The 57,671-nt window shown below is 51.2% G+C and carries 50 protein-coding genes (2 of these 50 cut by a window edge); 23 read left to right on the top strand and 27 right to left on the bottom strand.

The genetic code is table 11. The annotated features are described in order from the left end of the window. The 3 genes in view from NSP04_RS07880 to NSP04_RS07870 are tightly spaced (at most 3 nt apart) and all read left to right on the top strand, a layout consistent with a single transcriptional unit that may run on beyond the window. Positions 1-1,822, top strand: partial view of an LVIVD repeat-containing protein gene (locus NSP04_RS07880; protein WP_257511797.1) — the 3' portion only. The gene continues 2,078 nt to the left of window position 1, outside the view; only the last 1,822 of its 3,900 coding nucleotides appear in the window; its start codon lies beyond the left edge, outside the window; its stop codon occupies positions 1,820-1,822. 3 nt (positions 1,823-1,825) lie between these two features. Next, complete coding sequence (locus NSP04_RS07875; RefSeq protein WP_257511796.1) at positions 1,826-3,163, top strand: multiheme c-type cytochrome; 1,338 nt, start codon at positions 1,826-1,828, stop codon at positions 3,161-3,163. Positions 3,164-3,166: 3 nt separating this feature from the next. After that, on the top strand, positions 3,167-5,626 hold the full coding sequence (locus NSP04_RS07870) for a cyclic nucleotide-binding domain-containing protein (RefSeq protein ID WP_257511795.1): 2,460 nt from the start codon (positions 3,167-3,169) through the stop codon (positions 5,624-5,626). Between the two features lie 30 nt (positions 5,627-5,656). Here the strand turns inward: NSP04_RS07870 and NSP04_RS07865 are convergent, their stop codons facing one another. From NSP04_RS07865 to NSP04_RS07815, 11 genes are all read right to left on the bottom strand, one after another. After that, positions 5,657-7,921: a CHASE2 domain-containing protein gene (locus tag NSP04_RS07865; protein WP_257511794.1), complete on the bottom strand. Its 2,265-nt coding sequence runs from the start codon at positions 7,919-7,921 to the stop codon at positions 5,657-5,659. Between the two features lie 16 nt (positions 7,922-7,937). Further along, on the bottom strand, positions 7,938-9,413 hold the full coding sequence (locus tag NSP04_RS07860) for a FecR family protein (RefSeq protein ID WP_257511793.1): 1,476 nt from the start codon (positions 9,411-9,413) through the stop codon (positions 7,938-7,940). Positions 9,414-9,424: 11 nt separating this feature from the next. Next, complete coding sequence (locus NSP04_RS07855) at positions 9,425-9,646, bottom strand: hypothetical protein (RefSeq protein WP_257511792.1); 222 nt, start codon at positions 9,644-9,646, stop codon at positions 9,425-9,427. 29 nt (positions 9,647-9,675) lie between these two features. Next, positions 9,676-14,781: a two-partner secretion domain-containing protein gene (locus NSP04_RS07850; protein ID WP_442916111.1), complete on the bottom strand. Its 5,106-nt coding sequence runs from the start codon at positions 14,779-14,781 to the stop codon at positions 9,676-9,678. Positions 14,782-14,907: 126 nt separating this feature from the next. Continuing rightward, entirely contained in the window at positions 14,908-16,554 is a 1,647-nt protein-coding gene (locus tag NSP04_RS07845) for a ShlB/FhaC/HecB family hemolysin secretion/activation protein (RefSeq protein ID WP_257511790.1), read from the bottom strand. A 17-nt stretch (positions 16,555-16,571) separates the two neighbouring features. Further along, positions 16,572-17,351, bottom strand: a complete 780-nt coding sequence (locus tag NSP04_RS07840) for a 3',5'-cyclic-nucleotide phosphodiesterase (RefSeq protein WP_257511789.1) — start codon at positions 17,349-17,351, stop codon at positions 16,572-16,574. A gap of 30 nt (positions 17,352-17,381) precedes the next feature. Further along, positions 17,382-19,067, bottom strand: a complete 1,686-nt coding sequence (locus tag NSP04_RS07835) for a patatin-like phospholipase family protein (RefSeq protein WP_257511788.1) — start codon at positions 19,065-19,067, stop codon at positions 17,382-17,384. 111 nt (positions 19,068-19,178) lie between these two features. Beyond that, on the bottom strand, positions 19,179-21,476 hold the full coding sequence (locus tag NSP04_RS07830) for an AsmA family protein (RefSeq protein WP_257511787.1): 2,298 nt from the start codon (positions 21,474-21,476) through the stop codon (positions 19,179-19,181). 11 nt (positions 21,477-21,487) lie between these two features. After that, the gene (gene dnaQ / locus NSP04_RS07825; RefSeq protein WP_257511786.1) at positions 21,488-22,210 is read right to left on the bottom strand and encodes a DNA polymerase III subunit epsilon; all 723 of its coding nucleotides are present in this window, start codon (positions 22,208-22,210) and stop codon (positions 21,488-21,490) included. Next, entirely contained in the window at positions 22,207-22,647 is a 441-nt protein-coding gene (rnhA, locus tag NSP04_RS07820; RefSeq protein ID WP_257512266.1) for a ribonuclease HI, read from the bottom strand. The genes dnaQ and rnhA overlap by 4 nt, the downstream gene beginning before the upstream one ends. A gap of 33 nt (positions 22,648-22,680) precedes the next feature. After that, the gene (locus NSP04_RS07815; RefSeq protein WP_257511785.1) at positions 22,681-23,499 is read right to left on the bottom strand and encodes a class I SAM-dependent methyltransferase; all 819 of its coding nucleotides are present in this window, start codon (positions 23,497-23,499) and stop codon (positions 22,681-22,683) included. Here NSP04_RS07815 and gloB point away from each other — a divergent pair. Continuing rightward, positions 23,490-24,263, top strand: a complete 774-nt coding sequence (gene gloB, locus NSP04_RS07810) for a hydroxyacylglutathione hydrolase (RefSeq protein ID WP_257511784.1) — start codon at positions 23,490-23,492, stop codon at positions 24,261-24,263. The genes NSP04_RS07815 and gloB overlap by 10 nt on opposite strands. A gap of 203 nt (positions 24,264-24,466) precedes the next feature. Then, entirely contained in the window at positions 24,467-25,678 is a 1,212-nt protein-coding gene (locus NSP04_RS07805; protein ID WP_257511783.1) for a transglycosylase SLT domain-containing protein, read from the top strand. 4 nt (positions 25,679-25,682) lie between these two features. Here the strand turns inward: NSP04_RS07805 and NSP04_RS07800 are convergent, their stop codons facing one another. From NSP04_RS07800 to NSP04_RS07780, 5 genes are read right to left on the bottom strand one after another with little or no spacing between them, the layout of a single operon-like run. Continuing rightward, entirely contained in the window at positions 25,683-27,512 is a 1,830-nt protein-coding gene (locus NSP04_RS07800; RefSeq protein ID WP_257511782.1) for an ABC transporter ATP-binding protein, read from the bottom strand. A gap of 4 nt (positions 27,513-27,516) precedes the next feature. Beyond that, the gene (locus tag NSP04_RS07795; RefSeq protein WP_257511781.1) at positions 27,517-28,914 is read right to left on the bottom strand and encodes an ABC transporter permease; all 1,398 of its coding nucleotides are present in this window, start codon (positions 28,912-28,914) and stop codon (positions 27,517-27,519) included. A 14-nt stretch (positions 28,915-28,928) separates the two neighbouring features. Beyond that, complete coding sequence (locus tag NSP04_RS07790) at positions 28,929-29,906, bottom strand: ABC transporter permease (protein ID WP_257511780.1); 978 nt, start codon at positions 29,904-29,906, stop codon at positions 28,929-28,931. Further along, on the bottom strand, positions 29,906-32,188 hold the full coding sequence (locus NSP04_RS07785) for an ABC transporter substrate-binding protein (protein ID WP_257511779.1): 2,283 nt from the start codon (positions 32,186-32,188) through the stop codon (positions 29,906-29,908). The genes NSP04_RS07790 and NSP04_RS07785 overlap by 1 nt, the downstream gene beginning before the upstream one ends. A gap of 39 nt (positions 32,189-32,227) precedes the next feature. Continuing rightward, positions 32,228-32,869 (bottom strand): YcbK family protein, encoded by a 642-nt coding sequence (locus tag NSP04_RS07780; protein ID WP_257511778.1) that lies wholly within the window; start codon positions 32,867-32,869, stop codon positions 32,228-32,230. Positions 32,870-32,940: 71 nt separating this feature from the next. Here NSP04_RS07780 and gltX point away from each other — a divergent pair, with 71 nt between their 5' ends. Further along, positions 32,941-34,362, top strand: a complete 1,422-nt coding sequence (gene gltX, locus NSP04_RS07775; RefSeq protein ID WP_257511777.1) for a glutamate--tRNA ligase — start codon at positions 32,941-32,943, stop codon at positions 34,360-34,362. After that, positions 34,359-35,570: an O-succinylhomoserine sulfhydrylase gene (locus NSP04_RS07770; protein ID WP_257511776.1), complete on the top strand. Its 1,212-nt coding sequence runs from the start codon at positions 34,359-34,361 to the stop codon at positions 35,568-35,570. Before gltX ends, NSP04_RS07770 begins: the two co-directional genes overlap by 4 nt. A gap of 338 nt (positions 35,571-35,908) precedes the next feature. Here NSP04_RS07770 and NSP04_RS07765 read toward each other — a convergent pair whose 3' ends face one another. The 3 genes from NSP04_RS07765 to NSP04_RS07755 form a co-directional block, all read right to left on the bottom strand. Beyond that, the gene (locus NSP04_RS07765; protein WP_257511775.1) at positions 35,909-36,238 is read right to left on the bottom strand and encodes an H-NS histone family protein; all 330 of its coding nucleotides are present in this window, start codon (positions 36,236-36,238) and stop codon (positions 35,909-35,911) included. 78 nt (positions 36,239-36,316) lie between these two features. Next, complete coding sequence (locus tag NSP04_RS07760; protein WP_257511774.1) at positions 36,317-36,910, bottom strand: isochorismatase family protein; 594 nt, start codon at positions 36,908-36,910, stop codon at positions 36,317-36,319. Between the two features lie 90 nt (positions 36,911-37,000). Then, complete coding sequence (locus NSP04_RS07755; protein WP_257511773.1) at positions 37,001-37,750, bottom strand: MBL fold metallo-hydrolase; 750 nt, start codon at positions 37,748-37,750, stop codon at positions 37,001-37,003. Between the two features lie 95 nt (positions 37,751-37,845). On the opposite strand from NSP04_RS07755, the gene NSP04_RS07750 reads away from it, so the two are divergent. Next, entirely contained in the window at positions 37,846-38,199 is a 354-nt protein-coding gene (locus NSP04_RS07750; RefSeq protein ID WP_257511772.1) for an ArsR/SmtB family transcription factor, read from the top strand. Next, positions 38,196-39,008 carry a sulfite exporter TauE/SafE family protein gene (locus NSP04_RS07745; RefSeq protein WP_257511771.1) on the top strand — a complete coding sequence of 271 codons (813 nt, stop codon included), beginning with the start codon at positions 38,196-38,198 and terminating at the stop codon, positions 39,006-39,008. Before NSP04_RS07750 ends, NSP04_RS07745 begins: the two co-directional genes overlap by 4 nt. On the opposite strand, the gene NSP04_RS07740 is transcribed toward NSP04_RS07745, so the two are convergent. The 3 genes from NSP04_RS07740 to NSP04_RS07730 form a co-directional block, all read right to left on the bottom strand. After that, a complete protein-coding gene (locus tag NSP04_RS07740) occupies positions 38,992-39,687 on the bottom strand; it encodes a PA4824 family protein (RefSeq protein ID WP_257511770.1) in 696 nt (231 codons plus the stop codon). The genes NSP04_RS07745 and NSP04_RS07740 overlap by 17 nt on opposite strands. A gap of 22 nt (positions 39,688-39,709) precedes the next feature. Continuing rightward, entirely contained in the window at positions 39,710-40,864 is a 1,155-nt protein-coding gene (locus NSP04_RS07735) for a DUF1615 domain-containing protein (RefSeq protein WP_257512265.1), read from the bottom strand. 113 nt (positions 40,865-40,977) lie between these two features. Beyond that, positions 40,978-42,120, bottom strand: coding sequence for an acyl-CoA dehydrogenase family protein (locus NSP04_RS07730; RefSeq protein WP_257511769.1), 1,143 nt, complete (start codon positions 42,118-42,120; stop codon positions 40,978-40,980). A 128-nt stretch (positions 42,121-42,248) separates the two neighbouring features. On the opposite strand from NSP04_RS07730, the gene NSP04_RS07725 reads away from it, so the two are divergent. Then, complete coding sequence (locus tag NSP04_RS07725; protein WP_257511768.1) at positions 42,249-42,854, top strand: TetR/AcrR family transcriptional regulator; 606 nt, start codon at positions 42,249-42,251, stop codon at positions 42,852-42,854. Positions 42,855-42,863: 9 nt separating this feature from the next. On the opposite strand, the gene NSP04_RS07720 is transcribed toward NSP04_RS07725, so the two are convergent. Then, positions 42,864-43,067 carry a YjfB family protein gene (locus tag NSP04_RS07720; protein WP_257511767.1) on the bottom strand — a complete coding sequence of 68 codons (204 nt, stop codon included), beginning with the start codon at positions 43,065-43,067 and terminating at the stop codon, positions 42,864-42,866. Between the two features lie 76 nt (positions 43,068-43,143). Further along, complete coding sequence (locus NSP04_RS07715; protein ID WP_257511766.1) at positions 43,144-43,467, bottom strand: hypothetical protein; 324 nt, start codon at positions 43,465-43,467, stop codon at positions 43,144-43,146. 164 nt (positions 43,468-43,631) lie between these two features. On the opposite strand from NSP04_RS07715, the gene NSP04_RS07710 reads away from it, so the two are divergent. Then, positions 43,632-45,335 carry an acyl-CoA dehydrogenase family protein gene (locus NSP04_RS07710; protein ID WP_257511765.1) on the top strand — a complete coding sequence of 568 codons (1,704 nt, stop codon included), beginning with the start codon at positions 43,632-43,634 and terminating at the stop codon, positions 45,333-45,335. Here the strand turns inward: NSP04_RS07710 and NSP04_RS07705 are convergent, their stop codons facing one another. After that, a complete protein-coding gene (locus NSP04_RS07705) occupies positions 45,336-45,758 on the bottom strand; it encodes a hypothetical protein (RefSeq protein WP_257511764.1) in 423 nt (140 codons plus the stop codon). A 186-nt stretch (positions 45,759-45,944) separates the two neighbouring features. Here NSP04_RS07705 and NSP04_RS07700 point away from each other — a divergent pair, with 186 nt between their 5' ends. From NSP04_RS07700 to NSP04_RS07690, 3 genes are all read left to right on the top strand, one after another. Further along, positions 45,945-46,487 carry a heme NO-binding domain-containing protein gene (locus tag NSP04_RS07700; RefSeq protein ID WP_257511763.1) on the top strand — a complete coding sequence of 181 codons (543 nt, stop codon included), beginning with the start codon at positions 45,945-45,947 and terminating at the stop codon, positions 46,485-46,487. After that, on the top strand, positions 46,484-47,821 hold the full coding sequence (locus tag NSP04_RS07695; RefSeq protein ID WP_257511762.1) for an ATP-binding protein: 1,338 nt from the start codon (positions 46,484-46,486) through the stop codon (positions 47,819-47,821). The genes NSP04_RS07700 and NSP04_RS07695 overlap by 4 nt, the downstream gene beginning before the upstream one ends. A gap of 112 nt (positions 47,822-47,933) precedes the next feature. Next, positions 47,934-49,073, top strand: a complete 1,140-nt coding sequence (locus NSP04_RS07690) for a glutathione-independent formaldehyde dehydrogenase (protein WP_257511761.1) — start codon at positions 47,934-47,936, stop codon at positions 49,071-49,073. A gap of 72 nt (positions 49,074-49,145) precedes the next feature. On the opposite strand, the gene NSP04_RS07685 is transcribed toward NSP04_RS07690, so the two are convergent. After that, a complete protein-coding gene (locus NSP04_RS07685; RefSeq protein ID WP_257511760.1) occupies positions 49,146-49,283 on the bottom strand; it encodes a hypothetical protein in 138 nt (45 codons plus the stop codon). Positions 49,284-49,491: 208 nt separating this feature from the next. Here NSP04_RS07685 and NSP04_RS15030 point away from each other — a divergent pair, with 208 nt between their 5' ends. From NSP04_RS15030 to NSP04_RS07670, 4 genes are all read left to right on the top strand, one after another. Next, positions 49,492-49,731 (top strand): DUF2798 domain-containing protein, encoded by a 240-nt coding sequence (locus NSP04_RS15030; protein WP_371825008.1) that lies wholly within the window; start codon positions 49,492-49,494, stop codon positions 49,729-49,731. 88 nt (positions 49,732-49,819) lie between these two features. Then, positions 49,820-51,049: an oxygenase MpaB family protein gene (locus tag NSP04_RS07680; RefSeq protein WP_257511759.1), complete on the top strand. Its 1,230-nt coding sequence runs from the start codon at positions 49,820-49,822 to the stop codon at positions 51,047-51,049. 61 nt (positions 51,050-51,110) lie between these two features. Further along, positions 51,111-51,941 (top strand): SDR family oxidoreductase, encoded by an 831-nt coding sequence (locus NSP04_RS07675; RefSeq protein WP_257511758.1) that lies wholly within the window; start codon positions 51,111-51,113, stop codon positions 51,939-51,941. 5 nt (positions 51,942-51,946) lie between these two features. Continuing rightward, positions 51,947-52,537, top strand: coding sequence for a TetR/AcrR family transcriptional regulator (locus NSP04_RS07670; RefSeq protein WP_257511757.1), 591 nt, complete (start codon positions 51,947-51,949; stop codon positions 52,535-52,537). A gap of 13 nt (positions 52,538-52,550) precedes the next feature. Here NSP04_RS07670 and NSP04_RS07665 read toward each other — a convergent pair whose 3' ends face one another. Beyond that, positions 52,551-53,420 carry a sterol desaturase family protein gene (locus NSP04_RS07665; protein ID WP_257511756.1) on the bottom strand — a complete coding sequence of 290 codons (870 nt, stop codon included), beginning with the start codon at positions 53,418-53,420 and terminating at the stop codon, positions 52,551-52,553. Between the two features lie 98 nt (positions 53,421-53,518). Here NSP04_RS07665 and NSP04_RS07660 point away from each other — a divergent pair, with 98 nt between their 5' ends. The 5 genes from NSP04_RS07660 to NSP04_RS07640 all read left to right on the top strand — a co-directional run. After that, a complete protein-coding gene (locus NSP04_RS07660; protein WP_257511755.1) occupies positions 53,519-54,415 on the top strand; it encodes a LysR family transcriptional regulator in 897 nt (298 codons plus the stop codon). Between the two features lie 71 nt (positions 54,416-54,486). Further along, complete coding sequence (locus NSP04_RS07655; RefSeq protein ID WP_257511754.1) at positions 54,487-56,088, top strand: alpha/beta hydrolase; 1,602 nt, start codon at positions 54,487-54,489, stop codon at positions 56,086-56,088. Between the two features lie 61 nt (positions 56,089-56,149). Further along, positions 56,150-56,578 carry a GFA family protein gene (locus tag NSP04_RS07650; protein WP_257511753.1) on the top strand — a complete coding sequence of 143 codons (429 nt, stop codon included), beginning with the start codon at positions 56,150-56,152 and terminating at the stop codon, positions 56,576-56,578. A 328-nt stretch (positions 56,579-56,906) separates the two neighbouring features. Then, positions 56,907-57,203, top strand: coding sequence for an HU family DNA-binding protein (locus NSP04_RS07645; RefSeq protein ID WP_257511752.1), 297 nt, complete (start codon positions 56,907-56,909; stop codon positions 57,201-57,203). A gap of 215 nt (positions 57,204-57,418) precedes the next feature. Further along, positions 57,419-57,671, top strand: partial view of an FKBP-type peptidyl-prolyl cis-trans isomerase gene (locus NSP04_RS07640; RefSeq protein WP_257511751.1) — the 5' portion only. The gene runs 164 nt beyond the window's last position; the window shows 253 of its 417 coding nt (coding positions 1-253); its start codon is at positions 57,419-57,421; its stop codon lies beyond the right edge, outside the window.

The raw sequence follows: 57,671 nt of genomic DNA, 5'->3' as shown, positions 1-57,671 counted from the left end.
GACCTGCTTCACCTGCCACCTAAGCTGGACCACGAGCTGCGCCGGTTGCCACTTACCCATTCAAGCCAACTGGAAAACGGATCGCCTGCATTACGAGGGTGGGGAAACCAGAAACTACGCCACTTACAACCCGCAGGTGGCGCGCGACGACATGTTCCAATTGGGTGTACACGGCCCGGTGAAAGGCAATCGCATTGCACCGATTCGTTCCAGCTCGGCCTTGATACTTTCTTCAATGAACGCCAACCGCGAACGAATTTACATACAACAGCCGCCGATCGCATCCAGTGGTTTTTCATCACAGGCATTTGCACCGCACTACCCGCACACGGAGCGCAAGGAAGAAACCAAAACCTGCAGCGACTGCCATTTGTCGCGTGAAGATGACAACAACGCCATCATGGCGCAACTGCTGCTTCAAGGCACCAACTTCGTGAACTTCATCGGCTTCAATGCCTGGCTGGGTGGTACTGAACACATTGCCGCAGTTACCGTGACCGAATGGGATGAACCCCAAGCCGTGCTGGGCAGCTACCTGCACAAGTACGCCTACCCCGACTTTTACCAGAACCACCTGAACCGCAACCGTGAATTGGCCGACACCGTAGTACCCGCATTGATGGACCACACCACCAAGGGTATGGCCAGTTGCATTCAACTGCGTGGTGAATATGTGTTTGTGGCCGAGGGCAAAGGCGGCTTCCGCGCCTATGACGCAGCCAGCGTGGCGAACAAAGGGTTTGGCCAACGCGTAATTACCGCACCGTTTAGCCCCTTGGGCCACGACACACATGTTGCAAGTAAGAATGCCACTTGCATGGCACTGCCCACCAACCAGCCCATCAACCCGGAGAAAAACCAGGGCGACTTGATGCGCATTACCAATATGGAACAGCCCTTCCACCCCATCTACAACTACGCCTTCATCACCGACAGTGAAGAAGGCCTGATTGCAGTGAATGTGAACACACTGGCCGATGGTGAACCCCGCAACAATTTCTTTGAACGCGCAATAACCTGGAATGAAAACGGCGTGCTGAATGGCGCAAGCCACATCACACTGGGTGGGCATTACGCCTACATCACCACGCCCCAAGGACTTGTGTTTGTTGACATCAACAACCCCTTGAAGCCACGCCACATCACCACCCTGCCCTTGCAGGATGCTCGCGCAACTGCGGTGCAATTTCGCTACCTGTTTGCTACAACAGCAAAAGGGCTGGAGGTGATTGACATTACCCACCCCGAGAAACCCGAGCACACAGGCGCGGTAGTGCCCATGGCTGATGCGCAGCGTGTTTATCTGGCCCGCACCTATGCCTATGTGGCAGCAAAAAAAGAAGGCTTGGTGATTGTTGACATTGAACGCCCTCGCGCGCCCACCGTGTATCAAAAATTCGCTGCTGACGGACAATTGAATGACGCGCATGATGTGGTGGTGGGTTCAACCAATGCCTCGTTGTTTGCCTATGTGGCCGATGGCGTGAATGGTTTGAAAGTTTTGCAGCTGACTTCACCCGATACTCAGCCCAGGTTTTATGGCTTCTCGCCTGCGCCCATGCCAGAACTGATCGCCTGGCGCAAAACACCAAGCCCGGCATTGTCGGTGTCGAAAGGGCTGGACCGTGACCGCGCAGTGGATGAAACTGGTGGGCAAATCGCCGTATTCGGCCGCATTGGTTCACGCCCATTCACCCGAAAGGAAATGGAAGCGTTTTACCTGCGCCCCGATGGCCGCCTTTGGACAGTGACTGACAAAATTGAAAAAGACAATTACTTGCCCAAGCCCAAAGTGAATTCAGTGGCTTTCAGAAAGGATTAAGCCATGACAGCAAACACCTTGAACTGGATAAACAGGTACCTATTGGTTCTTGCAGCTTTGCTGGTACCCGCCGCTGCATTGGCGCAAACCATGCCACACCAATCGCCGAACCAATCGGTGGGCACCGTGAATTGCGCCAGCAGCACTTGCCACGGCAGCATTGCGGAACGAACTTCCACACCGGTATTGCAAAATGAATACACCACCTGGCTGCGGCAAGACCCGCATACGCAGGCTTATGCAGTGCTTAAAAATGCACAGTCGCAACGGATTGCAAAAAACCTGGGGCTTGCGCAACCTGCACACGAAGCCAAAATCTGCCTGGATTGCCACAGCCACAATGTGCCCGACAGCAAACAAGGCCCGCGCTTTGACAAAAGCGATGGAGTGAATTGCGAAGCGTGCCATGGCCCGGCCGAGAAGTGGATCAAAACCCATGTTGAACCCAAAGCCAGCCACGCCAAAAACATCGAGAATGGCCTGTACCCCACCAGCGACCCTTACGCCGCTGCCAAGCTGTGTACCAGCTGCCACGTGGGCGATTCGAGCCGCCCAATTACGCATCAAATCATGGGGGCCGGCCACCCACGAATTTCTATTGAAGTGGAAACCTTCATGGCGCTGGAGCCACCGCATTATCGAATCGACGATGACTGGGTTCAACGCAAAGGTGCTTACGACGCAGGAAAAATATGGGCCATGGGTCAGTTTGCCAGCAGTGCCAATTTGCTGGAGTTGATTGCAAACCCAAAGCGTAACCGCCAAGGAATCATGCCGGAATTGATGATGTTCGATTGCCACGCCTGCCATTCACCCATGAGCAAACAGGACTGGACCAAGGACCTGGCACGCACACCGGGGCAAGCTCGAATTAATAATTCCAGCCTGATCATGGTTCAGGCGATTGTTCGGTCCACAGTGCCGCAGCACGGTGCAGATATTGCGAGTTTGATGAATCAGTTGCACATTGCCAGCACATCGCCAGCAGCCAACATGGCCGACATAGAACGCGCTGCAAACGTATTGCATGCGCAACTGAACACCGTTAGAAAAGTGGTGGCCACGGTGCCCTTCACTGAAGCAGTGCTGGAAAACATTTTGAAAGACCTGGTGAACATGGCTGCCAGCAACCAGTATGCAGACTTCGCGGGTGCGGAACAGGCTTACATGTCGATCAGCAGCGTGGCCAACGGGTTGGCTCGAAAAGGCAACTCGAAAATTGCGCAAACCGTAAATTCAAAAATGAATCGTTTGCTAAAACTGTTGAGCAACGATGAAGCCTATGATCGCGCCGCATTTCAAATGGAACTGCTGGCTTTGAAAGCCGCGGTGGGAGGCTAAGCAATGAGTAATCTGAAACCAATGTTCGCAGACGTGCAGGCCGAACTCGATATCGCCATTGTAGGTTCAGGTCCGGCTGGCTTGTCAGCGGCTTCGCGCGCGCAAAAACTGGGTTGCAGCTATGTGTTGTTCGAAGGTGAAAGCCACGCTTCAGACACCATTTACAAGTACCAAAAAGGCAAGCATGTCATGGCGGAACCCGGCTTCTTGCCGCTGCGCAGCGGCATGCAGTTCGAAGCGGGAAAGCGCGAGCACATTCTGGGTACCTGGGACAAACAGCTTGCAGAGCAGCGCGTGAATATTCAGTACAAAAAGAAAGTGGCGTCGATCATAAAACTGAACGATGGTGCAGGGCCTTTCGAGCTTGAATGTGAAGACGGCAGCAAAACCACCGCGCGCACTGTAATTTTAGGCATCGGCCTGCAAGGCAATATTCGCAAAATTGGCACTGAAGGCGACGACCTGCCAACGGTGCAATACACCCTGAGCGACCCTGACGAATTTCAGAATGAAACCATCATCGTGATTGGTGCCGGAGATGCCGCCATTGAAAACGCCTTGGGTTTGATGAAGAAAAACAAGGTGTTTTTGGTGAACCGCCGCGAAGAATTTGCGCGCTGCAAAGAAGGTAATTTGAGTCAAATTCTGGCCGCAGACAGTGGCGAAGATCTGAAAATTCTATACAACACCAGCACTACGCGCATTGAAGAAATTTCGGATGCAAAAGACGGCGAACCCTGCATGAACTATGTGTTCAAGGGACCAGATGGTGAACAAACCATGCCTGTGCACCGCATCATTGCGCGTCTGGGGGCCACACCACCGCGCACCCTGGTTGAAGGTTTTGGTGTGCAGTTCCCGAACAATGACCCAAGTGCGGTTCCTGCACTGTCTGAAACCTATGAATCCAACGTGCCCGGTTTGTTCATTGTGGGTGCATTGGGTGGCTACCCATTAATCAAGCAGGCGATGAACCAGGGCTATGAAGTGGTCGACACCATCATGGGCCTGCCCGTGGTGCCTGCCGATGAACCCTTGTTGGCGGAGAAATTCAAGCCAATGGGCGACCGCAGTGTGTCTGAAGTGCTAAACCTGATTCAAAGCAATGTGCCAATTTTTTCAGGTATTACCAAGTTGCAGTTGCGTGAATTCATGCTGGAATCGGCTTTGCTGAAACCGGGGAAAGGGCAAATCGTTTTTAAGAAAAATGACTACACCAGTACCTTCTTTTCAATTGTTGAAGGCTCAGTCGACATCGACCTGGTAGACAAAAACGGCAAGCCACTGGTCATCAACCTGGCCAAGGGCAACTACTTTGGTGAAATGGGCTTGATCAGCGGGCGCCGCCGTACTGCCACCATTCGTGCAGGTGAAGGTTGCGTACTGGTTGAAACACCACGCAAGGCCATGCTGAAGCTGATTGCTTCGGTTGAAAGCGTGCGAAAGACCATTGATGAAACTTTTGTTCGCCGCGCTATTGCAACCTACTTGGCCCCACCACTTGACAACGCAGCCATCAACGAACTGCTGAGTGACGGAATTGATGTTCGTCGTTATGCCAAAGGCGAAGCGCTGTTCAAAGACGGCGATGCCGCCGATGGCCTCTACCTGATCCGCCGCGGTTCAGTGGCCATTTCGAAAGTGATCAAAGACAAAGACGTGGTGCTTTCCTACGTGTCCGCTGGCAACTACGTGGGTGAAATGGCGCTGTTGAACAACAACCCGCGATCAGCCACGGTTACTGCCTCTGTGTTTACAGAAGCCTTGGTATTGCCGGTGGCACCCGTGCAACGCGTGCTGGCTGCCAACCCTGACTGGAAAGCCGTGCTTCAAGCCCAAGCCAGCAAGCGGGTTAAAAGCAATGTATTCCGGGAAGATGAAGCTTTTCGCGACAGCGACCTGATTCGCTTTTTGATGCAGGAAGGATTGGGTGAAGCCACCGACGCACTGATTATCGACGAAAGCCTGTGCGTGCAATGCGACAACTGCGAAACCGCATGTGCTGATACGCACGACGGCACATCACGCCTTGATCGAAGTGCTGGCCCCACCTTTCAAAATATTCACATCCCCACTTCATGCCGACACTGCGAGCACCCGCACTGCATGAAAGACTGCCCACCCGATGCCATTCGCCGAAACGAACACGGCGAGGTGATGATTGCTGACTCGTGCATTGGATGCGGCAATTGCCAGCGCAACTGCCCATACGGCGTGATTCAAATGGCAGTGAAAGCGCCGCCCAAAAAAGGCAACTTGTTGACCTGGCTGCTGTTTGGTTTGGGTGACAAACCCGGCGAGCGCGAGGCAGCTTACGATCCAAATGCGATTAAAAAAGCAGTGAAATGCGACATGTGTGCAGGCAGCACTGGCGGACCCGCTTGCGTGCGCGCCTGCCCTACGGGTGCTGCAATTCGCATTTCACCCGAGAAATATTTGGTGAAGCAAGGCGAGCCAGGCTAAACAATTGCCTGGCTGTGAAAGAAAAATTTTTTACTTCGTATCAAATTGCGTCACGCCATTCCAGTCTTCGGGTGGCGGGTTGGCTTCAAAATAATCCATGCGACTTTCGTACAATTCACGCAATACGGGATTCATCACGACGGTGTTTTCAAGGGCTTTTAACATATCACGCGCCTGCAACCATCGTTGTGCCCGAAAGGCCTTCAGCATTTCAGTCCACAATTCAAGCGATTTGAAATCGTCGCTTTTCAGCTTGTTGCGTTCGCCCAAGGGTGCATAGATAGACACCGGTTCATTCTTGCCCTTGACCTTCACCGCATCCAGTTCCTGGAAAAGCATACCGGGCACGGCAGTCTGGGTTTGTGGACCCACAATCACACCTACGCCATAGGTTTTGGTGATGCCTTCCAGACGCGAACCCAAATTTACTGCATCACCCATCACAGTATAGGCACGGCGAATTTTCGAACCCATGTCGCCCACGCGCATTTGCCCCGTGTTCACACCGACACCAATGGCCAAGGTTGGCCACTTGCGTGCCAACAATCGCTGGTTCAAGCGCACAGCTTCTTCTTGCATGGCAATCGCGGCTTTGGTAGCCAGTTCAGCGTGCTCGGAATCGGCAATCGGTGCGCCCCAGAACGCCATAATGGCGTCACCGATGTATTTGTCCAAAGTACCGCGATGGGCTCGAATAATTTCTGACATCACCGTGAGGTACTCATTGATGTACTCGCGAAGTTCATTCGGTTGCAGCGATTCGGAAATAGTGGTGAACCCCCGTACATCAGAGAACAGCACAGTCAACTCTCGGCTTTCGCCCTCCATGGAATAGCGGGTGGGGTCTGATGCCATTTCAGAAACAAGCTCGGGCGCCACATACTCGCCAAAAAGGTTCACCATCTGTTTCTTGCTGCGCGATTCAGCCAGGTAACCGTAGGCCACATCGAACATGAAAATAGCCAGAACCAACAATAAAACCACCGCCACAGGCAGCACCAACCCGGCTTGAAAATACAGGAAGGAGTTAATTACCACGCTGGCGACCAGGACGGTAAGCGCCACCAGCAAAGACCAGGTTGCGCTTAAGATGGGCATCATCACACTGAGCACCAAGCCAACCCCCAGCACAGTCATGAACAAAAGGCCTTGTGAATATTCAGGGCGCAATTTGTATTCACTGTCAAGCATGCCGCTGATCGCATTGGCATGTACCTCAACGCCGGGGTAGGCTGGGTTCACGGGGGTGCTTCGAAGGTCGAGCAAACCGGGCGCTGTGGTGCCGATCAAAACAATTCGGCCCTCAATGTCGTCAGGCTTTAAGGTGCCCATAAGCACATCTGCGGCCGAAACATAGCGATAACCACCTGCATCGGGACCACCCTTGGCTCGAAAATTAACACGAGTCAACAGGCCACGCTCCACTGGAATGTCCAGTTCAACATCGGCCGAACGCAAGGCAATTGCTTCAACTGCCCCATAGTCGTTGCCGACCCCCTCTGGGAATACCGGAATAACTTGCGGATTGCCCAACGCTCTGCGCAACGTGCCCAAGGCAAAGCTTTGATAGAAAGCGCCGTTGAATTCAGCCAACAAAGGAATGGAGCGCACTGTGCCGTCTTCATCCACAATCGGATTGAAATAGCCCCCATCGGCATTCCTCTGCAACACTGGAATGTTGCCGCCGTACCCTTGCCAACTTGTACTGTCCAGCGCCAAATCGCCCAACTGGCTTTTCTTGAATAAGGCAGGCGGCAAGGCACCAGACACTGCGGACGCATTTTGATTCAGGTAGTAACCCAACACCACGGGGCGATCAACCAAAATACGCGCCAACTGGGCATCGCGATCAAATTGCGCTGCAATACCCGCTTGAAGCCCCTGCAGTTCACTTTTCAAGGCAGGCTTGCTTTCAAGTACGGAATTAAACGCTTCAATGGCATCACTTTGTTGGGGCTCGGCAAATACGATGTCGAACCCAACCACTGCTGCACCCAACTTGTCTGTCAACTCGACAATCAAATTGGCCACAATGTCGCGAGACCAAGGCCAGCGCCCTACTTCGCTTAAACTTTTTTCATCAATGTCAACAATCACAATTCGCTGATCAAGCTCTGGCTTTTGTGCTTCTGCGCGAAGGCGAACGTCGTAAATCAAATAATCCAGCCGCTTCACGATGTCTGAAGGCGCAAAGCCCAGAACATGCAACAAGGCAATTGCGGTGAAGGAAAAACCCACACCGATTCGAAAAGCCTTGCCGGCGATTTTCCGCCAAGACTTGATCAACCTGCTCATGCGTTACAACCCAGCATCAGGGTGCACATTGCGGCGCTGAAAACGGGGGTGCCGACAAGGTAACGTCTTTAACAATGACATCGGGTGGTGATGTCAGCAGCTGGGGCGGCAAATTGGTTTGGGTTTGCACGAATGCACCCTCACCCCGATTGACCTCCAAAGGGGGTTGATTGGCATTCGTGATCACAATCGTGCCGTCATTCACTGCCACAAAAAGCTGTGATCCTTCGGCGCTTCCCGAGCCACCTTGCTGCAAAGACTGCACAGGGGTGGACGACAAGGACTCAAAATTCGCAGGCGTGCTTTCAGGCAAAGGACCAGAATCTGGCACATTGCCCAGCACGTTTGGCAGTGTGTTGGAAATCTGAATATTGACGTTGCCCGCCGGGATAAGCGCTGACTGCCCTGCATTCAAAGTTGAACTGACGCCATTTGCAGTCACGATGATTTGTCCATCGCGCAGTTCCACTGTCAGGTTTGAACCACCAGAACACACCACCAGTCCGCCAGAGGGCGAGGTGCACGACACATCCAGTGCCGTACCCCGGATACCCACAGTTGCAGTTTCTGTAAAAAACTTCACATTGTTGGGGTCGGCCTTCGCGATCGCACCAGTCACCGCACGAACAGCGCCCTTGAGTAACTTGAACGAAGCTACAGAAGTTTGAGGCGACGCTGGTGCATAGCGATATGCAGCCACCTGCATGGAACTGCCACCTGGCAAAGTCAGCCGCGTTGAGTCGGCCATACTAAGCACCGCAAAGCCGCCTTCAGACACTTCAACGGTTTCACCCGCGAACACAGGCGACGCCTTTTGCAAGGCACGTCGCTTGCCTTCAGCTGACACAGCAAACAGACCGCCCGTTGCCTGCGACACACGACCGGCCACATCGGCATTGGATGTGTTGGTGGCGGTCGCATTGTCCGACTCGCCGCGCGCAAGTTTCGTACATTCATTGCCTTGACAAATTCGGGCTGAAAAGTCAGTACCCCGAATGCCAATGGTGGCAGTTTCACTTTTCATCGTGAAAGCATCTGCACTGCCGCGTTTGCCAATCAAGCCTGTCAGGGTTCGCAGCCCACCCTTTACCAGTTTGAACTCGGCTTTATCAGCGATTGGAAGCTCGGGCTGATACTCGTAGTTTTCAACCACGAATCGAGAACTGGGACGCAATGCAACCTGTGTTGTGTCAACAAATTCGAGCACAGCAGTGCTTTTTGCCTGCGTGTTGATCACATCGCCCACATTCAATTTTGTGCCAGCACTGGCAAATTTGTTCTTCCCTTCGGCGGTTTGCAAATTCACCAGACCAGTCACCACTTTGATTGTGCCCACCACAGCCTTTTCAGGCTGGCTTGTTGTTTGGCCAGCCGCTGGAAGCAGATCACGGGCTTGAACATTTTGCGCAATTGCAGGGCTTCCTGCGAAAAACGTGAAAGCCAAGATCGCTGCAAAACCTGAGGTTTGCAAAAAGGATGTTTGCTTGTTCATGCTGTTCATCCTCATTTGCACACCGCTGAAGCACGTTGTGGATCGCTCTGCGTGGTTTTCAATTCAATGTCATTGGACTGCTGGGACATGGTGGTTCCAGCAGTACTTTGATTCGCAACCTCAACAGCCTCCTCTTCCTGTCTTTGCTGGGTAGTACCCGTTCCACTTGTGTCAGTTTGGGTGGCGGTGCTTGAGGGCGGGGCAAAAGCCTGATCCAGGTTTTGATTGACCACCGAATCTGTGGTTCCAGTGCTACCGGAAATTAGAGGTGGCTCAACGGGTGGTGGCTCAACGGGTGGTGGCTCAACGGGTGGTGGCTCAACGGGTGGTGGCTCAANGGTGGCTCAACGGGTGGTGGCTCAACGGGTGGTGGCTCAACGGGTGGTGGCTCAACGGGTGGTGGCTCAACGGGTGGTGGCTCAACGGGTGGCGGATTTAACGCCACTGTTGATGTGCTTAGCCGTTGTACCTGATTAACGGACGTAACAACCGGAGGCGAAAGCGTGTAGCCAGAACTCGCTGAGGACACCGACACATTGCCAAACGTGCCGTTAATTGTGTTTGCTTCGAGGAAAGCGTACTGACTGCCCGGAGTTAGCGTACCAGAGGAAATGTCAATCAGGTTCAACTGGCCCGCCAGGTTCGCATTGCCCTGAACAACGATGCAATCAAAATCCACGCCTTGAACGCCACCGTCACTTAAAATCTCGATATCAACAATGCTGTTTGCATCCAGATTCAAGTCGCCAGTGACTGTCATCAGACCGGGCGATGCACCAGGAACGATTCGACCACCCGCTACGTTCAAATTTCCGTTAATGGTGCTAAATCCATTCAGAGAGCCCCCATTAATATTGATGTTTCCTGTCAAATTGCTTCCAGGCTGAAGATTGAATACGCCACCCGACTGTGTGTAGTCACCTTGGAACACCAGTGAGCCGCCGGCCAGGTTAAACATACCGGAATTGTTGAACGGACCTGCAAACTGAATCGACTGACCCGTTCCGCCATTTAGATTCACAATGCCAGTGTTGGTTATCTGATTTCCGATTGGACCACTGCCGCCAATGTTGGCTGTGCCGTTATTGAACAAATTCCCGATGCCGTCGATAGGGCCGGCAAAGTTGTAGATGCCGCTGTTGGTAACCGAACCGTTGTTCAAAATTGCGTTGGTAAATGAACTTCCACTGGTGTTAGTCAGGAAAAGATTACCAGTGTTCTCTACAGTTCCGATTCCACTTAACAAGCCGCTGAATGTGTAGGTTCCTTGCAGCTGTAACAAACCATTGTTTTCAAAATTGTTGGAAATGTTTTCATTGGCGGCATTGGCACCAAATCGAACCGTCGAACCCATTCCGTTTACTACCCGTTTGCCGCTAAGAAAATCGGCGGCGGTGACAATATTCAAACCCTGCATAAATTGAATTTCATCGGAGGTTTGAACTGCGAACTGAACACCTGTCAAATCAGCCCCCGCGACGAACGCCACGCCACTGTTGGCCAAAGTGGGCTCAGGCGCACCCAGGGTACTCATCACCATGCCGGAGTAAGTCAAGTTTTGCGCGACATCAAACTTCACACAAAAATTGGTTTGGGAGCAGTTCAGCGAAGTGTCGACCGAAAAGTCCGGGTTTCCGTCAATTACAAAAGAGGGATTGGCAAAGTCAGTCAATACGGTGGTTGCGGGTGTTGAAAAGCCATTGAAATCGTCGTACTCGGTAATTGCCACTGCTTCCGGAGTTAGTTGCCCTACCAAAAATACGGGACGAGCTGGAGGCTGGCTAATTTGGCGCTCAGAGTAATAAAGTGCCAAACCTGGGGGCAGGCTGCTTGTATTTCCAGCAACATTCAATCGAATACCAGTTCCAACATTTAAAGTCATTGTGTCGGGCGCAGCATCCAAAGACTCAGTGTCAAACACCCGACGCCCGGCAAGAATCAAGTTACCTTGAACGCTCGAATTGATGGTCGCAGTGCCGTCCAGATTAGCCACGCCAGCAGAATCCGATTCCACAATCAAGAAGGCATCTCCACCCATATTGATTCTTGCATCGTTCAACACCACTGGGGTCACGGGTGCACCACTTTCATCTTGAAGACCCAGCATGACCACACCTGTGGGTGCCACATTGATGGTTGTTGTTACTTCAGTGTTTCGAAGCTCAAGAAAGCTATCTGGCAACACATTGATTGCACCGCTTGTGCCAGCGCTGCTCAACAAACCGCCCGACACGACCAGATCATCGCCCACAAAAATATTGCCTTTGGACAAAGGAGCCGCGGTTGCCGCATTCCCTGCAGTTACCGCACTGTTGTCCCAGAAGCCTTCGGCTGCCAGATTACCGCCGTTGCTGCGGTTGACCTGGTACAAGTCAGCAGACGTGAATGCTCCGGAAAAAACGATTGTGGAATTCGCACCATTGACGTTCAGTGAACCATCAGTCGTGGAAACATTGTCGCCTTCAAGGCGAACACGGCCACTGTTCACAGTCAAGGTGCCGTTGAAATCCAGATCAACCAAAGGTATGAAATCGTTGTTTGATGTATCAGAGAATTGGACCTCTCCAATTCGCAACGCCCTGCCATCCCCCCCAGCATTCACTTGAATATTGGCCGACTCAATCACCATGGTATTGATGGGAGTGAAGGTCGGCGATTCGGAGTCAAAACCAGAATTTTCTATTTCGGTTTGAATGGAATTTAGAAACCCATTTGATTGAATCGTCACTGGCGCGTCGAGTCGACCATCCAGGCCCGTGATATCAAGAACTGCTCCCCCCGGAGAAAAACTCGAAATACTGGCAGTTTGAAAGGGGGGAAGTTCAGAATTGGGTGAGGCTGCGCCGTTCAAGATAATTCTGGCACCCTGTTGCGCAACGAATTGTCCGTTTGTACTGGAGATGAAAGCACCAGGCGCTTTCGCCGCAATAGCCGGGGGCTGAGATCCACTTGAAAACGGCATGCCACCCAAACTGACGAAGGATCCAGAACTTGCAGTCAGTGTTGCAGTGGACCCCATACCCAAGGCCTGAAAACCAGCAAGATTGAATCCAGGACCGATATTCAAATTGCCGTTTAAATCCGTGTCGGTCGCATTCAGAAACGCATTTTGACCCAGTTCGCCAGACTGCAGATTGAACGCGCCGTTCAGCTCCGCCTTGTCGTACGTTAAGGTTGAACCTACCAAATTGATGGTGCTGGCGTTTCCAGCAGCAATGTCACCCACCCAATAAAATCCGGAAAGTGGACCACCGCTGCTACTGGCGCCATCGTCTTGAAAGTTGATGGTCCCTGCATTGACGTCAATTTGGAAAATGTCGCCAAAACCACCATTGAAATTTACAGTCCCCGAAGAAATCAAGCGGTTTAAACCGGTACTTGCGGTCAACTCAAAAGACTGATCGGGAACGGTTCGAGTGAAGGTTGATACCGTGCTTCCTGCATCCACAGTCAGGGAATTTGCTTCGACGAAGTTGTACTGCAGATTACCTTGCACCAATGCCGATGGATTACGATTGTCCACACCAACCCGTATGTCGGTGGCAGGCGTTGTCTCTATCGCAAAAAAATCAAGTTCATTCACACTTAGATTGGCGCCCAGCACATTCAGTTTGACTGTTTTTTCAGGGCCAACAATGTAGGTTTCCTCGGTGATTGGGTCACTGGCCACCGCACTGGACACCCGGATTCGATTCATCGCCAACGGCTCAGTGGATCCTGAGCCATTCATGCCTGAAAGCAGATTCACCCCATCAAGCGGAAGCTGACCTTGGGTGTTCATGGGCAAGGCCGCGCCCGTATCGTACGGTGCCAAAATCAATTCGCCTGAATTGCCCAAGTAAACGGGTGCATCCACGTACACTGGCTTGGCAATGTCGTAACTCAAAAACAGATCGAAACCATCAAACGCGGTTTGGCCCGGGTTCAAGCCGACTGCCGCATCAATATTAATTGCCCCCTTGGCTTCAAGAAAAAGCTCGGGATTGATGCTGGCAGACTGGGACGGATTCTGGCTGATTAAAATCGGTGCTGCGATGGTCAGATTGCCATCACCCGGCTGCGTACCAGTTGTGAAAATCTGAACGAATCCGTTGTTTTCCAGACCCGCAACCACCGTGCTGTTTAGAAGAAAAGACTCGGTGGGAGAAAAGGTTGAAGAGATGTCATCAGTTGAAAAGAACGGACTTTGCTGATTGGGTTCAAGATTGAATCCGCCCTGTGGGATTTCATCCACAATGGTCAAGTTAGCCGGGTCAATCAACCACTGGCCTGCTTCGCCGTTCGGTGCAGATGTATTCGCAGCCACATTCACTGCCAGAGTGTCTTTGCCAGAGGTTTCTACACGCCCGCCATTGCCACCCAGTGCACCGCCTTTGGCCTGCACTTCAGAATCCACCGCTGTGTGCCCATCGGCCCACACCACCACTTCACCGCCGTTGCCGTTCTGTGTGGCATTCGCAGAAATTTGGGTATTTGCCTGAACCACAGTTTGCTGGGCATTGGCCAATGACGCATCCTGCCCTTTCCAGCCACCACCGACATGCACAGTGCCGCCACCAGTGGCGCCATCTGCAGAAATACGCGCACCTTCAAGCACAGCCACTCGCTCACCGGTAATGTCGACTTCGCCGCCTTTGCCGTTTTCACTTTCAGCCAGCACCTGGCCACCCACCAAGGCATCACCTTCAGCGATAAAACGGATTACACCACCCTCGCCCAACTGTGCACCGGTGGCCTCGACCACGCCACTGTTCTTGACCAAATGAGAAAACAAGGATGCATTTTTGCTGATGATTTGCCCAAGATTCACTGCCTTGTCGCCTTCTTTCACCGACACCGTCAGGCCAATCGTGGGGTGCTTCATGTCCACAATAGTGACGCTGTGGCCCGCCGCAAGCAGCACTTCACCTTCGGCGTGAACGATGCCGCTGTTTTCAATACTTGGGGCCAGCAATACGATTGATCCGCCAGAATGCGTGGTCAATTGGCCCTGATTCACAATGCCACCTGCTGTGCCGTTGGCATCGGTGAACTTCAAATGCCCGTTGAGCAAATCAGTGGTAGAAGCTGCCAAAGTACTTGCCAAAAAACCCGCTGTGTCCACAACTGCGCCCTGACCAAAAAACACACCCGCCGGGTTGATCAAAAACACCTGGCCGTTGCTTTTAAGGGTGCCCAGAATTTGGGAAACATCACCGCCGGTGACCCGGTTGAACACCTGGCTCGCTGCATTTTGCTGAATGAACTGGGTGGTTTGGCCCACGTCAATGTTGAATTGCTGCCAATTCAATATGGCACCCGGCGTATTCGTAATCTGCATCAGGTTGCCGATTGTTTGAGCTGTAGCCTGCCCCGCTACAACCGACATGCCCGTGGGATTCGCATAACCGGGGCTGGCAATCGCCATGGCCACGCCAAAGGCAACGGCTTTGCGTCGAAACTGGGTGCTTGATTTGCTGCTAGAAAGACGATTCGTTTTCATGGTGTCTTTGCCTTAAAGTGAGGTGGCAAAAGTAACGTGCAACATCACATCACCGTGCGGTTGGATGGGTACACCTGACACCACTTTGGCGAGGTCAACCCTGAACTGGTGTTTGGCTGAAAACGCGAACCGCGCACCAATGCCATACGACATCAAATGCGGCTCTGCGGGAGAACCAGCCACCGGATTGTTAAACTTCAGTTGAGCAGCATCCACAAAACCCACAAACTGCAAACGCTCAAACAAGGTTCCAAATGTTTTGCTGACATTGGGCCCCATCAGTTCCAGCGACTGCCTCAAACCACGATCGGCAGAAATAACTCGTTCTTCGAAGCCCCGCACCGAATACACGCCACCGGCTCCAAACTGTTCGCCAGAAATCAGTGAATAATCGGCGTGTTGAGCATCCAGTTGCGCAGTTAACCGCCAGTTTGGTGCCACCTGTTCCGACCAACTGAAATTTGCGCGTATCACGTCGAAATTTGCTTCGGCAGCAGGGTTGGCCTGCCTGTATTGCGCCGTAGAATTGTTGCCCCCGGTCACATAATTCTTGAAATATCCCACTTGCAATGCACGTTGACGAGAGTCTTGCGCTTCGCTTAAAGAATAGGTAACACCCACCGGCCTGCTTTCAAGATTGGGGGCCAGGGCACCAGGAATACCCACGATTTGAACATCACTTTCAAATTGCTTGATTTCATGTGAAAACGTAATTCGCTGATCGAAACCCGAAAGTCGATCGAGCAGCTTGACCCAGCGAATTGCTGCATTCGTACCTGCCCCTGCCACTGAAACACTGGTCCCGCCTGCAAGCCCAAGAATACCTGCATCCACGTTGGAATCGCTGTAAGCCAGCTCAAGCATTGAATCAAGCGAGTAAAACGGTATTTTGTAATTCAAACCGAACACTTCAACATCGGACCAGCGCCCGGGCGAAGTGATGTATTGAAAAGAGGCCATGTGGCCCTTGTTAAAAGCGTTGTTGTGTTGAAGCGCCAGACCCATCCGAAAATCGCCAGTGGCATTGGTACCGGTGTTATCCAAAGTCAGGTAGGCGGCAAGCGGGTTTTGATCAGACACCTGCACTTTGGCGTCCACCAAACCTGGCTTGTCACTGGGTTCAAGACGCACTCGAACAATCTTGGCAGGGTTGTCGTTGATCAAGCGCAGGTTTTTGTCCATGTCTACGGTGTTGATCAATGCGCCGGGCTGCAGTACCACCAGGCTTTGCTGGATTGATTCCGCCGTAAAGTGATCATTGCCGGCCACTGTAACCACATCCAGGCGCGCATCCACAATTTGCAGCTTCAATTTTTCCCCGGGTTGAATTTCCTGTTCAGGAATCAATACGCGGACAACTTCATAACCGGCCTCGGCGTGAAGCTGTTCAACAGCGGTGGTGGCGGTTCGAAGCTCGGAAAAAGAAATTGCACGCCCGGCAAAGCTGTTGAGTACTGACATGATCCGGTCGCGGGGAATAAGCTCAGGGCCCTCGACCACAAATCCAGACACGCTAAAACTGGGTTCCTGATAAGGGTCGTCGCTGGCGGACTGGTTCTCGGGCAGGCTTTCGGACACATTTTGTGCATGCGCAAGCTGTAATTGCGCACTGACCAACAGCACCACTGCACAGGCAACTGCGGATAGTTTGAATTTCATAGAATCGTATGTAGCCGTTAAATGTTAAAAATCATTCCGGCCGATAAAATGCGCAGCCGCTGAGCCCCCGGGTACTGCTGTAATTCCTGTTGAATCTGATCGTGTTCTCTGGGTTTTAGGTGGCTGATCCAGATTTCACATGCTGCATTGAGTTTTTTTAGCTCACCAAACAACAGACTAGGACACAAATGTTTCGCTAAATCTGCCAGCCACTTTTCTTTGTCAGGGAAAGCGGCTTCAATAAAGAAATAATCCACCTTTTTTGATTCATTGATAAGGGCAAACAAACGATCTGTGCAATGGGTATCACCCGAAAAGCACCAACCGCCAGTCGGCGTAAACAAAAAAACACCGATTGCTGGCACCGTGTGGTCCACTTCAACCGTTTGAATGCGACGCTCGCCAAAAATCAACACTTCTTCCGGCATGATCTCAACATACTCCATCACCGGATTTTCTGCAGAAGGAATTTTTGCGAAGTCAGGCCATATTTCCTCATTAAAGATATGGTTCTGCAAGGCCCTGATTGTGGGGAGGGTGGCGTATACCTTCAGAGGTTTTTCCCGGCCCACACCGACTGTGTCGATAAGAAAGGGAAGGCCACAAATGTGATCAAGGTGAGAATGGGTGATCAACACATGCTCGATGAGCTCAAGACGCACGAAATCAAGTTCGCACAGCCCAGTGCCAGCGTCGATCAAAATGTCGTCGTCAATCAGGAAACTTGTAGTTCCTTGTCCAGGGATACCGATACTGCCGCTGCAACCCAACACCTCTACGGTAGAGTGTTTTTGCATCAAAGCCTCGTAAGAATGACAACTGTATAGTTATGTGTTTTGGTGCGTCAACCCAAGTATATCCGGAATTGCCTTGCGACCCGCTTCGTAACCCAAAGCAATGATCTCTTCTCGGCGCTCAAATTCCATCAAACCAATCTTCTCAATCGAGGGCTGCACGTACAAATCGCTTGTGACTTTGGCCTGTCTTGATTTCTCAATACCGCCCAACTCGATGACCCGCATCAAGGACTTCATCATACTGGGCATTTGAACTTTGCTTTCATCAACCATGTGGGCGGTGATGTCCTCTTCAAGGCCGACATCCACCGTAAGAATTTTGCTCGCACCCCTGGCGCGCATGCAATCAACGGGAACATTGTTCACCAATGCGCCGTCCACCATGACATCCCGGCCTGCCATGAAAGGCTCGAAAAAAACTGGTATCGAGGTGCTTGCACGCACGGCTTTCCAAAGGGGGCCATGTTCAAATAAATGCTGGTTTCCCGTGGTCAGGTTACAACTGATTGCAAAAAAAGGAATCGGCTGATCCTCAATTTTCGAATCACCGAATGCGTTTTGATACAACTCATCGACTGCCTTGCTTTTCACAAAGCCATATTTTGGAATCCAGTAGTCCCCTAGCTTGAAAGGCAGACCTTTTCGAAAGGCACTGGCCAGCACCTTGTTGACTTCCGCGGCAGAGTTGCCAGTGGCAATTAGGGCACCGACCAGCGCCCCCATTGAGGTGCCGCCCACAGAATCAAGCACCACGCCGGCTTCCTCAAGTGCCTGAAAAAACCCCGCATGTGCGAACCCTCTGGCACCGCCACCGCCCAGCACCAAGCCCAAGGTCAGACCCAAGATGTGCCGCACCACCCTGGCATTGTCGGCATGATGACCGCGGCGAACGTGAAGCAATTTAAACCCGAAGCCAAAAGTGTCACGAATTCGCTCGACCACGGCTTGTTCAACCCAAGCAGCCTCGTGAACCAGTACAAACCACACTGGCACGTCGTCGTTGGCCGATTTCAGTTGTGCCTTCAGCAACTCACAACTGCGCATGTCATGAAGCGTGCTTGCACAAAGCATGACCACCATGCAGTCAATCGTCTCAATCAAACGATCATCGAGATGCTCGAGGGGCTCAGTTTCGATAATTTCCACAACCCGGCGACCGGCTTTACGGGATTCGCCCAAGGGAATATCCCCGAGGTGCTTCCAGCGACGCAGTTCACTGTGACGCCCCATCGCAGTGTAAAAGCTGTCTACTGCCAGAGCATTAAAGCCCTCGGGGCGCACAAACGATTGAAACAAAACAAATTGGTGTGCATTGGATGGTCCGCTGTAGCCCAATTCGCGCTTAAAACGCGAGACCAGCATGCGAATGAGGTGGTGGTAAACGGAAGGGCTGACCTTGCCGAATTTTTCAAGTGCTGTTTGGTCAATTTCGAGAAGCACCGATTCACGTCGGGCAGCAATACTGACAGTACGGGGAGCCTGATCGAAAAAACCAAGCTCACCGATCATTTCGCCGGGGAAAAATGACAGGGCAAGGTCGTTTTGACCGTCAGGTCGTACACGCAGCCCCTTTAATTGCCCCTGCAACAGCAAATAAAAGTGATGACTCGGTTCACCTTGATGAAAAAGAGTTTCCCCCCTCGGAAGATGCACCAGCTTGGCGAACTGAACAAGCTGCTCAGCCTCATGCGCCTGAACTTCAAGTTTTTTCGACAAGAGTTCGACCGCCAGACTCAACTCAATCAATGGCAATCCGGCAGGGTTAGACAAATGGCACCATAAATGAATTGTTTGCCTGATGTTAACAAACAATTCATCGCGAAGGCATCAGCGATTCATGAATCCTTTCAAGGCATCTCGTACCTTTTCTTCGGCCTTGCCTTTTAACTCTTCTTTTTTCTCATCAATCTTGGGTTGCAATTGGGCCTTTGCGGCGTCTTTGGCCAGTTCTTTGAATTGCAACTCCCACTGCACGCCAGTGAATGGTCCAAACAAACGCACAGGCACAGTAACGCCATTCAAACCGGAATCCAGCGTTTTCCCGCCCTGCCCGGTGCTGGTGGCCACCACCGAAGCGCGGGCCAAATATTCCAGGCTGTTCTGAACCAGATTGATCTGCCCTGCTCCGCCAATACGGAACAAAGGCGCCATCACATTCAGATCATTCGAGGTGGCCACACCATCATTAATATCGAAGCTGACAGACAGTGAACTGAAGTCGGTTTGCTGGGCGGTATCGGTTTTCTGGGTTGAGTTGCTTCCACTGGTCAACAACGACTTGGCGTTGCGAAATTTCTCTGCCAGGTTAATGCCTTTGATAGCACCGTCTTGCAGGCTGACCGACACTTTTCCGTCCAGCGCCGCCTTCATCTGGTTCACTGTGTTGCCAGTGGTACGAACGTTAATTGCCACATTGCCTTTGCCCTCGGCCATGTCTTTGTCGAGCAAGGCCTTGATCACAGGCTGAATTTGCACACCGGTCATGTTCTGGTTCACCGTGACTGTCTGGGTGTTCGCGTCCGCAGTAATAGTGCCCGTGGTTGAGCCTCCATACAGCTGAGCGTTCAACGGCGCAATGGTCAATTTGCCACCACGCGCAAGCACCTTGGTTTTCAATTGACTGGCTTGAATGTTTGACACTTTCAAATCACCAACGTTGGCTGTGATGTCTAAATTCAAATTGCGCAGCGGGCTTAAATCCACAGGCGTGTCTTTTCCTTCCCCACCACCCGTTTGCCCAGCAGGTTCAGTGCCAGCTTTTTTGGGTGGCAGCAACGCATCCAGATTTAAAGTATCGGCATTCAGCACCGCAGTAATTGCAGGCTTGGCAAAGTCTTTTACTGCGGCTTTTAAATCGAAACTGGTCGCTTCAAATTTGGAGCTCAAATTCAGCTGTGCAGTTTTCTCAGTGTTGTTGAGCGAAAGGTTTCCTGCAAGGGGCATGCTGCTGCTTCCCTTGGGCAGCGCTGGGTCTTGAACATCCAGTTGCCCAGCGATGTTTTTCAACTCGATCAGCTGGCTTTTCATGTTCACATTCAGCGGGCTGCTCAATTGAAGATTGACTGTGCGTTCGCCCTCGACCAGTTTCAAGGTCGAATCCAACGCGGCCGATATGTCTTGTTTCAGACTGCCATCCAGACCAGCCAATACGACCGTGGTATTGATGCTTCGGTTGGCTTGTTTCAAGTCAGCCTTTAGATTAAAAGCCTCGCCCCGTGCAACCGTTTCGCTTAATTCAAGTGACGGTGAAGTCAAACTGACATCGAATGCACCCACATTCGGCAACTGGCCCTTGGCTTTTGCATCCAGGGACTGGGCCTTGATTTCAAGCGTGTGGGGGTTCACATTCAATGTGCTGGCCTGAACATTCACATCGGCCTGTTGTTGGTCGAGTTCACCCAGCACAGCCAGCTTCAAGTTTTCAAAATTGGCGTACAGGTTTTCACCCAAACCAAATTCAAGCCTTGTGCTCAAATCAACGTTCAGGTCAGCTTGGGGTTTATTGGCTTTTACATTGCCCTTCAAAGCGATATCAGTGGGCACGCCCTGTTCAATGCGACCGCTTTGCAAAGCAAAGTTATTCAGAGACGCTTCAAGACCACTTTGTTTGTCGACATAATTTACGTTCAGATCTTCCAGCGCAATTGAATCCACTGAGAAATTCAAGGCTTGCTCGCCTTCGGCGGGCGCCTCTTCCATTTCTTTTTCAACTTCGGCAGCTTTCTCCGGGTTGTTCAGGTCATCAAAATTGAACGTGCCATCGGCGTTTTTCACGACATTGACTGAAACCCCGGTGGCCTGCACAGCATTCACCACAATTTCGGAACTAAGGAGTGGAAGCAGGCCCAATGAAATACTGACTTTGTCAGCCTTCAAAAACTGATCAGTGCTTTGAAATTCAGACAAAGTAACGCCGCTTAAATCGGCACCAATGGAAGGAAACCACTTCAATTGCACAGGGCCCGTGAATGCCAAATCACGCTGCTGCTTTTGCTTCACCACCGCGCTGGCCTTGTTCAACAGCGCCTGTTGATCAATCGTATTGACCAGAACGGCTGCTGTGGCGGCCAACACAACTGGCACGCCAACAACAATGGCTACACCCCATGCAATTGCCTTTTTCATGGCAAACCTCCTTAAACTGCGGGTTCTTCGGTCGGTTGGCTGATCTTGCTCCAAACACTCGGGCTTTTGGCCGCTTTCTCAATGTCTTCCAAGTAAGCCTTGTGCAAGGCCATTTCTTCGTCACTGGGTTCAGGTTCAGGTAAATCAAGCGCACTTAACTTGGTTCGCTCTACCCCATCGTCGTCGTGGTGAGCGTTCAGGTCGATCACCAAACTATCTTGCCCGCGAGTCATGGCCAAATACACTTCAGCCAGAATCTGCGAATCGAGCAACGCACCGTGCAATTGGCGGTGCGCATTGTTCACGCCCAAACGGTCGCACAGCGCGTCCAGGTTGTTGCGCTTTCCAGGAAACATTTCACGGGCCATGCCTAGTGAATCGATCACACCGTCAACATAATCGGCCATCTTGCCTAAACCCAGGCGATCAAGTTCGCCGTCCAGAAAACCGATGTCGAATGAGGCATTGTGAATAATCAAAGTGCTGCCCTGCACGAAATCAAGAAAGTCTTTGGCGATTTGCTTGAATTTGGGCTTGTCCGCGAGCATGTCATCAGAAATACCGTGTACCTGGAATGCGCCTTCGTCGACTGCACGCTCCGGGTTCACGTATTCATGGAAACATTTTTCGGTGACTTGTCTGCCATTCACCTCAATGCAACCAATCTCGATGATTCGATGACCCTGGCGAACTTCCAGCCCGGTTGTTTCGGTATCCAGAACCACGTATCTCATTGTTTGATTGCCTTTTCAACACCTTGGTTGGCCAATTCATCTGCCTTTTCATTGCCCGGATTGCCCGAATGCCCTTTTACCCAGTGCCAGCGCACCAAATGCCGCACACTGGCTTCGTCCAGCGTTTGCCACAAATCTGCATTTTTCACTGGCTTTTTGTCAGAGGTTTTCCAGCCATTCAGTTTCCACTTCGGCATCCACTCCAATACTCCTTTACGCACGTACTGCGAATCGGTGTACACGTCGATGCTGCATCGCTTCTTCAACGCATTCAAGCCTTCTATGACTGCGGTCAACTCCATGCGGTTGTTGGTGGTGTTCATTTCTCCGCCACACAATTCCTTGATGTGTTCGCCTGACTGTAAGTACACCCCCCAGCCGCCGGGGCCTGGGTTGCCCTTACAAGCGCCATCCGCATACATCACGACGCTGGCTATTCTCTGTTCTGTCACGTTCTAATCCTGTTGGCCTTATCCACGGTCGCCTATTGTAGGTGTTTTATTCAAAGCCTTATTGGCCACAGGTTTCAGTTGGCGTGCAGATACTTTTTTGTCTTTAAACGCGGGGCCAATCAGGCGCATGCCACGCACCCGCTTTACGGCACATACAAAATAAACGCCACCACACACCGGCCACCAACGATCACCTGCATGTTCCATGAAGCCCATGCGACCCAAACCCTTTTCAGTGAAAGCCGGAAAACGATAACATCCGAAACGCCCAAACTCGGGCTCACATGAAAGCAGTTTCAGCCAGTCTTTTAGGCGGCTTAAATGAATCGGTTCGCAACCCTTGGGCCACACAGGCGCCCAACGCTTTAATGCCGCATGGCGCAAGCCCCAGAGCGACATGGGGTTGAACCCGGTGATCACCACCCGCCCTTCGGGCATCAACACGCGCTCTACTTCACGCAACAACTGGTGCGGGTCTTCAGAAAACTCCAACACATGCGGCAGCACAATCATGTCAAGCGACTGGCTCTCAAACGGCAATTCTTCAAACTCCGCGAAACAGTCGGGCTTAAACACTTCAACACCTTCGGGCTTGCTGGCCACCATGCCTTGTTGCACATAGGCGCGGTGGGGAATTCGGCTTTCTTTCAGCCCATCAACCAGCCGGGTACCCAACTGAACCGCCCGAAAACCGAAGAGGTCGGGCACCACAGAATCTATCCACGCCTGTTCGCGACTGGTGAAGTACTGCCCGGCTGGCGTTTGAAGCCAAGCATCGAGTGCTAACATTTGGGCTTGTTGAGTACTCAAGTCGTTCAGGGGTTCAGATGGAATCATTCAAGTCTTCTCAAGTTTCGAATTGGTCGGTTTACGGCATCCCGGCCTTTCAGGACAACTACCTGTGGGCGATTGTTCACGAACCCAGCAAGGCCTGCATTGTAGTAGACCCTGGTTGCGCCAGATCGGTTCAAGCTTTTCTAAACGCCCGTGGCTACCATCTTAGCGGTATTTTGGTGACCCATCACCATCCAGACCATGTGGGCGGCATCGACCAGCTGCTGGAAAGCGCAGAGAACAATGTTCCAGTCTACGGTCCTGCAACAGGCCGAGTGCCCCAGGTAAACCGCCCCGTGCGCGAAGGCGACACTGTTGATGTGCATTGTCTGGTGGCCAAGGTGCTTGAGGTGCCCGGACACACACTGGACCATATTGCCTATGTGATCGAGCTAAAAGAAACCATGAAAAGCGACGAAGTGTGGATGTTCCCAGGCGACACGCTGTTTTCCAGTGGTTGTGGACGCCTTTTTGAAGGCACTGCCTTGCAAATGTACGAATCCCTTCAAAAACTCAATCAATTTCCAGACAACACACTGGTTTTCTGTGCTCACGAATACACCGAGTCGAATATTCGGTTCGCGCGCTTCTATGAATCTGACTCAAAAAACATCAAAGAACGTGAAGTCGAGGTCAGCAAAGTTCGGCAGCAGGGACTCAGTACAATTCCGACAACCCTGGGAGTTGAGCGGTCCAGCAATTTATTTCTTAATGCCAAAAATCCGATTGAATTCAAACAAATACGCGACGCCAAAGACCGCTTCTAATCAAGGCCTCGACTCACGCTGATTGAACAAACATACTTATTGAGTGATATACAAGCTGTGTCACTCGATCTGGGGCATGGTTAAGTTCTCGATTGACCAACCCAAGACTTCAACATAGGATGCTTCATCCTGTTCGAACAAAGCCAATCAGGCGACCCATTTCTTTGAAATTCAACTCATTCATAAATCGAAGCATAAGCCTAGTGAGCGCTGCGCACAGCCAGCTCGTCTGGGTTCTTTTTGCTGCGATGACAGGGCTTTCAGGCGTGCATGGGACTGCCGGCGCAAGCGGGGCTACACAGCACCAGCTTGCGATGAATGCCGAGAATGAAGGTGAACAACTGTTTGGTTTGATTTCGCCCACGGCCAAGCTTGAACTGAAAATGTCGGGTCCGTTGAGCCTAGTCACCCTTGATTTTTCCAGGGAAGCAGGCGATGTGTGGGGCGACATTCGGAAAGACTTTTCCATTCCCGACCTGGACACCCACGCTGTCGCGGTGCGCGAACAGGCTTTGCGAAAAAACAAACGCATGGTCGAGCGCATGCTGATGCGATCCGAGCCCTTCATTTATTACATTGCACAGGAATGCGCCAAACGTGGCATGCCATCAGAGCTGGCGCTGATACCGTTTGTGGAAAGCCAATTCAATCCACATGCCCGTTCACCTTCTGCGGCAGAAGGATTGTGGCAGTTCATACCCAGCACAGGCCGGCAGTTTGATTTGAAGCAAAACAAATGGGTCGACGAGCGCCGGGATTTGGTGGCATCAACCCGTGCAGCACTGGATTATCTCACCTACCTGTACGACATGCATGGCGACTGGCACCTGGCGCTTCTCTCTTACAATTGGGGTGAAGGTTCGGTTTTGAGGGCGATAAAGAAAGCCGAGGAGGCAGGACTGGAAATCACCGTGGACAATCTGGACCTGCCACTGGAAACTCGGCATTACATTCCCAAACTTCAGGCCTTGAAAAACCTGATTCAGTCGCCAGAAAAGTTTGGAATACAGCTACCGGAGTTCCCGAACAAACCGTACTTCGTAAAAATTAAAAGAAATACGGATCTAGACCTGCGGGAAGTGGCGAGATTGGCCGGCATTGAACTGGGTGTAATCCGGAAACTGAACCCCGGCTTGAACCAACCTGTGATGTACGCTGCGCACAGCGACACATTGTTGGTACCGATTGAGTATTCAGACAGAATTAATGCGGGTCTGAAGCAATACAAACCGCCCAAACCGACCACCAGCTACTTAGTGAAAAAAGGCGATACGCTCAGTGAGATTGCCGAGCAGTTCGATGTGAAGGTAAATGACATTACACGGATCAACGGATTAAGCAAAAAGAAGCCGATCAAGCCTGGCATGAAACTAAGCATTCCCAACACGCCAAAGCCTGGCAGCTGGGAATCCTGATCAGTTACAGCACCGGTGCTGCATTAATTAACTGCCGTGTGTAGGCGTGCTGCGGGTTGGAAAACAACTGCACCGCCGAACCTCGCTCGATCACTTCCCCTTGCCTTAGCACCACCACTTCATCAGCCAAATATTGCACAACCGCCAGGTTGTGGGTAATGAACAGCATGGCCACGCCAGTTTCATTTTGAAGGCGTTTCAGCAGGTTCAATATCTGGGCCTGAACTGACACATCCAATGCGGAAGTGGGTTCATCACAAATCAAAATTTTGGGTTCTGAAACCAGCGCGCGTGCGATTGCAATTCGCTGCCGCTGCCCGCCTGAAAACTCATGCGGAAAACGTGCCAAGGCCTCTTCGGGCATGCTGACCTGGTCAATCACTTTGAGCACACGGGCTGTGCGTGCCGCTGCATCCATGTCGGGCCGCAGGCTTAGCAAGGGCTCTTCTAGAATTTCTGCGATTCGGTGGCGTGGGTTTAGTGATGCAAACGGATCTTGAAATACAAATTGAATTTTTGATCGCCAACCTTGAGGGCCACGTTCAGTCCATTGGCGAAGCGGGCGGCTGTCCATCAGCACATCACCACCCACTTTGGCGTTGCTCCCCAACAGCCCTAGCAATGCGCGGGCTGCTGTGGTTTTGCCTGAACCTGATTCACCCACCAAGGCCACCGTGCGGCCTTGCAACAATGTTAAATCGAGCTTGTTCAGCACGGGCTTGAATTGCTGGCGCAACAAACCACCCTTTTCGGGATATGCCACCGACAAAGAAACGGTTTGAAGCACCACTTTGGATGAACCACCAAAAATATTTTCATCATTCGAAATTGTAGTTTCTGAACCGGGCTTTTGGAATGACAAATCAGCGTGGTAGAAGCAACGCACTTCATGGGTTTCAGTTGCAAAGGTTAACTGGGGCGTGGATTCATTGCAGTTTTCCTGCGCATGCATGCAACGCGCGGCAAACCTGCAGCCTGGCTTGGGGTTCACCAGCGAGGGCACACGCCCTTCCAGCGCATACAGGGCGTTACCGCGCTGGGCTTGGCTGGGCAACGACTTCACCAGCGCATGCGCATAAGGGTGGCGTGGTGCTGCAAAAAATTCTGCAGTGCTGGCTTTTTCAACAAGCTGGCCTGCGTACATCAAACCCACGGTGTCGGCCATTTGTTTCACAATGGCCAAATCGTGGGTAATCAACAGCATGGCCATGCCCTGCTCGCGTTGCAGGGTTTTCAGCAAGTCGAGTACCTGCGCCTGAATGGACACGTCCAAAGCGGTGGTGGGTTCATCGGCAATCAAGAGATCTGGCTTTACGCTCAAGGCCATGGCAATCATGACACGCTGCTTTTGCCCACCCGACATTTCGAACGGATACTGCTGCAAGCGCTTTCTTGGCTCGGGAATGCCCACGCGACCCAGCCATTCTTCAGCCTCTTTCAAAGCTTGTGCCTTGCTGGCGCCTGTGTGCAGGCTGATGATTTCGGTCAGCTGGTCGCCTACAGTCATCACCGGATTCAGGCTGGTGCCCGGCTCCTGAAATATCATGGCAATGCGCTTGCCCCGCAAGGTACGCATGGCGGTTTCACTGATGCGCAATACATCGGTGTTAGCAGTGCCTTCGCTTAACTTCACCTGGCCAGCCACAATCGCACCGCTGTCGGGCAACAGGCGTGCAATGCTGAGTGCCGTCATCGACTTGCCGCAACCCGACTCACCCACCAATGCAAAAGTTTGGCCTTTTTCAATGGCCAACGACAAATCATCAAGTGCATGCACCCAACCTGCCTCGCTGGCAAGGCGGGTACTTAATCCGTGGATGTTCAGCAAACCCATACGCTTACACCCTTACCAAAGATTGTTTCAACTGGCGCGCGCGTGGATCGAATGCATCGCGCACCGCATCGGCAAACAGGTTGGCCGACAACACCAGCAACAACATGAATACAAAGGCGGCCACAAGGCTCCACCACACCACCGGTTCACGGCTTAATTCAAGCCGCGCCGCATTAATCATGGTGCCATAGCTGAAAGTGCTGGGGTCAACGCCGACACCCACATAGCTAAGCACCGCTTCGGCCAATACCAAGCCGGAAAAATCCATCACCATGGCAATCAAGATCAGGTGCATCAAGTTTGGCATTAAATGTGAAAACAGGATTTTTACGCTGGAAACCCCACTGGCCCGCGCCGCCAGAATGTAATCTTGCTCGCGCATTTTTAGAACCTCACCGCGAATCAATCGAGCAAGTCCTGTCCAACTGGTCAAGCCCAAGATGGCACAGAGGAAAAACAGGCGAAGGTCCGCTTTTTCAATCGACGAGGCAAAAGCTTCGGGATTGGAATCAAGCGCCACCTGAAGCATGAGTACAGTGGCGGCAATCAGCAACACAGAAGGAATTGAATTCAGCGTGGTGTAGATATATTGAATCACATCATCAATCCAACCACGGAAATAACCTGCGGCCAAACCCATCGCAATGCCAACTGGCAAAGTAAGTAGTGTGGTTAGCAAGCCAATCACCATGGCCGTGCGCAGGCCTTTCAAGGCGATGTAGAACACGTCCACACCCACTTTGTCGGTGCCCAGCACATGGTAAGCCTCGGCCCACTTCCAGATCACACCGCCGAATATGCACAGTACAAACAGGGTCCACACCACGGCTTGATAGGCTCCGCTTCCGGTGAACACAGAAATGCTGTTTTGTTGGGAAGCATCTGCCATGGCCCTGCGAATAATCCACAGTGCGGCCAAGAAAAATGCCCACAACACTGCACCGCCCAAAGCCCCTTGATACGCGCGTTTTAAGAGGTCCGCGCTCTTTTGGCTTTCATCCGCCAAATGCGCACCACCAAATTGCAAACGGGCGTAATCTCGCACCGGCTTGCCATTGACCTCCATGGTTTCTTTGCTTAAGGCACGCGTGGCCAGCGGCGCTGAATACGACTTTTCCCGCTCGTAAGCCAATGGCCCCAAAGCGACATCCAATACCGAAATAATTGGGCTGGCATACCGGCTTTGCTGTTCGGAATTCAAGCGCAAATGTACGCTGTCCAAAAGCGTAATAAACACCGCCAACAACAAAATAACCAAACTGGCACTGGCAATTTTTGATTGAAACACCAAGCCCCAAGAGGCGCGGGAAAGCGGGCTTTTGACCACACTGCGGGCGTAGGCCAAAACGCCAAACACCAGCAGCCAGATTAAAACGTCGGTCAGCAAGAAAGTGGGCATCATGTGGCTGGCGCTCCTTATGCCAGACGAACCCGAGGGTCCGCAATGGTGTAGGCAATGTCAGTCAAAATCAAACCCACCAGGTAAAGTGCCGAGCCGATGAACACCATGGCACGAACCACGCCAAAGTCTTGGGACTGAATGGCCTCGATGGTGTAACTGCCCAAGCCGGGAATGCCAAAAAAGGATTCGGAAATCAGCGAGCCCATAAACAGCAAAGGAATCACTGTGACGGAACCAGTAAGAATCGGGATTAGGCCATTGCGCAAGACGTGGCGACCCAGCACTTGCACCTCTGACAAACCCTTGGAGCGCGCCGTGCGAACATAGTCTTTATTGATTTCCTCAAGGAAAATGGTGCGGTACCAGCGCGTGCCACCACCCAGCCCACTGACCACGCCAATGATCACAGGAAGAATCAAAAACCGCCAAGCTTCTACACCAGAGTCGTAGCCTGAAATTGGAACCAGCGCCAAGGTTTTCGAAAACAAATATTGCCCGCCAATAATGTAAAACAACCCCGAAATCGACATGGCCAACACGCACAACACCACACCTGTTAAATCCAGATAGGTGCCACGGAAAAAAGTGAGCAACAGCGACAACACGATGTTTAAAAACAAACCAAGAATAAACACCGGAACTGCCAAAGCCAAACTGGGGCCAACTCGCTTTGCGATTTCATTGGCGATGTTGCGGCCGTCATCAGAGGTGCCAAATTCGCCAATAAACATCGGCACTGATTTTTGAAAGAAAATGGTTTCAGCCAACTTGCCAGTGCCATCCGCCTGACTGTTGTAAAGCAAAGGCAAATCGTAGCCGCGTTCGCGCTTCCACTGGTCCACGGATTCCTGCGCAACCCGTTTGCCCCCCAAGGCCATTCGGGCCATATCATCGGGGCTATTTACTTGGAAAAACAGCACGAAAGTGATCAGGTTCACGCCCAACAACACCAACAAGCCGTACAACACGCGGCGAACAAGGTAATTGCTCATCAGTGTTTGCCCTCCGCGCCGTTTGCCAGAGTGCCAGCCAAATCTTCACGAATTCCGATGGATTGTTCCCGACGTTTCCAGGCGGCCCACGCCGGCCAAATGAACAAAGCCAAACCAATCAGCAACACCGGTATGGGCCACCAGTCGGGCTTATTCCACTCGGCGCGAGCTTCATCGCGTTTGGCTGAGTCAATGGTTTTGTACTTAATGCTGTTGCGGGCCAAATCGTTGGGTTTCACATTCCCATACCATTCGTGAATCAAACCGAACTGCTGCGGCACAAAGGCGAACAACCAAGGCACATCGTCTTGCACCAAGTCAGTCATTTCAGAAATAATCTGCGCCCGCTCCTCGGTATTTGCCATGGTTTTCATGCGTTCAAACATGGCGTCGTATTGGGCGTTTGAATAATTGGAGGCATTCTCGCCGGCTGTTTTTGCACGGCTGTTCGGGCCGTAAAGCAGGAACAAAAAGTTCTCTGGATCGGGGTAATCGGCATTCCAGCCCAGAAAGAACAATTGCGCATTGCCCTTTCGAATTTTTTCCTGAAAGCGATTCCAGTCGGTGGCTCGAATGTCGAGCTGCATATTCAATTTCGCAAACTGTTTGCGGTACCAGTCAAAGCGGGCTTTGTCGCCAGGACCACCGCCTGTGGTGTCCAGCGCCAGCGTCAAAGGCTGGCCGGTTTTAGGGTCCACGCCATTTTCATAACCAGCCTGCTTCAACAAAGCCAGCGCGTCTTCAATCGGTTTGCGCATGGGCTTGCCTTCAATGATGTTGTACACCTGCGTGTTGTAGCCTGCCTCACCTTCCTCGTAACCAAACAAGCCCGGGGGCACTGGCCCATGCGCAGGCACCGCTCGACCATTCGTGAAAATCTGCGAGAACTCTTCCCAATCGACCGCAATTGCGATGGCTTGGCGAAGCAACTTGGCGCGGCGTGCATCTTCCGCTGTGGTGCCGGGCCCGACGACTGGGTCTAACCAGTTGAACCCAAGGTAAAACATGCTGGTGGCCAACGAAGTTTCCAGGCGAATGCCTTTTTCCTGCATTTCCGGGGTTAGCGCTGCGTCCCCTTCCGCGCTGGCGCGAATGGCTTGGTCAAATGTGTCTGCGCTTACACCCGACGTGTCGTAATAACCTTGCAAGAACTTGTTCCAGTAAGGAATTCCCTCTTTCTCGCGCGTGAACACGACACGATCAATAAAGGGCATTGTTTTGCCTGCATCGGCCAGCAAACCTTTTGCTTCATCTTCAGGCTCACCCTCAGCTGGGTAAGGCTCGCCCCGGTGGTTCGGGTTGCGCGACAACACCATGCGGGAATTCGGGTCGTTTTCGGTCAGCATGTAGGCACCCGTACCCACGGGCCACCAGTCCAGCACTAAGTTGTTTTCTACAAAACCCTTTTGGCTGTAAAAAGCGTCGGCCTCCCAGGGAATTGGAGCAAAAAACGGCATTGCCAACCAGAAAATAAACTGCGGGTACTTGCCGTTCACGCGAATTTCAAGTGTGTGGTCATCCAGCGCCTTGGCACCGGGTAAATCGAACTGGCGCAGGTCAAGCCAAGGCAAGTCAGCCGTGGCTGGCGGGAAAGTGCTGCCTGTTTCTTTCTGGATTTTTTCTTTCAGAACCTTGTCGTGTTCTTGCAGGGTTTTCGACAATTCCCCCAAGCCCACCACATAATCGCCCATGTGGCCAAGAATTGGGGACACAATCCGGGAGCTGGCCAAGCGCTTGATTTCATACACATAATCATGGGCGGTCAATTCACGCGTGCCTTGATTTTCAAACTGCAAGGGGCTGCTGTAATTTTTGGCCTCGTCGCCAAGCTGGTGGTACTCGAAATCACCTTGCGCATCTTTTGCGAATGCTGGGTGCGGCTGGTACAAAATGCCGGGTTTCAGCTTGATGGTGTACACACTGGTTTTTACTGCATCCAGCGGTGCGTCATCTGGCAATGCATTGCCGGCCTCATCCAGATAAACAGGTGTGGGCATTTCAGCAGCGGCCAAGGGCTCAAGCTGATAAGGGCGTTTCAGGTAATGGTATTGAAACAGCGGCTCGTAAATTTGATAGGTGAACTCTGCCTCATCAGAGGTGTACGACTGCGCGGGGTCCAAGTGCTTGGGACGCGCCGTAAATGCGGTGTAAAGGGTGTTGAGTTTTTTGTCTTCCGCAGTTTCAACGTAAGGATTGTTGGGCGCCTTGCCACAAGCAGCAAGCGACAGGCACAAAGCCACCGCTACTGCGAAACTGCCTGTAATGCGACTGAAAACTGCCAAAAAACCACCCTCGCACTGTTGTTTTTTTAGATGGCTTATTTAACCACGCCATTTGCGTTCCGGGCCAGTGTCGGCGTGAATCCAGCCACCTTTTGAACCCACCCGGAAATAGAAGCCCACGCCACCCGTGCGGAACCCCTCGACAAGTTCACCCAGTACCTTGGGATGCAAGCCGGGCAAACGGAAATCAACCGCCTGGCCTTTCAGGTGCAGTGAATTTCGGGCGGCTGGCAAACCAGCCTCAATTAAACGGGAATTCGTTTTGGGGCTGCGGTAGCCGGAGGTAATTTCCACGGGTGCAGAAAAGCCATAGCGGCGCACAAAAGCCTGTGCAGCCCACAGGGTGTCAATAATTTGAGTGTCCATGCGGAAAATCTGATTTGCCTGCACGTCTCGAAGCAATCCACAAATCTGTTCGTAGGCGATTGGGTTAAGATGTCCGTCTTTCCAGTAAGTTATGTTCAGGCGTTCGCCCGACTGCGGGCGTACCATTTCCAGGGTGCGTGGCTGCAACCAAAAAGTCAGGTCAACCAACCCTGGATCGAACAGATCAGGCGGGGGAACTAGATCAGAGCCTGCAGCCAATACGCCCCGGTTCAGGAAGGTATCCACGGAGCCAATTACAGCCAAAGTGCTTACAGCCCTGATGAATGAACGACGGTCGAATTTGTGCATTGCCATAACTTGTTGCCACAACCTAAGAATTTACTTGAACTTATAATATAAGTTCTTTGAAAAAAAGTCACTAATCCATGTCTACAGATCGTCAAACTCAAACAATTCGAACCCGTTTTGCGCCCAGCCCCACCGGCTACCTGCATTTGGGTGGAGCCAGAACAGCTTTGTACAGCTGGGCATTTGCCCGCCATCACAAAGGGCAGTTCATTCTTCGCGTGGAAGACACCGATGTTGAACGGTCGACCCCTGAAGCGGTGCAAGCCATTATGGATGGCATGGCCTGGCTGAACCTGGATTACGACGAAGGCCCGTTTTTTCAGATGCAGCGCATGGATCGCTACAAAGCCATGATCGACAAACTGCTTGAAAAAGGCGACGCCTACCTTTGCTACTGTACGCAAGACGAGTTGAATCAAATGCGTGAAAAGCAACGAGAAAATGGCCAACGCATTCGTTATGACGGCACTTGGCGCCCAGAGGCGGGCAAAGTGCTGCCTGCGCCACCCGCAGACATTAAGCCGGTTGTACGTTTCAAAAATCCGCTGAGTGGTGCGGTGATTTGGGACGACCTGGTGAAAGGCCCCATTTCAATCAACAACGAAGAAATGGACGATTTGATTATCGCCCGCCAGGACGGAACACCCACCTACAATTTCTGCGTGGTGGTCGACGATTGGGAAATGAAAATTACCCACGTTATTCGCGGCGATGACCACATCAACAACACCCCACGCCAAATCAATATCTTGAAAGCGCTGGGTGGCGAGCAACCCGTATATGGCCACATCCCCATGATTCTGGGGGCCGATGGCGAAAAATTGTCGAAACGTCACGGCGCGGTAAGCGTAGTTCAATATCACGAAGAAGGCTTTTTGCCCGATGCGATGATCAACTACCTGGCCCGCCTGGGCTGGAGCCACGGCGACGATGAATTATTCAGCCGCGAGCAATTGGTACAGTGGTTTGATTCAACAAATCTGTCGAAATCGGCTGCGCAATTCGACCCGGAAAAACTGAAGTGGGTGAATGCCCATTACATGAAGTCGGCGCCCAAAGAAATGTTGCTTTCTGATTTGCAAACTCGCCTCGAAAAAGATGGGGTGAATGCATTTGAAGGTCCGAAACTGGCCGAAGTGCTGGACGTGGTGTTGGAACGCGCTTCCACTTTGTTGCAATTGCGCGATGAAGCCGCCCTGTTTTACCGCGTGCCGCAAGTGAATACGGAAGAATTGGCACCGATGCTGGCTGAGGAAAACGTGCGCGCTGCATTGGCTGAGTTCAATGAAGGCCTCAACAGCGTGGACTGGAATGCGGAAGCACTAAACGGTCTGGTGAAAACCACCATCAAAACCCACGGCTTGAAAATGCCCAAGTTGGCCATGCCGCTGCGCTTGATGTTGACGGGCATTACCCAAACGCCTTCAATCGACAAGGTGATGAACCTGTTGGGCAAGCAAACTGTACAAACTCGAATTGCGCAAGGATTGCAATCATGAGCGACAAAAAAACCAAAGCCAACCCTGCCGAATGGGCCACCGCCACGCAGGCCATTCGCGCTGGCAGTCACCGCACTGAATTTGGCGAGCACTCGGAAGCCATGTTTTTAACATCGAGCTTTGTTTTCGATTCTGCAGCGCAAGCTGCTGCCCGTTTTGCAGGCACCGAAGAAGGCAATGTGTACGCGCGCTTTACCAACCCCAGCGTGCAAATGTTTGAGCAACGCCTGGCCGTGCTTGAAGACATGGAATACTGCCTGGCCACTTCCAGCGGTATGGCTGCCATTACCACCACCTGCATGGGCTTGCTGAATGCAGGCGATCACATCATTGCCTCGAAAGCGCTGTTTGGCGCCACGGTGCAATTGTTCGTGAATATTTTGGCGCGTTTTGGCATCGAAACCACGTTTGTGGACGGCACCAGCATGGAAGCATGGGAAAAGGCGATCAAGCCCAACACCAAGCTGTTTTACAGCGAAACGCCATCGAACCCGCTGACTGAAATTCTGGACATGAGGGCTCTTAGCGACCTAGCCAAAAAGCACGGTATTTACAACGTGGTGGACAACTGCTTCTGCACCCCTGCTTTGCAAAAACCAGTCGACTTTGGCACGGAAATCATTATTCATTCCGCCACCAAATACCTGGACGGCCAAGGCCGTGTGCTGGGTGGTGCCATTTGTGGCCCCAAAGATTTGTTGAAAGACAAAATTCTGCCGGTGTTACGAACGGCTGGCCCCACGCTTTCTGCCTTCAACGCCTGGGTGTTGTTCAAGGGTCTTGAAACACTGAATATTCGCATGTTGGCACAATCTGCCGCTGCGCTTGAAGTGGCCGCCTGGCTGGAAGCGCACCCTGCTGTGAGCAAGGTGTATTACCCGGGCTTGAAAAGCCACCCGCAGCATGAACTGGCCATGAAGCAACAGAAAACCGGCGGTGCCATTGTTTCATTCGAAGTGAAAGCTGCGAATGAAGACGAAGCACGTACAAAAGCATGGCAAGTAATCGACAGCAGCCAATTGATGTCGATTACTGCCAACCTGGGCGACACGCGGACCACCATTACCCACCCAGCCACAACCACGCATGGAAGGCTTAGCCCTGAAGCACGCGAGGCGGCTGGCATCAAGCAAGGGTTGATTCGCTTGGCGATTGGGCTTGAAGATGTGGTGGATTTGAAGAAAGACTTGGTACGCGGGTTGGGCTAAGGCGCGGCGTCAAATCGCTGGGTATTTTTTCAGGCATTTGCGAAATCACATGCCCTCCTCCGCCAGAAAGTCTGCACTGCGAACTTCGCGAATGCTGAAACAAATCCGTGACTCGCGGGTTTTGGCTAAGGTATCGACTGCAGCACTAAGCCGGAATCAGAATACTTGCATAGGCGAGGTGATGCGACATTCAAGCCGAATTAAGCTCAATGATGCAATAAGAAGGTGATAAGGCACTCAGGCTGAATCCAACTCTGCTACATCAAACCCCAAAACACCCATAAAAAAGCCGCTGATCGCAACCAGCGGCTTTTTTGAACAACGGGCAAACAGCTTACTTAGACGCGCATTTGGTCTTCGGACATGCCCTTGGCCAATGCATCTTTCATCCAGTTGGGGCGCTTGCCGCGACCAGACCAAGTCAAGCTAGAATCTTGAGGATGGCGGAAACGAACAGGCGCTGGGCCTAATTCACGCTTTCCTTTGGCCTTGCCGCCACCCAGCTCAGCAAAAAGCTCTTCGAGCTTCAGCCCTTTCGACGCAGCCAGCTTCTTAACTTCTTCAATGGCTTCTAGTTTAGAGCTGCGCTCAGTCAATTCTTTTTCAATATCGGACTTCAATTGCTGTAGTTCGCTGGCACTTAAAGCTGACAAATTTAATTTTTTCATTTTTATCTTATAAATAGTTAATTAACAAACTTGATTGTAATTAATTTCTGCATTAATCACAAACGTCAATTTATTATTTTACTTAATCAAATCAAGTGCAAACTTGAAATGCTCGTTTTCAGCGCTTTCCAGCCACTCAAAAATAACCATTTCTGTGGTCACCAGTTCTGCGCCATTACCAGCCAAACGATCGAAAGCAGCGTCGCGGTTTCTTTCTGTTCGGGAACCACATGCATCAGTCACCACCCACACTTCCATTTCTTCATTAAGCAAATCTAGCGCAGTTTGAAGCAAACACACATGCGCCTCAACACCCGCAATAACAATGCTGGGTCTTTCTGATTCCTGCACACTTTTCTGAAGATGTTTGGGCAGACTACGGGCATTGCCAGTATTCGACTTGCCACTTAGCAAATCGATCAAACCTTCCGGGCAGGCGGTGAAATGCGTTTTACGCATGGTTGCTTTACACAACGCTGCGAGTTCAGGCACGAAGGCACCTATTTTCTCGGGTACATGCTCGGTACCGAATACAGGCACCCTCATTTTCTTGGCAAGCGTTGCCAAAATTATTGCGTTGCGGAATACCTCATCAGCCTGATGAATGGCTGGCATCAGTTTTTCCTGATAATCAATTAAAACCAACTGACTAGATTCTTGATTCAATAACATTCGATTTACGGGTTGAAAGTACAAGCCCAGAGCATACAAGGTTATTGAATATAAAAACAGAAGCAGTTCTTGAACTGGCTGACCAATAAGCTAACCTTGCTGGCTTTCGGTGATTTGACGACAATACCTTTCCAAATCATCAGGCAAATGGCTCGGGCACACACCACAGGCAAGATTGCCGGGAACGGCATAATCGATGAACTTTGGATAGGGCAAATTCAATGTGTTCATTATTTCTACAAACTCATCCAAAGTTTTGCCCGAACCCAATCTTGGGTTTCTTGATTTCTCTTGCGCGATTGAAGACACACGCCTGTGTTGGTAATCATGGCCCGGATAAACCAGGGTATCGTCTGGAAGTACAAAAAGCTTTTGCCTGACACTTTCGAACAAAACATGTGCATCGCCGTTTTGAAAGTCGGTGCGACCACACCCATCAATTAGCAATGCATCGCCAGTGAATACACAGTTGTCAGCCAAATAAGAAAAATGTCCGGCTGTATGGCCTGGCGTATGCAGCGGCGCGATATGAATACTGCCCAGAATAAATGGCCTGCCTTCTTCAATAGCAATGTCGGCACAAGGCAGTTGATCAAATGCTGGCGCAGCTATTTGACTGCCTACTTTTCGTTTCAATTCAAGCGCGCTGGTAATGTGATCTGCATGAATGTGCGTATCAAGAGTAAAGGCCAATGTCAGGCCCAATTCATTGATAACGTCCAGATCACGGTCTATTGCAGACACCACTGGGTCTATCAAGACGGCCTTTCCGGTCTGCTCGCAACCCAGAACATAAGTGTAGGTGCTGGACACTGGCTCAAAGAGTTGTTTGAAAATCATAGGTCCCTAGGTAAATGATTCAATGAACATAAATAAATATATCTATTTATAGTTTATAATTTTATAAACCAACTTAACAACCGCTTTTTGAACAAATGACCCTGCAATATTCTGACTCCAACACAGAGCTACTGCGACTTCAACTTGCTTCTGCGAAGGCGACCCGCTTTTTACGCACTTTGGGCAACCCTGCCCGATTGCTACTGCTATGCCAGCTTGCGCAAGGCGAGAAAAATGTGAATGAACTTGAAAATGTCACTGGTATTCGACAACCCACGCTTTCACAACAACTGGCCGTGCTGCGGGAAGAAGAATTGGTGAGTACTCGCAAAGAAGGAAAAAACGTTTACTACCAGATTCAAAGCGCAGCCGCGCTTGATGTAATGGCCGTTTTGTATGTGCACTTTTGCACCCCGGAAGCACTTGCCAGTTCAGGGCGATCAGCATGATAGGCACATTGGCGCTGGGTTTACTGGTGGGTTTGGTCATGGCGCTTACTGGTGCCGGCGGTGGCGTATTGGCAGTGCCTTTGCTTGTGTTTACAACAGGGCTGGCGGTACAGGAAGTATCGCCCATAGGCCTGCTTGCGGTTGGCCTGGCTGCCACCTTGGGCGCTGCGCTAGGCTTGCGTGCCGGGCAGGTGCGCTACAAGGCAGCCATGTTGATGGGCTTTGTGGGTCTGCTGTTGTCGCCTTTGGGGTTTTGGGTGGCTCAACGGGTAGACACCAAAGTATTGGGCCTTGCGTTCGCTGCAGTGCTGTTGTGGGTTGCATTCAATGCGTTTCGAAGCAGCGGCAATTCCGAATTGAATGTGATTGACGCTCCACCCGATGCTGAAAAAAGCAAATGCCCCTGCATTCGCAACCCTGTGACAGGTCGTTTTATCTGGACATGGCCCTGTGCGCGCGCCTTAATATTCTCTGGCGCCACGGCAGGTTTCTTATCTGGCTTGCTGGGTGTTGGGGGTGGCTTTGTACTGGTGCCCGCACTCCAACGATTCACGAATTTGACGGTTCAATCGATTACTGTCACTTCGCTGGCGGTAATTGCGATTGTTTCGTCTTTCGGTGTTCTAAACAGCATGAATGCTGGCGCGTTCAACTATGAAATTGGCATTACCTTTTCAGCAGCAGCGCTAACGGGCATGTTGGGTGGGCGATTGGTTTCCGACAAATTACCCACCCCGCATTTGAAAAAAGCGTTTGGGGCAATGTGCCTTGTTGTCGCCGGACTGATGCTGATTAAAAACTTGGCGTAATACCCAGTCCGATTGTGAATGCGCGAGATTCTTCAAAAGTGCCGTAATCGCTGCCATAACTGGCATCAATTTGCAAAAAATCAGGAATCACCGTGTAGCGGGCACCTAGACGCCAGCTCAAGCTGTCTTCAACGCCAGAATAAGTCTCAACAGAAAAACCAATTCGTTCAGTGAAAGAATAATCAAGTGCTGCGGCCTTGAACACGCCGTCGTCTTGCAATGCTTGGTCGCTGTACTGCAAATAGCCCAAGTTCACATGAAGCAGCAAATTTTCACCAAGCAAGGGCACGGTGGAAATGGCGGTGAACAGGGTTTCTTGAGAGGATTCATTGCTCGCTTTCAGTTGCCCCCATTCCTTGCTGGCGGCCAGCCCAAAGCCGGGTACCGTGTCGCTAAAATTTTGGAAAATGTGTTTATAACCCAGTGCGCGAAGGGATTGATCTTCCTGATTGCCGTGCACTTCGCCCAGCGAAAGGCTGAATTCACCCGACCCGGAAAAATTGCACCCGCCATTGAAATTGTCCTGACGCGTTTGTTTGGCTGTTTCTGTCCAGAAATCAAGCTGGCAGGTTCGAAATTCCGCTGCGGATGCGTCATCGGTTTCAATTGGTCGGCCTGCTTGAGCCGTGTTTAAAACACAAAGGAAAACTGGCGCCAACAACAAGCGTTTCTTAAACATATCAACTCCGGAACAGAAAATTTTATCGACGGGCCATGCAATCGTTATAGCGGGTCTCAACCCGGTTTGCAAACCACGCTGTACTTAGCTTGCGGGTAATTTTTGGACTTTTGAGCTGAATAACAGGCAGTTGTTCACGGGGCAACACGCGGCCTGTTTTTACTTCGGCCAAGCGGAAAAGCCTGTTGTAAAGTTTGCTGTCTGAAAACTCCGCGCTTTTTTCCAGCAACAAATCATCTCGAATTTCTTTTTCGGTCAAACCCAGCTCTACAGCCAGTTCTCGCACGCTCATCTCGACTTGGCTTGCTGTTAAAGAGGGGCGTTTGCCCTTGTAAATCAGTAAGTCTCCGTCCAATGCCAGCTTTTGCTTGGTCAGTAGGTTTAAAGCTGCCTGAAACGCTACATTTCGGCTTGCGTAACGCCCTGCGTTGAAATCTGCGAAACGGTAAACCGGTTTGGTGTAGGCAACAGGATAGTCCAGCAAGATAGCGCTTCCAAAGTACAAGCCCCCACGCTGTGAAAACACCTCGTCACGAATGCTACCGAGCACCGGGTAGGGGTAATCATTCTCATCGGCGTGGTCTTGGGCAAAAGCCACGCTCACCTGCATTGGGCCACCGGTTCGAACAGGAATAAAATCTTCCAGCCAGCTTCGCCCGAAAGGCAATTCAGAGAGCAGATCTTGAAACAGGTCGTTCAGCTGCTTTTCGGTTCGCAATGCGTCAATTCGCTGGTTGTAGGTGTGCCCTGTGGGCGATGTGCGTGCCAGTGCCTTGTTCAACAAAGTCTGTGGAATTAAGAATCGGGATGCGCGTTCATTCAATTCGGCGCGCACAATTTTTGACAAACCCGGCACAACAGGCTGCGCATTGAAAGAAGATTCTTGCTGAACGACTGCAATTGTTGCGCAATAAGTTGATGCCGCGCTGGGAATTCCCAATGCCTGATAAACCGACTGCAAATCTTCAGCCCATGACCTTGGCTGATCAACACCTGGCGGCAACAGGCGAAGCACCCTGCCCTGAATTTCCGAGTCGCTTAAATTGTTCCATGAATCAACAGTTCGCCCAGATTTGTCTGCAGACAAATCGGATGGCAAGGGGTCTGCTTTTTGAACGCTTGCACAACCTTGAACAATTAGAACAAGCAGCGGCAACACACGAAGCAATAGGGTCACAGTGGTCAAGTTGAATTTCGACTGCCCAAGAATACTTGTATCGCCACAATTAAAAAAGCCCCAAACCGAATTTGGTCTGGGGCTTTGCCAAAGCTAATCTAAGTCGATTGGATTTACAGCGAACGGGCAATAATCTCTTTCATAATTTCACTGGAACCACCATAAATACGCTGCACACGCGCATCGGCGTACATTTGCGCAATCGGGTATTCCATCATGTAGCCGTAGCCGCCGAAGAACTGCAGGCATTCATCAATCACTTTGCATTCAAGTTCGCTAAGGTGCAGTTTGGCGATCGAGGCAGTGGCTGCATCCAGCTTGCCAGCAACCAGTTTCTCAATGGAATTGTCAATGAAGGCGCGCGCGACCACAGCCTGCGACTTCAACTCCGCCATTTTGAAGCGGGTGTTCTGGAATTCGAAAATCGATTTGCCAAAGGCCTTGCGTTCCTTGGTGTATTCCAAAGTAATTTCAATGGCCATCTCAATGGCCGCCATGGCACCCACGCCCAGCATCAAACGCTCATAGGGCAGCTCCACCATCAACTGCATGAAGCCAAGGCCTTCGGCACCCAGTACGTTTTGGGTTGGAATGCTCACATTGTCGAAAAACAATTCGCAGGTGTCTTGCCCTTTCTGACCCATTTTTTCCAAAATGCGCCCCACTTTGAAGCCTTCTGCATTCTTGGTTTCAAGCAGCAACAAGGTAGTGCCTTTGGCGCCAGCGCTGGGGTCAGTTTTTACAACCAGAATAATGACGTCAGCCAAATAGCCATTGGAAATAAAAATTTTGGAGCCGTTCACCACATAGTGATTGCCATCTTTCACCGCGCTGGTGCGAATACCTTGCAGATCCGAACCTGCACCGGGCTCGCTCATGGCGATCGCGCCAATCATTTCGCCACTGGCCATTTTCGGCAAGAAGTATTGTTTTTGCTCTTCCGTGCCGTGGTTCAAAATATATTGGGCTGCAATGGCGTGTACATGCACACCAAATGAACGGTCGCCACTGTAAGCCAATTCTTCGAACAACACCGCCATGTGCGTAAAGTCACCGCCCGCACCGCCGTATTCCTCTGGAATGTCAGCCGACAACAAGCCCATTTCACCCGCTTTGTTCCACAATTCGCGGTCTACGTGCTGTTGCTTGGCCCACTTGTGTTGGTTGGGCTTGATTTCGGCTTCCACAAAACGGCGTACATTTGAACGGTAAAGTTCAAGATCGGAATTCATCCAGCTTGGTTTGGGGTATCTCATTTGTCTCTTCACACTCTCAAAGTTATAGGTCAACCGACCGGTTGCATTGACTCGATTATAGGTCACGTGACCGGGTTGTCAATAATCAGATCCGTATTGGGGGCACTAATTGAGTTAAAGTAGCGTCCATGAGCACACACGCCACCACTGACAAAGGTCAAATTCGTTCGCAGGAAATTTTGAGCACGGCCCAAGCCATTCTGGCTGAGGAAGGCTATGCGGGGCTTAGCATGCGCGGCGTGGCCACGCAGTTGGGTATTTCGCTAAGCACGGTGCAACATTACTACAGCAACAAAGAAGCATTGGTTGAAGCATTGCTGATCTACGTAATGGACAACTACCAGGCAGCAGTTGCGCAAGTGATGAACGCGATGAGCGACAAAAGTCAACTTGAGCGCTTTAAAACGATTGTGGATTTGATTCTGATTGAGATTCGACGACCGGAAACCTTCGGTGTGCTGGCAGAAATTTATGCATTATCGAACCGCTTGCCATTTGCGGCACGTTTGGTTGAAGCGGTGTATGCCAGGGAAAGAAAAGAAATCTTCAAGTTGATTTATGGACTTGAACCCAGAATCAGCAAGGCAGAATACAAACTACGTGCCGCAATGATTGTGGTGCAGATTCACGGTCTGGTGTCACAATTGGCGCAAGACAACGACCCCAGCCTTAGCCGCAAGCAATTGGAACAGGCTGCACGGCAAAGTTTCATGATGCTGGCCACCAAAGCCTAACCCCGCTTTTCAGGCGTAAACATTCAAGCGCGTACCCAAACTGCCGCTGGTTGCCAAGGGTGGCGGTTGAGGAATGGATTGAATCAGTTGCGCAACGGACGACTCTGCAATATCCATAGTCTTCTTGAACACAGCAATTTGACCTTGCTGAATTGTTTGGGCCTGCTTCATTTGCACCGTGGCATTCACCATGGCGGCTGGGGAAACGTCCATGCTCTGTTCTCCGAATCGATACCTTTCATAACGGCAGCGTTCAGAAAAACTTAAGCACTTGTTTCCCCTGTTGTTTTCACTGACCCTTCTTGGCACGCTCTAGAATTTGCACCACCAACTCACTGCGAATTTGCTCGCCACGCTCCACATTCTGGGCGTGAAGCAGCACATTTTCTTCAATGAGTTTTGACATGGAACTGAGCAGCACATAGAGCAGGTCTTCGGCCTGAAACATGGCTGCGTTCTGAAGAATATTCAATGCGCCCAGGCAACAAGATTGCCTCAACGCCATTTCATCCACCGCAAGGTCGCCGTAATCAAGCGGATCCTCCTTGGCAACTTCATTGACCAACATCACTAAAGTGTTCAAATCAATTTCAATTTGATGCGTTGTTGCCATGGTGTTTCTCCGTGATTGACGCACTTCTTTTCTACCATGGGGCTGTACAAAAAACCAGCACTAAATGGATTAACTACAATCAAATAGTTACAACTAATTGCATATTTATAGTTTTTAAGTAATTATTAAGTCAATGTGTTTAAAAATACTCAGGAAACCACGCCATGAAAACCGCCAAAGAACTGCAAGCCACACCCATCGCGGGTGAAACTCACCAGGTGCACAATGTGGCCAGCGATTTGCACAGCTACAACCTGTTTACCACCGACGCCGCGCTGCTGGAAGGTGTGAAACGCGAAGGTGGTGAATGGGGCGTGGGCGAGATTGCAGCCTTCGGCGAGAAATGCGGCAAACCGGAATATCTGGAACTTGGTTTTCTGGCCAACAAGTACACCCCTGAACTGGACACGCACGACCGATTCGGCAATCGTGTGGATTCTGTTCGTTACCACGGTGCTTACCACGCGCTGATGAAATCAGCGCTGGAAGAAGGCCTGCACAGCCAACCCTGGACCAATCCACGTGAAGGTGCACATGTGGTGCGCGGCGCCAAGGCATTCATGCAAAGCCAAGTTGAAGCCGGCCACGGCTGCCCGGTCACCATGACATTCGCCTCTGTTCCCAGTTTTCGCCTGCAACCTGAAGTGGCCGCAATTTTCGAATCGAAAATTTTGAGCCGTGGCTACGACCCCCGCAATGTACCCATCGATGAAAAGCAATTCATCACCGTTGGCATGGGCATGACTGAAAAACAGGGTGGGTCAGATGTTCGCGCCAACAGCACAATGGCCACCCCGGTTAACCAACCCGGGGCCGGGCAAATGTATTCGCTGGTCGGGCACAAATGGTTTTTGTCAGCCCCCATGTGCGATGTATTCCTGATTTTGGCGCAAACCACTGCCGGTGTTTCCTGCTTCGCTGTGCCGCGCTGGCTGCCCGATGGCACCAAAAATGCATTAAACGTGATTCGCTTGAAAGACAAAATGGGCAACAAATCCAACGCGTCCAGCGAAGTGGAATTTCGCGGTGCGCAAGGCTGGCTGATTGGTGATGAAGGCCGTGGCGTGCCCACCATCATTGAAATGGTCAGCCTGACCCGCTTCGATTGCATGGGTGCGTCTGCTGGCCTAATGCGTGCTGGCCTGGCCAATGCAATTCACCACTGCAAACAACGCGCAGCATTTGGCGCAAAGTTGATTGATCAGCCTTTGATGCAAAACGTGCTGGCTGATCTGCAACTGGAATACGAAGGGGCAATGGCCTTTTCCATGCGAATGGCACGCGCACTTGATTTGAAAGACAACGACGAACATGAAGCCAATTTGGCCAGGCTGGCCACAGCGGTTGGCAAATACTGGATTTGCAAACGCGCACCCCAGCACAGCTATGAAATTATGGAATGCATTGGCGGCAGCGGCGTAATGGAAAATTCGATTTACCCACGCTTGTTCCGCGAAAGCGTGATCAACCCGATTTGGGAAGGCAGCGGCAATGTGCAGTGCTTGGACGTGCTGCGCGCCATCGGCAAAACACCCGCCGTGTTGATGGCATTCAACGCAGAGCTGAACAAAGCTCGTGGCGGCAATGCCATTCTTGATACCTACCTGAACAATTTGAACCAACAATTCATGCAACTAAACCCGGCAGACATGCACGGCTTGCAGTACAGCGCCCGCACCATGGTTGACCAAATGGCTTTGGCATTTGAAGCATCGCTTCTGGTGCGCCATGCACCGGCTGCAGTTGGCGAAGCATTCTGTTCAAGCCGCCTTGCTGCGCAAGGGCACCACAACTACGGCGCTTTGCCCAAAGGCATGAATGTCAAAGCGATTATTGAGCGTGCCGACCCGGCGATTGAAAAAGCGTAGTCAGGCTGGCGTTTGAAAAGTGTCCGATGCCCACTGCCTGGGCGTTGCAACGTCGCGCGCTTTGACCGACAAGCTGTGCGCCAGGTCGTGAAAGGGTTTGCGCATGCGGGGGGTGGGCCAAAACAACTTGCCTTGCAATTCTGGCTTTAAAGCCAACACCGCTTCAAGGGCAGGAATGCAATCATTCCACACCAGGGCATTGGGCCACAAAGTCAACGCCCACTGAATACTTTCCTGCTCAGCCAAAACAGAACTGTAGGCATCACAGGGCTGGCTTTGCAGTTGCACTACTTTGCCATTTTCCATGCACACGGCCGCCATGCAGTAGCGGCCCTGCCCTGCGCCGGACGCATCCACCAGCACATGCCTGCCAGTGTTGAATACGGCAACACTGCGATTTTCTACAGCCACACGATAAGGCATCAATTCAGCGCCTTTATCTGCATGCTTACGGAGTGTCTTGATTTCATCTCATGCTCCTGTTGAAAAAAGGAAAAGAAGGGTGGAAACAAAGAACAAATGGATTTGTTACTTCTTTTTCCCTCTTTAAATTCACAAAATTACTGCTAACCTCTTTTATTACTTTTTAGAGTCTGGCGGGCCTTCACGATGAAAGGCGTAATTTTTACTGAGCTATTTGGTTTAATTGAACAAACCCAAGGTGAAAAATTTCTGGATGACTTAATCGACGCCTGCGATTTGCCTTCTTGTGGAGCATACACGTCGGTTGGCACTTACAACTATTCAGAAATGCAGACATTGGTCACTGAACTGAGCAAGCGCTCTGGCCTGCCTGCAGCCGACTTGCTGGAAAAGTTTGGGTTCCACTTGTTCAAACGTTTTCACTTGCTGTATCCCAATCTTTTTGTGGATCATACCTGCCCTCTTCATTTCCTGACCCAAGTTGAGTTGGTCATTCACAAGGAAGTACTGAAGCTATACCCAGAAGCTGAACTACCAAGTTTCAACACCGTGGCGAAGTCTACAAACTCGCTTGAACTTGAATACCGCTCCAAGAGGGGATTGGCTCCATTGGCACTTGGTCTGATAAAAGGTTGCTTGGCGCACTTTGGCTCAATGGGCACAGTGACCATGGAAGTGTGGGAGGAAGGATACAATGCAGTCCTTTTCAAAATTCGCTTGAATCCATGAATGATCAGGATGAAATACTGCGCTTGAGAAAGCGGCTTGAGCGAGAGAAAAATGCCCGCCTGGAAGCGGAGCAACTTCTTGAGCAAAAAAGTCTAAGCCTGTATGAAAGCAACCAGAACCTCGCTGCATTGACTCAAGACCTTGAAGCACAGGTCAAACAGCGAACCGCGGAGTTAACTCAAGCGCTGCAAAAAGCCGAGGCTGGAGTACTCGCTCGACAACATTTTTTGGCCTTAATGAGCCATGAAATCCGAACCCCACTTCATGGAATGTTGGGCTTGATCGATTTGCTTGTGCTGTCGCCCTTAAATACGGAGCAGGCAAGTCAAACGGAAATTATTCGCTCGAGCGGACGTTCACTCCTTAGACTGCTTAACGATATTCTTGAGTTATCCAGAATTGATTCTGGCGCGTTCGACATTGAACTTGAACCGTTAGAGATCAATGACGTAATCAGCGGCGTGGTGCAGCTTTACAAACCATTGGCTCGAGAGAAAAATCTACATCTAACATGGGAATCGAAATCAGACTTGGCACCACGCTTGCTGGGTGATGAATCCCGAATTCGCCAGGTGCTGTCGAATTTATTGTCCAACGCGGTCAAATTCACACTGCAAGGGAAAGTTCATATTGTCTCAAAAGCGGTGAGAGACGAAAATCATCGGTGGGCGATTCTAATCATTGTCAAAGACACCGGGATCGGTATCGACGCTGAAAAAATACCGACTCTGTTCAATGAATTCACACAAGCCAATTTCAGCATTCACAAACAGTTTGGCGGCACAGGTTTGGGCCTGGCCATATCCCGCAAACTGATCGAATCCATGGGCGGTGAATTGACGGCGCGCAGCCAAGCCGGTGAAGGCAGCGAATTCAAGATCAATGTCACACTGGCTTGTGCCCCAAACACAAGCAATGACTCGTCGAGCGCCCAAACCACAAGCAACGCCGTGCCAACACCAAGAAATCGTGAAGGGCTGCGCGTTTTGGTGGTTGACGATAATTTGGTAAACCGCACATTGATGGCATCGTTTTTAAAGCGCTTCGGAATCGATGCCAGCTTGGCCTGTGACGGACAAGAATCCATTCAGACCATTCAAAACAAAGGTCCTTACGACCTGGTATTCATGGATCTGGTCATGCCTTATATGGATGGGCTGGATACCACCCGTCACATTCGAGAATTACCCATTCAACAACCCTACGTCTGCGGCCTCAGCGCCAACGCCTTCAAAGCGGACAAAGAAAAATGCATGGCTGCAGGCATGAACATGTTTCTAGAAAAGCCATTGTCATTTGAAAAGTTTTGTGAGTTCATGCGAAACCTCCCGTAAGTCAATGTTGTTTGCCAAGGCATTGTTACATTTGAAAATTCTGGGTGCGGTAACGTACAGCGCCCGCCGTGGTGAGTCTTTAAGGTTGGTTGTCAACTACTGAGGACACACCATGAAAGCGCTTGTTTACAACGGACCACACGACGTATCAGTCAACGAAGTACCGGACGCGAAAATTGAACGGGCAACCGATGTACTGGTGAAGATTACCAGTGCCAACATTTGCGGTTCTGACCTGCACATGTATGAAGGACGCACCGACATGGAATCGGGCCGTATATTGGGCCATGAAAATCTGGGTGTAGTAATTGAGGTGGGGCCCGCCGTTGACCGCGTTAAGGTGGGCGACCGCGTTTGCCTTCCGTTCAATATAGGTTGCGGGTTTTGTGCAAACTGCGAAAAAGGCTTAACCGGCTATTGTTTGACAGTGAACCCGGGCAGTGCAGGTGGCGCGTATGGTTTCGCTGGAATGGGGCCCTACAGCGGCGGGCAAGCCGAGTATCTGCGTGTGCCCTATGGCGACTTCAATTGCCTGGTATTACCCAGGGATTCCGAAGAAAAAGAAAATGATTACGTTATGCTCTCCGACGTATTCCCCACCGGTTACCACGCGACAGAACTGGCTGGTGTTCAATCCGGCGACAACGTTGTTATCTACGGTGCAGGCCCGGTTGGCTTAATGGCTGCCTGTGCTGCCACATTAAAAGGTGCAAGCCAAGTGATGGTGGTGGATACCCACAAAGACCGTTTACAACTTGCGGAAAAACTGGGGGCAATTCCGATCGACGACACTGAAGGCGACGGCGTGGAAAAAATCATGGCCCTCACTGACGGCAAAGGTGCCGATTGTGGCTGCGAGTGCGTGGGTTATCAATGCTGCAATATGCACCGCGAGGAAGTTCCGAACCTGACCATGAATAACCTGGTGCAAACGGTTAAGGCCACTGGCCGAATCGGCGTGGTGGGTGTATTTTTGCCCGAAGACCCTGGCGCAGCCGACAAGTTAGCCAAGAAAGGGCAAATCGCTTTCGACTTCGGGCAATTTTGGTTCAAGGGCCAAAGCATGGGCACCGGCCAAGCAAACGTTAAAGCATACAACCGAAAACTAAGTCGGTTGATTGAACACGACAAAGTGAATCCCTCATGGATTGTGTCGCATGAACTGCCTTTGGCTGACGCACCCGAAGCCTACGCCAATTTCAATGAGCGCAAAAATGGCTGGACAAAAGTAGTGCTTAAACCGGGAAAGTAACTTGCCCTAAAAACAGTGCTGACAAAAAAACGCCTGGCATTTGCCAGGCGTTTTTTTATTTAACCGCAACTATCAGCGGTTTTGACCTTGCTTGTTCTGGCCTTGCTTATCCTGACCTTGTTTGCTCTGGCCTTGCTTGTCCTGGCCGTCTTTGTTCTGGCTTTGCTTGTCCTGGTTGTCCTTGTTTTGACCATCGGTTACGTATTGCATGGTGTGCTCCTTTAAGTTGGCAGTCGATACCTTCGACCGTGCATTCACCTTATCCAGTTGGTCCAAAGTCTTCTGTTCGGCTTCGCGCATTGGACGAGAAAATAAATCGGCAATCGTCCTCGACAGGGCTTCAGCAGGGTATTTACCCTGAAGGCACCACGAATCAAATGCCGCTAAAATACTTTAATCAAATCACCACAAACTGAAAATGAACGCAGTCAATTCAGCCCCAACGGACAAATTATTTCGATTGGTTTTTGCACTCATCATGGGTTTTCTCATGGTGGGCATTGTGACCTTCGTGACCACAGCCAGCAATTTTGGTTTTGGGAACAACTTTCTTCAAAACTGGGGAAAAACTTATCTCATCGGTTACCTTGCAGCGGTACCAGCTATTTATTTACTCGCCCCAATCGCACGTCAAATTTCTGCCCGCATATTGAATTAGAGGATTGACAAGTTCTGTAGGAATGCGACTTGAATGCGAATAAAAATTCGCTTTAGTCTGAGTACTTCAACACTGCTCATTCCAAATCATGAACGACTGCGAAACTGTAATACCCGGCAGGCTCAGGCAATTCGAGCAAACTCAGATTCACACCCCATGGATAATCAAGAAAGTACTGGGTCGTGAATTTGCACCCAACACTGCCGAATACGCGGCGCTAAAACAGGGGCTGTTTGCAGGTGACGATGCGATGGATTGTTACGTTCAAGCCCGTATTCAAGCCTCTCCCCAAAAACCGGACTGGCAGGAATTTCATCAAGCGCTTCAAACGGCAAACCCTCTTGAATTTCAGGGGAGCAACGAACTTCGCATATTGATTCAAAACACTTTCATCAATCCAAATTGGGTTGATTGGCAACTGATGGATGAAGGTGTGCAATTCATTCAGAGCACTGGGCGTGCAGCAACCGATGTACTTCGTGATATGGCCTTGATGGGCGGCTACTTGATGGTGGCCTTCAACAAAACACTGATACTGACTGGGGAACTGGAAAAAGGCGCAGCCCCCCGGCTGGCAAGTACTGCGCAGTGGTGGCTTAAGGTGGTGAACACCAATGCCAACCACGCAGGTGGCCTTGGCGCAATTACAACCCTTCGGGTGCGATGGATGCATGCTTTGGTTCGCCATCAACTGCGCAACAGCCCGCAATGGGATTCAAACCAGTGGGGATTGCCGATCAACCAAGTGGACATGGCAGCGACCTACCTGGGCTTCAGTGCGGTCATGCTGCTGGGCCTGCGAAAGATGGGTATTGTGGTAACGGCCCGCAATTCACGTTCGGTAATGCAACTGTGGAAACTGATCGGCTGGCAAATGGGTGTTCAGGAAAAATGGTTAGTGGACACCGAACAAGAGGCATTGGTGGCGCTGCGCCAGTTCTTGTTCACCCATTCGCCTCCCGATGAGTCCACACAACGATTGGCCAGCGCCTTGGCCGGCGAACCATTAAGCCGCAATTATTCAAACTTTCAAACGCTTCGCAGAAAATTTGCTCATCACAAACATTTAAGTTCATCGTGGTACCTGTTAGGCCCGGGTATGTTCTACAAGCTTGGCTTGAAAGCACCATGGGGACCTTTCATTGCGTTGATGATGGTACCTCTGCGTGCCGCCACCCACTTGGCCCAACGTTGCATACCACTTATATCGAAGCGTCAAATTTTGCAAGGCCGACGAGCGCAGGAAATTGCTGTTGCAGAGCTTCACCAGCGTCAAGTTGCTCAATCAAAAACCCTTACTTCGATGAACGCGAGTTGAATACGAACAATGGGTCGTATTAAACTGAACGATCGTTTGAATCATAACTTTGTGGGGCAATATGGGAAGCTGGACGAATAAAACCGTGTTCATCACCGGCGGCAGCCGTGGAATTGGTCGGGAAATCATTCTAAGGCTGGCGCGTGAAGGGGCCAACATCACCATTGCCGCAAAATCAGACCAACCCAACCCCAAACTGCCGGGAACCATTCATTCTGTGGCACAGGAAGTGATTGAAGCCGGTGGCAAAGCCTTGCCTGTGGCCACCGATGTACGAGACGAAGAACAGATCAAACGTGCCATTCAAGCCACCGTACAACACTTCGGCGGCATCGATTTGCTGGTGAACAATGCGGGCTTTTTAGGGATTACCCAACTGGGAATCACCGAGACGAAAAAATTCGATTTGATGCATGCATTGAACACCCGCGCACCGCTGATTACCATGCGTGAATGTCTACCCTACCTGCAAGCCAGCCAAGGCAGCGTGTTGAACTTGTGCCCGCCCTTGAACATGGACGAAGGCTGGCTAGGCGCATTCATTCCCTACACTTCCACAAAATATTGCATGACTCTGCTCAGTATGGGATTTCAACAGGAAGTGAAAGCAAAAGGCATTGCGGTAAAAACTCTTTGGCCAGCCACACTAATTGCCACCGCCGCGGTGGGCATGTTCAGTGGCGAAGAGGGTTTGAGTGTGTCGCGTAAGCCTGACGTGATGGCCGATGCAGCGTTTGAGTTGATCAGCAATCGTAAACAGTTTTCATCGAAAGTAAGCTGGCTGGATGAAGAAGTGCTGCGTGAAACTGGTGTTACTGACTTCACCAAATACGCCAACAATCCGGAACGTGTCGATGAAATTCAGCGGGACTTCTACATCGGTAGGTTCTAGAACCCATGCGCAAAATTCCGCAGCAACAGCGGTCTAAAGAACTGGTGGCGCGCTTGGTTGAGGCCACCGCACAATCCATTCGCGAACAGGGCATGGACAAATTCACCACTCACCATGTGGCGGGGTATGCCGGTGTCAGCGTGGGGTCGCTGTATCAGTATTTCGATTCGCGCGAAGATTTGGTCGAAGCGCTGCTAGAGGATGTAACCCTGAAACTTCAACATGGCTTGAATACATTGGTGCTGGAAAAAACCACCAACTTGCGCGAAATGGTGGATCGCTCAGTGCGCTTTGGTATGGCTTTTTTAAGGGCTGATGACGGCTTGGCGATTGAACTGGTACGCAACTGGTACAAGCTGCCAACGCACAATGTGGTGCGCCTGCTTCAAGACACCCTGCTCGACTTCATGCGAATGTATTTGCTGAAAAATCCGTTGGCAAATAATCCGGAGAGGCTTCAAATTCGAAGTTTCGTGATTGCTAACTCAATCGTATTCACCATGATTCGCGCAATCAGCGAACCCAGCCCTTTCATCACCGATGAAGAGCTGACCCTTGAATTGATCGAAATGGTGATCAGTTATTTAAACGCGTAACCAAGCCATTGAATTACTGCTTGTTTTCATCGTAAATCGTGCCACCAAAGCGCAAAGCTGAATCGGCGCGCTTGGAATGGATAACGGGGTAAAACATTTGTTGGGCCCAGTGTTCCTGCCCATGAATGCGGTCGTCCATCAAGCCAATATGCTCGGGGTATTTGCGCGTAATGTGCGCAGTGCCAAAAATCACATCCCACAAAAACAGCATGTTGCCAAAATTGCCAGTGTAATTACCAATACCGTCTTTGTTGGTCAGGGCGTGGTGCGCCCAATGTGTTGCGGGCGTTGAAATAGTGCGCTCTACAACCCACATTACCGGGTGCAAAGCCTTGATTTTGTACAAAGGCTCGTCCCACCGCCAGGCGCAATGTGCACCCAGAATAATCGTGATTTTGATGGTCAGGTAAAGCGCATAAACCCAGCCACCAAAACCAAGAAACAGCAGTACACCGGCAATCCACAAACCGGGCATCATCAGGTAGTAAAAGAAGTTGTTGCGAAAGGTCATGCGCACGCTCATGTACTGCGCAGAATGATGCGCGCGGTGTAGTGGCCACAACAAGGGCGAATGCGATGCGCGGTGCCACAGGTACTGGGTTAAATCATCCCCAAGCAACAAGACACCAAACATGGCCCACCAAGGCCAATCGGCCCAAACACCCTGCCACTGCGCAAACCAGTTTTGGCCTATGGTTTGGGTTACAAGTATTGCCAAAGGCTGGGAAATTGCTACCACACTGATGAAAACCAGCAAATCCAGTTTGGTGTCATTGGCTGTGGCCTGCACCGTGGTTTGATAACGGCGGCTAGCAAACTCCATCAATGCAAAGCCAGCGATGGCAATACCAATCAACATATTCTGAAATTGCGATGCGTCCATGTGTGTCTCGTTTTATAGGTATGTACAGAATCTAACCTTGCCGCACAAATACGTCCAATGCATAATTGGTGAACTTTCGATGCATGGAGCGCATTAACATGCTGAATCTGAACCAGCTAGAACACCTACTGGCGCTTGACGAAACCCGACATTTCGCCAAAGCGGCCGACAAAGTACACCTTAGCCAACCCGCCTTCAGCCGAAGTATTCAAGCACTGGAAAGGCAAACCGGGTTAATTCTTTTCGAACGTAAAAGTGGAGAAATACGCCCCACCCCAGCTGGCCAGTTTTTAATTGATCGGGCACGGAAGTTGGTATTGGAAGCGCGCGCCGTTCAACGCGATATTCATTTGTACCAACGCGGTGAAGTCGGTGAACTTGCTTTTGGTGTTGGCCCTTTTCCCTGCGCCACACTGGCTCGTGGCGTCATTGAAAATATCCGCAATGAATTTCCAAAAGTCGCGCTGCAAACAGAGATTGCAAGCCCTGCCGAGTTGCTGGCCATGTTGCTCAAAGAGGAAATTGAGTTTTTCGTGGCCGACACCGGCGACATTGACACTGCGCCCTACCTGCAATTAGAGCCTTTGATGCGGCAATATGGCCATCTTTACGCACGGGTCGGTCACCCGCTGGCCAGCGGCGCACATACTTTTGAGCAAGCGTGGGAATACGGAATTGCCTCGGTGAAGTTGCCCGACCCGCTTAAGAATGGTTTGAGGCAACTGCTGCAACATAGCAATCGAAACCTGCCGCAACTGGCACTGGAATGTGACGACGTGAATTTGTTGCATCAACTGACGTTGAACACCAACACGGTGGTTGCCTCTACCGACCTGGCCGCCAAACCATGGATCGATAAGCAGCAGCTTGTGCAGCTGAACATCACCGATTTTCCAGCACTGTTCTCAAACATTTCGATTGTGAGTTTGAGCAATCGTGTGCGCTCGCCGGTGGCCAGTTACGCCACCGCACAATTCAAACAGACTGTCATTTAGTTTCGCGTGTCGAATCTGTTTGAAGTGTTTTGGGGTAACACATTCAACAACACGCACATTGAGACAATTTTGTGAATCACCACGCTGCTGCTCGCTTTGTATCCATTGCATGTGCATTCATTCTGGCCGCATGCGGCTCTGAAGAATCAACGTCTACCGCGCCACAAGGCAGCGCTTCCGCACAACAAATTTCCGCGAACAACGCGAATCTTGAACTGGATTTAAACTGCGACAACGCCACTTACCCTTCGGCGGAGTTGCTTCAATGTGAACTAAGCAACGTTACAAGAACGCTGGAAGCCAATGTGGAGCAGTTGATGCCTGCATTCGTTGCCAGGCAATTGCAACAAACCGCTGTCAATATTCAGACTGTGTTGCAACGTAGCCTCCAAGACCCCAGTTGGACTTTGCCGCCTGCCTTTGGCAACACTGGCTTGACTCCACTGTGCGCCAGCGGAGCCGGCCCGTGCGTGGGGGACCCCTTCAGATACCCCGGCGTGAACGGACCAGATGGCGATGTGTTCTATACCCAGCAAGCGGAGGTACTTCCTGTGGTGTATTACGACCAAGGCTGTGCACGCATCACCGGGCAAGTCTGGAAGCCCCGAAACACAGGCAATCGTAAATTGCCCGCAGTCATCATCAAGAACGGCTCAGTTCAAGCCAATGAAGCGCTGTATTGGTGGGCTGCGCAAGAACTTGTACGCGCCGGCTACATGGTGTTGACCAACGACCCTCGCGGTCAGGGTTTGTCAGACTTCTCGACGCCCACTGGCGAGCAAGGTGGCAACGTCAATGGCGCTGTGTTCTATGAAGGGCTGGTGAATGACATTGATTTTTTAATGTCGTCACCCTCAAACCCATACCCGCATGAATTGAGCTGCATGGGCACCTACCCCACACGTACGCAGGCTTTCAACCCGTTTCACGAGCAACTGGATGAAACACGCATCGGCGCGGCGGGTCATTCGTATGGTGCAGCGGGCGTTACCTGGGTACAAAGCTTTGGCGCAGCAGACAGCATGCCGTGGCCTGGCTTGCTCAGCAAAACCAATCCAGTGAAAGCGATCGTGGCCTGGGATGCACTGGGTTCGCGCAACACCCCAGCATCTGCAACATTGACCAGCCTGATCGCGTCAGAAACTGCAACTGGTACCCTGCCGCTGGGCACTTTGGTGAACCCGGCAGGTGCTCCACCCGTCAGCCCCCGCGTGCCAGCACTTGGCTTCACCTCCGAATACGGCTTCACCCCGGCACCATTTGTGCGCGAAACGCCCAGGGATGAACACTTGAATGGTTTCAAGGAATGGGCGGCCGCCAATGTACCCGTGTTCAACGTCACCATCGCTGGCAGTACGCACCTGGACTATTCTCCCGGCCCAGCCCTGCCAGCAAGTTCCTGGTGCCCCAATACCGACAACAATGCGTGTGAAGGTGGCTGGGCCAAACCCATGATCACCCACTACACCCTGGCGTGGTTTGACCGCTATCTGAAAAACCCTGGAGAAGCCGGTTTTGATGATGCGGATATTCGACTGCTCGACGACGCGCGTTGGGCAGAACGCATGAGTTTCCATTTCGCAAGTGCGCGGAAATTTTCAACGCGGGATGGACAGTTGTTTTTCAGCGAGGATATTCGGATGAAGTACCCAAAAAAATCAACCACACCCTAGGGCAGCACGCTGTTTCGTGGCACCCCATGCCATTTGATCGCTTAATTGTGGGCATCCCTAAATGAACAACACCTATCGCGCAAAGTGTCAATGCGGTCAATTGGCCGTCAGCTTTACCCAAGCGCCAGTCGCACAGCTGGTTTGCCATTGTCGGGATTGCCAAATCGTCAGCGGTATGCCTTACGCGAAGGCCGCTTTTTTTATAACCGAAGAACAATGTGCTCAAGGCGAATTCAAGGCAGTAAACATGAAAGGCGGCTCTGGCAAACCCAAGCAATACCGCCAATGTAGCCGGTGCAACGATTTTGTTTATGCCAAGGTGGATGCGCTGACTGGTCTGATGGGTGTAGCTGTAGACAAACTGGAGCCACCTTTCGAATTCAAACCCATGGCCCACGTGTGGACCAGCGAGAAAGCGCCCGAGGTGGAAATTCCTTCAGGCGTGTTCCAGTTTCCCAAAGCACCGCCATTCAGACCCGGTAAGCAGTAAAAGAAAAAGGGCTTAGTATTTGCTATGGACAACCACAACTTCTGAAAAACTTTTTTAGCCTTCAAAAGGTAATCCCTTACACGATTAGCCAGCAGAAGCCCGCCCCACAAGACCACACACATCAAGTCGCAATTAACATTCTTTGAGCGTGGTGAATCACCTCAAAAAAACGGACTCAACTCACAAAGCATTTCAAAAACAGCCGATTTTCCCAAATTGATGATATCAACTTTCAAATAATTTGGCTTAAAACGGCCTGAACCCCTTGCTACATGCGGTTTTCCGTGGCATTTTACTAACGCTCATTAACTCTTTGGAATTATAAACAATGAACAAAACCGAATTGATTGAAGCCATTGCCACAAAAAGCGAATGCTCCAAGGCTGCGGCCGGTAAAATGCTCGATGCCTTCATCGACACAGTGAGCCAGCAAATGGCCGATGGCGATAAAGTTGTTTTGGTCGGGTTCGGTACATTTCAAACCGGTGCGCGCGCAGCCCGCGAAGGCCGTAACCCACGCACTGGCGAAACCATCAAGATTGCAGCAGCCGTAGTACCAAAATTTACTCCAGGCCAAAGCCTTAAGACCAAGGTAAACACAAAGCCTGCGAAGAAAAAGAAATAAATCAAGACACGTAATTCATGCCTTAAACCGTTGCTTCCAAGTTTCGGTTTCGAACCCCTGCCGGTGAATACTTGGCGGGGGTTTGTTTTTGGTGCTCACACCTCGATAAGCTCATCTCCAGACGATGGCTTCCCCATTTAATAAAAGTGCGAAGGGAAAGCGGGGCGATTCACGTTAACCTTGCTTATTCAACCTCTAAAAGTGATTTGTTCAACATGAAAAAAACAATGATTTGGTCGGCAGTTTCTGTCCTGTCTCCGTTGTGGCTCTTGCCGGCTACTGCTGTTGCCGAGGAGATCAAACTACCCTCGGGTGTCATCGTAGCAATTGAGGGAAAATCCACGGGTGCGCAAAAACCCAAAAATACCTCGACCGTGAGTGTTCACTATGAGGGTTCTTTGGGCAATGGCACCGTGTTTGACAGCTCTTACAAACGAGGCGCCCCGGCCACCTTCCCTTTGAGTGGAG

This window comes from Limnobacter parvus, from assembly GCF_024623725.1.
GTDB lineage: Bacteria > Pseudomonadota > Gammaproteobacteria > Burkholderiales > Burkholderiaceae_B > Limnobacter > Limnobacter parvus.
The sequence above is the reverse complement of the archived record's forward strand: the minus strand, read 5'-3'. Positions and strand labels throughout refer to the sequence as shown.

Bases quoted from the DNA above. Each gene is read 5' to 3' on its own strand.
- NSP04_RS07875 (WP_257511796.1), top strand. From the start codon at position 1,826: ATGACAGCAAACACCTTGAACTGGATAAACAGGTACCTATTGGTTCTT.
- NSP04_RS07870 (WP_257511795.1), top strand. From the start codon at position 3,167: ATGAGTAATCTGAAACCAATGTTCGCAGACGTGCAGGCCGAACTCGAT.
- NSP04_RS07865 (WP_257511794.1), bottom strand. From the start codon at position 7,921: ATGAGCAGGTTGATCAAGTCTTGGCGGAAAATCGCCGGCAAGGCTTTT.
- NSP04_RS07860 (WP_257511793.1), bottom strand. From the start codon at position 9,413: ATGAACAAGCAAACATCCTTTTTGCAAACCTCAGGTTTTGCAGCGATC.
- NSP04_RS07845 (WP_257511790.1), bottom strand. From the start codon at position 16,554: ATGAAATTCAAACTATCCGCAGTTGCCTGTGCAGTGGTGCTGTTGGTC.
- NSP04_RS07840 (WP_257511789.1), bottom strand. From the start codon at position 17,351: ATGCAAAAACACTCTACCGTAGAGGTGTTGGGTTGCAGCGGCAGTATC.
- NSP04_RS07830 (WP_257511787.1), bottom strand. From the start codon at position 21,476: ATGAAAAAGGCAATTGCATGGGGTGTAGCCATTGTTGTTGGCGTGCCA.
- dnaQ (WP_257511786.1), bottom strand. From the start codon at position 22,210: ATGAGATACGTGGTTCTGGATACCGAAACAACCGGGCTGGAAGTTCGC.
- gloB (WP_257511784.1), top strand. From the start codon at position 23,490: ATGGAATCATTCAAGTCTTCTCAAGTTTCGAATTGGTCGGTTTACGGC.
- NSP04_RS07815 (WP_257511785.1), bottom strand. From the start codon at position 23,499: ATGATTCCATCTGAACCCCTGAACGACTTGAGTACTCAACAAGCCCAA.
- NSP04_RS07800 (WP_257511782.1), bottom strand. From the start codon at position 27,512: ATGGGTTTGCTGAACATCCACGGATTAAGTACCCGCCTTGCCAGCGAG.
- NSP04_RS07795 (WP_257511781.1), bottom strand. From the start codon at position 28,914: ATGATGCCCACTTTCTTGCTGACCGACGTTTTAATCTGGCTGCTGGTG.
- NSP04_RS07790 (WP_257511780.1), bottom strand. From the start codon at position 29,906: ATGAGCAATTACCTTGTTCGCCGCGTGTTGTACGGCTTGTTGGTGTTG.
- NSP04_RS07780 (WP_257511778.1), bottom strand. From the start codon at position 32,869: ATGGCAATGCACAAATTCGACCGTCGTTCATTCATCAGGGCTGTAAGC.
- gltX (WP_257511777.1), top strand. From the start codon at position 32,941: ATGTCTACAGATCGTCAAACTCAAACAATTCGAACCCGTTTTGCGCCC.
- NSP04_RS07770 (WP_257511776.1), top strand. From the start codon at position 34,359: ATGAGCGACAAAAAAACCAAAGCCAACCCTGCCGAATGGGCCACCGCC.
- NSP04_RS07765 (WP_257511775.1), bottom strand. From the start codon at position 36,238: ATGAAAAAATTAAATTTGTCAGCTTTAAGTGCCAGCGAACTACAGCAA.
- NSP04_RS07760 (WP_257511774.1), bottom strand. From the start codon at position 36,910: ATGTTATTGAATCAAGAATCTAGTCAGTTGGTTTTAATTGATTATCAG.
- NSP04_RS07755 (WP_257511773.1), bottom strand. From the start codon at position 37,750: ATGATTTTCAAACAACTCTTTGAGCCAGTGTCCAGCACCTACACTTAT.
- NSP04_RS07750 (WP_257511772.1), top strand. From the start codon at position 37,846: ATGACCCTGCAATATTCTGACTCCAACACAGAGCTACTGCGACTTCAA.
- NSP04_RS07745 (WP_257511771.1), top strand. From the start codon at position 38,196: ATGATAGGCACATTGGCGCTGGGTTTACTGGTGGGTTTGGTCATGGCG.
- NSP04_RS07740 (WP_257511770.1), bottom strand. From the start codon at position 39,687: ATGTTTAAGAAACGCTTGTTGTTGGCGCCAGTTTTCCTTTGTGTTTTA.
- NSP04_RS07730 (WP_257511769.1), bottom strand. From the start codon at position 42,120: ATGAGATACCCCAAACCAAGCTGGATGAATTCCGATCTTGAACTTTAC.
- NSP04_RS07725 (WP_257511768.1), top strand. From the start codon at position 42,249: ATGAGCACACACGCCACCACTGACAAAGGTCAAATTCGTTCGCAGGAA.
- NSP04_RS07720 (WP_257511767.1), bottom strand. From the start codon at position 43,067: ATGGACGTTTCCCCAGCCGCCATGGTGAATGCCACGGTGCAAATGAAG.
- NSP04_RS07715 (WP_257511766.1), bottom strand. From the start codon at position 43,467: ATGGCAACAACGCATCAAATTGAAATTGATTTGAACACTTTAGTGATG.
- NSP04_RS07710 (WP_257511765.1), top strand. From the start codon at position 43,632: ATGAAAACCGCCAAAGAACTGCAAGCCACACCCATCGCGGGTGAAACT.
- NSP04_RS07705 (WP_257511764.1), bottom strand. From the start codon at position 45,758: ATGCCTTATCGTGTGGCTGTAGAAAATCGCAGTGTTGCCGTATTCAAC.
- NSP04_RS07700 (WP_257511763.1), top strand. From the start codon at position 45,945: ATGAAAGGCGTAATTTTTACTGAGCTATTTGGTTTAATTGAACAAACC.
- NSP04_RS07695 (WP_257511762.1), top strand. From the start codon at position 46,484: ATGAATGATCAGGATGAAATACTGCGCTTGAGAAAGCGGCTTGAGCGA.
- NSP04_RS07690 (WP_257511761.1), top strand. From the start codon at position 47,934: ATGAAAGCGCTTGTTTACAACGGACCACACGACGTATCAGTCAACGAA.
- NSP04_RS07685 (WP_257511760.1), bottom strand. From the start codon at position 49,283: ATGCAATACGTAACCGATGGTCAAAACAAGGACAACCAGGACAAGCAA.
- NSP04_RS15030 (WP_371825008.1), top strand. From the start codon at position 49,492: ATGAACGCAGTCAATTCAGCCCCAACGGACAAATTATTTCGATTGGTT.
- NSP04_RS07680 (WP_257511759.1), top strand. From the start codon at position 49,820: ATGAACGACTGCGAAACTGTAATACCCGGCAGGCTCAGGCAATTCGAG.
- NSP04_RS07675 (WP_257511758.1), top strand. From the start codon at position 51,111: ATGGGAAGCTGGACGAATAAAACCGTGTTCATCACCGGCGGCAGCCGT.
- NSP04_RS07670 (WP_257511757.1), top strand. From the start codon at position 51,947: ATGCGCAAAATTCCGCAGCAACAGCGGTCTAAAGAACTGGTGGCGCGC.
- NSP04_RS07665 (WP_257511756.1), bottom strand. From the start codon at position 53,420: ATGGACGCATCGCAATTTCAGAATATGTTGATTGGTATTGCCATCGCT.
- NSP04_RS07660 (WP_257511755.1), top strand. From the start codon at position 53,519: ATGCTGAATCTGAACCAGCTAGAACACCTACTGGCGCTTGACGAAACC.
- NSP04_RS07650 (WP_257511753.1), top strand. From the start codon at position 56,150: ATGAACAACACCTATCGCGCAAAGTGTCAATGCGGTCAATTGGCCGTC.
- NSP04_RS07645 (WP_257511752.1), top strand. From the start codon at position 56,907: ATGAACAAAACCGAATTGATTGAAGCCATTGCCACAAAAAGCGAATGC.